The 57,671-nt window shown below is 41.7% G+C and carries 50 protein-coding genes (2 of these 50 only partly in view); 22 read left to right on the top strand and 28 right to left on the bottom strand.

Going from position 1 to position 57,671, the window contains the following annotated elements:
- A protein-coding gene (locus ACOQOA_RS05210; protein WP_420547589.1) for a glutamine synthetase family protein crosses the window boundary here: on the bottom strand, positions 1 to 567 show its start. It extends 825 nt beyond the left edge of the window; the window shows 567 of its 1,392 coding nt (coding positions 1-567); the start codon lies at positions 565 to 567; its stop codon lies beyond the left edge, outside the window.
- A 123-nt stretch (positions 568 to 690) separates the two neighbouring features.
- On the opposite strand from ACOQOA_RS05210, the gene ACOQOA_RS05205 reads away from it, so the two are divergent.
- The gene (locus tag ACOQOA_RS05205) at positions 691 to 2,037 is read left to right on the top strand and encodes a glutamine synthetase family protein (RefSeq protein WP_155153312.1); all 1,347 of its coding nucleotides are present in this window, start codon (positions 691 to 693) and stop codon (positions 2,035 to 2,037) included.
- Between the two features lie 49 nt (positions 2,038 to 2,086).
- Here ACOQOA_RS05205 and ACOQOA_RS05200 read toward each other — a convergent pair whose 3' ends face one another.
- Positions 2,087 to 3,646: a S1 family peptidase gene (locus ACOQOA_RS05200; RefSeq protein ID WP_420547588.1), complete on the bottom strand. Its 1,560-nt coding sequence runs from the start codon at positions 3,644 to 3,646 to the stop codon at positions 2,087 to 2,089.
- On the bottom strand, positions 3,637 to 4,236 hold the full coding sequence (locus ACOQOA_RS05195; protein ID WP_420547587.1) for a hypothetical protein: 600 nt from the start codon (positions 4,234 to 4,236) through the stop codon (positions 3,637 to 3,639). The genes ACOQOA_RS05200 and ACOQOA_RS05195 overlap by 10 nt, the downstream gene beginning before the upstream one ends.
- Positions 4,237 to 4,746: 510 nt before the next feature.
- On the opposite strand from ACOQOA_RS05195, the gene ACOQOA_RS05190 reads away from it, so the two are divergent.
- A complete protein-coding gene (locus tag ACOQOA_RS05190) occupies positions 4,747 to 6,126 on the top strand; it encodes an aspartate aminotransferase family protein (RefSeq protein WP_420547586.1) in 1,380 nt (459 codons plus the stop codon).
- 312 nt (positions 6,127 to 6,438) lie between these two features.
- On the opposite strand, the gene ACOQOA_RS05185 is transcribed toward ACOQOA_RS05190, so the two are convergent.
- The gene (locus tag ACOQOA_RS05185) at positions 6,439 to 7,002 is read right to left on the bottom strand and encodes a nitroreductase family protein (RefSeq protein ID WP_420547585.1); all 564 of its coding nucleotides are present in this window, start codon (positions 7,000 to 7,002) and stop codon (positions 6,439 to 6,441) included.
- Between the two features lie 75 nt (positions 7,003 to 7,077).
- Positions 7,078 to 8,085, bottom strand: a complete 1,008-nt coding sequence (locus ACOQOA_RS05180; RefSeq protein ID WP_420547584.1) for a LysR family transcriptional regulator — start codon at positions 8,083 to 8,085, stop codon at positions 7,078 to 7,080.
- A 45-nt stretch (positions 8,086 to 8,130) separates the two neighbouring features.
- Between ACOQOA_RS05180 and ACOQOA_RS05175 the strand changes: the two genes are divergently transcribed.
- Positions 8,131 to 9,531: an aspartate aminotransferase family protein gene (locus ACOQOA_RS05175; protein WP_420547583.1), complete on the top strand. Its 1,401-nt coding sequence runs from the start codon at positions 8,131 to 8,133 to the stop codon at positions 9,529 to 9,531.
- 3 nt (positions 9,532 to 9,534) lie between these two features.
- On the opposite strand, the gene ACOQOA_RS05170 is transcribed toward ACOQOA_RS05175, so the two are convergent.
- On the bottom strand, positions 9,535 to 10,236 hold the full coding sequence (locus ACOQOA_RS05170) for a rhomboid family intramembrane serine protease (protein ID WP_420547582.1): 702 nt from the start codon (positions 10,234 to 10,236) through the stop codon (positions 9,535 to 9,537).
- Positions 10,237 to 10,354: 118 nt separating this feature from the next.
- On the opposite strand from ACOQOA_RS05170, the gene ACOQOA_RS05165 reads away from it, so the two are divergent.
- The gene (locus ACOQOA_RS05165; protein WP_420547581.1) at positions 10,355 to 11,848 is read left to right on the top strand and encodes a class I adenylate-forming enzyme family protein; all 1,494 of its coding nucleotides are present in this window, start codon (positions 10,355 to 10,357) and stop codon (positions 11,846 to 11,848) included.
- Between the two features lies 1 nt (position 11,849).
- Here ACOQOA_RS05165 and ACOQOA_RS05160 read toward each other — a convergent pair whose 3' ends face one another.
- The 3 genes from ACOQOA_RS05160 to ACOQOA_RS05150 all read right to left on the bottom strand — a co-directional run bounded on the left by ACOQOA_RS05160 (position 11,850) and on the right by ACOQOA_RS05150 (position 14,687).
- Positions 11,850 to 12,836 carry a nucleoside recognition domain-containing protein gene (locus tag ACOQOA_RS05160; RefSeq protein WP_420547580.1) on the bottom strand — a complete coding sequence of 329 codons (987 nt, stop codon included), beginning with the start codon at positions 12,834 to 12,836 and terminating at the stop codon, positions 11,850 to 11,852.
- Between the two features lie 47 nt (positions 12,837 to 12,883).
- Positions 12,884 to 13,828 carry a succinylglutamate desuccinylase gene (locus tag ACOQOA_RS05155; protein WP_420547579.1) on the bottom strand — a complete coding sequence of 315 codons (945 nt, stop codon included), beginning with the start codon at positions 13,826 to 13,828 and terminating at the stop codon, positions 12,884 to 12,886.
- Between the two features lie 73 nt (positions 13,829 to 13,901).
- The gene (locus ACOQOA_RS05150; protein WP_420547578.1) at positions 13,902 to 14,687 is read right to left on the bottom strand and encodes an SDR family NAD(P)-dependent oxidoreductase; all 786 of its coding nucleotides are present in this window, start codon (positions 14,685 to 14,687) and stop codon (positions 13,902 to 13,904) included.
- A 240-nt stretch (positions 14,688 to 14,927) separates the two neighbouring features.
- Between ACOQOA_RS05150 and ACOQOA_RS05145 the strand changes: the two genes are divergently transcribed.
- The 3 genes from ACOQOA_RS05145 to ACOQOA_RS05135 are packed head-to-tail and all read left to right on the top strand — an operon-like array spanning position 14,928 to position 17,228.
- Positions 14,928 to 15,803, top strand: coding sequence for an alpha/beta hydrolase family protein (locus ACOQOA_RS05145; RefSeq protein WP_420547577.1), 876 nt, complete (start codon positions 14,928 to 14,930; stop codon positions 15,801 to 15,803).
- A gap of 10 nt (positions 15,804 to 15,813) precedes the next feature.
- Positions 15,814 to 16,305 carry an SRPBCC family protein gene (locus ACOQOA_RS05140; protein WP_420547576.1) on the top strand — a complete coding sequence of 164 codons (492 nt, stop codon included), beginning with the start codon at positions 15,814 to 15,816 and terminating at the stop codon, positions 16,303 to 16,305.
- 8 nt (positions 16,306 to 16,313) lie between these two features.
- Positions 16,314 to 17,228: a helix-turn-helix domain-containing protein gene (locus ACOQOA_RS05135; protein WP_420547575.1), complete on the top strand. Its 915-nt coding sequence runs from the start codon at positions 16,314 to 16,316 to the stop codon at positions 17,226 to 17,228.
- Positions 17,229 to 17,254: 26 nt separating this feature from the next.
- Here the strand turns inward: ACOQOA_RS05135 and ACOQOA_RS05130 are convergent, their stop codons facing one another.
- Entirely contained in the window at positions 17,255 to 18,466 is a 1,212-nt protein-coding gene (locus ACOQOA_RS05130; protein ID WP_420547574.1) for a methionine gamma-lyase, read from the bottom strand.
- A gap of 130 nt (positions 18,467 to 18,596) precedes the next feature.
- Between ACOQOA_RS05130 and ACOQOA_RS05125 the strand changes: the two genes are divergently transcribed.
- Positions 18,597 to 19,046, top strand: coding sequence for an Lrp/AsnC family transcriptional regulator (locus ACOQOA_RS05125; protein WP_420547573.1), 450 nt, complete (start codon positions 18,597 to 18,599; stop codon positions 19,044 to 19,046).
- Between the two features lie 136 nt (positions 19,047 to 19,182).
- On the opposite strand, the gene ACOQOA_RS05120 is transcribed toward ACOQOA_RS05125, so the two are convergent.
- Positions 19,183 to 22,848 carry a vitamin B12-dependent ribonucleotide reductase gene (locus ACOQOA_RS05120; RefSeq protein WP_420547572.1) on the bottom strand — a complete coding sequence of 1,222 codons (3,666 nt, stop codon included), beginning with the start codon at positions 22,846 to 22,848 and terminating at the stop codon, positions 19,183 to 19,185.
- A gap of 882 nt (positions 22,849 to 23,730) precedes the next feature.
- On the opposite strand from ACOQOA_RS05120, the gene ACOQOA_RS05115 reads away from it, so the two are divergent.
- The 6 genes from ACOQOA_RS05115 (at position 23,731) to ACOQOA_RS05090 (ending at position 28,705) form a co-directional block, all read left to right on the top strand.
- Positions 23,731 to 24,087 carry an NADH:ubiquinone oxidoreductase subunit NDUFA12 gene (locus ACOQOA_RS05115; RefSeq protein WP_420547571.1) on the top strand — a complete coding sequence of 119 codons (357 nt, stop codon included), beginning with the start codon at positions 23,731 to 23,733 and terminating at the stop codon, positions 24,085 to 24,087.
- 166 nt (positions 24,088 to 24,253) lie between these two features.
- Complete coding sequence (locus tag ACOQOA_RS05110; protein WP_420547570.1) at positions 24,254 to 24,937, top strand: MlaD family protein; 684 nt, start codon at positions 24,254 to 24,256, stop codon at positions 24,935 to 24,937.
- A complete protein-coding gene (locus ACOQOA_RS05105) occupies positions 24,934 to 25,386 on the top strand; it encodes an outer membrane lipid asymmetry maintenance protein MlaD (protein ID WP_420547569.1) in 453 nt (150 codons plus the stop codon). Before ACOQOA_RS05110 ends, ACOQOA_RS05105 begins: the two co-directional genes overlap by 4 nt.
- A 74-nt stretch (positions 25,387 to 25,460) precedes the next feature.
- Positions 25,461 to 25,850: a DUF2155 domain-containing protein gene (locus ACOQOA_RS05100; RefSeq protein WP_420547568.1), complete on the top strand. Its 390-nt coding sequence runs from the start codon at positions 25,461 to 25,463 to the stop codon at positions 25,848 to 25,850.
- Positions 25,851 to 25,941: 91 nt separating this feature from the next.
- Entirely contained in the window at positions 25,942 to 27,279 is a 1,338-nt protein-coding gene (locus ACOQOA_RS05095) for an NAD(P)/FAD-dependent oxidoreductase (RefSeq protein ID WP_420547567.1), read from the top strand.
- A gap of 136 nt (positions 27,280 to 27,415) precedes the next feature.
- Entirely contained in the window at positions 27,416 to 28,705 is a 1,290-nt protein-coding gene (locus ACOQOA_RS05090; RefSeq protein ID WP_420547566.1) for an NAD(P)/FAD-dependent oxidoreductase, read from the top strand.
- 66 nt (positions 28,706 to 28,771) lie between these two features.
- On the opposite strand, the gene ACOQOA_RS05085 is transcribed toward ACOQOA_RS05090, so the two are convergent.
- Together ACOQOA_RS05085 and aat are read right to left on the bottom strand one after the other, a co-directional pair.
- Complete coding sequence (locus tag ACOQOA_RS05085; protein ID WP_420547565.1) at positions 28,772 to 30,793, bottom strand: methyl-accepting chemotaxis protein; 2,022 nt, start codon at positions 30,791 to 30,793, stop codon at positions 28,772 to 28,774.
- A gap of 118 nt (positions 30,794 to 30,911) precedes the next feature.
- Positions 30,912 to 31,586 (bottom strand): leucyl/phenylalanyl-tRNA--protein transferase, encoded by a 675-nt coding sequence (gene aat, locus ACOQOA_RS05080; RefSeq protein WP_420547564.1) that lies wholly within the window; start codon positions 31,584 to 31,586, stop codon positions 30,912 to 30,914.
- Positions 31,587 to 31,716: 130 nt separating this feature from the next.
- On the opposite strand from aat, the gene ACOQOA_RS05075 reads away from it, so the two are divergent.
- Complete coding sequence (locus tag ACOQOA_RS05075) at positions 31,717 to 32,094, top strand: hypothetical protein (RefSeq protein ID WP_420547563.1); 378 nt, start codon at positions 31,717 to 31,719, stop codon at positions 32,092 to 32,094.
- Positions 32,095 to 32,147: 53 nt separating this feature from the next.
- On the opposite strand, the gene accC is transcribed toward ACOQOA_RS05075, so the two are convergent.
- The 3 genes from accC to aroQ are packed head-to-tail and all read right to left on the bottom strand — an operon-like array spanning position 32,148 to position 34,490.
- Complete coding sequence (gene accC / locus ACOQOA_RS05070) at positions 32,148 to 33,488, bottom strand: acetyl-CoA carboxylase biotin carboxylase subunit (RefSeq protein WP_420547562.1); 1,341 nt, start codon at positions 33,486 to 33,488, stop codon at positions 32,148 to 32,150.
- A 31-nt stretch (positions 33,489 to 33,519) separates the two neighbouring features.
- Positions 33,520 to 33,993, bottom strand: a complete 474-nt coding sequence (gene accB, locus ACOQOA_RS05065) for an acetyl-CoA carboxylase biotin carboxyl carrier protein (RefSeq protein WP_420547561.1) — start codon at positions 33,991 to 33,993, stop codon at positions 33,520 to 33,522.
- A 50-nt stretch (positions 33,994 to 34,043) separates the two neighbouring features.
- Entirely contained in the window at positions 34,044 to 34,490 is a 447-nt protein-coding gene (gene aroQ / locus ACOQOA_RS05060; protein WP_420547560.1) for a type II 3-dehydroquinate dehydratase, read from the bottom strand.
- 283 nt (positions 34,491 to 34,773) lie between these two features.
- Here aroQ and ACOQOA_RS05055 point away from each other — a divergent pair, with 283 nt between their 5' ends.
- The gene (locus ACOQOA_RS05055) at positions 34,774 to 36,714 is read left to right on the top strand and encodes a prolyl oligopeptidase family serine peptidase (protein ID WP_420547559.1); all 1,941 of its coding nucleotides are present in this window, start codon (positions 34,774 to 34,776) and stop codon (positions 36,712 to 36,714) included.
- Between the two features lie 106 nt (positions 36,715 to 36,820).
- Entirely contained in the window at positions 36,821 to 37,144 is a 324-nt protein-coding gene (locus ACOQOA_RS05050) for a DUF1476 domain-containing protein (RefSeq protein WP_420547558.1), read from the top strand.
- Between the two features lie 59 nt (positions 37,145 to 37,203).
- Here ACOQOA_RS05050 and ACOQOA_RS05045 read toward each other — a convergent pair whose 3' ends face one another.
- The 4 genes from ACOQOA_RS05045 to ACOQOA_RS05030 form a co-directional block, all read right to left on the bottom strand.
- The gene (locus ACOQOA_RS05045) at positions 37,204 to 39,363 is read right to left on the bottom strand and encodes a tetratricopeptide repeat protein (protein WP_420547557.1); all 2,160 of its coding nucleotides are present in this window, start codon (positions 39,361 to 39,363) and stop codon (positions 37,204 to 37,206) included.
- Complete coding sequence (purB, locus tag ACOQOA_RS05040; protein ID WP_420547556.1) at positions 39,326 to 40,630, bottom strand: adenylosuccinate lyase; 1,305 nt, start codon at positions 40,628 to 40,630, stop codon at positions 39,326 to 39,328. The genes ACOQOA_RS05045 and purB overlap by 38 nt, the downstream gene beginning before the upstream one ends.
- A 134-nt stretch (positions 40,631 to 40,764) precedes the next feature.
- Complete coding sequence (locus ACOQOA_RS05035; protein ID WP_420547555.1) at positions 40,765 to 42,915, bottom strand: methyl-accepting chemotaxis protein; 2,151 nt, start codon at positions 42,913 to 42,915, stop codon at positions 40,765 to 40,767.
- Positions 42,916 to 43,103: 188 nt separating this feature from the next.
- The gene (locus ACOQOA_RS05030) at positions 43,104 to 43,565 is read right to left on the bottom strand and encodes a MarR family winged helix-turn-helix transcriptional regulator (RefSeq protein ID WP_420547554.1); all 462 of its coding nucleotides are present in this window, start codon (positions 43,563 to 43,565) and stop codon (positions 43,104 to 43,106) included.
- 471 nt (positions 43,566 to 44,036) lie between these two features.
- Between ACOQOA_RS05030 and ACOQOA_RS05025 the strand changes: the two genes are divergently transcribed.
- A complete protein-coding gene (locus tag ACOQOA_RS05025) occupies positions 44,037 to 45,245 on the top strand; it encodes an aminotransferase (RefSeq protein ID WP_420547553.1) in 1,209 nt (402 codons plus the stop codon).
- On the top strand, positions 45,232 to 47,343 hold the full coding sequence (locus ACOQOA_RS05020; protein WP_420547552.1) for a molybdopterin-dependent oxidoreductase: 2,112 nt from the start codon (positions 45,232 to 45,234) through the stop codon (positions 47,341 to 47,343). Before ACOQOA_RS05025 ends, ACOQOA_RS05020 begins: the two co-directional genes overlap by 14 nt.
- 3 nt (positions 47,344 to 47,346) lie before the next feature.
- Here the strand turns inward: ACOQOA_RS05020 and ACOQOA_RS05015 are convergent, their stop codons facing one another.
- A complete protein-coding gene (locus tag ACOQOA_RS05015; RefSeq protein ID WP_420547551.1) occupies positions 47,347 to 47,922 on the bottom strand; it encodes a hypothetical protein in 576 nt (191 codons plus the stop codon).
- Between the two features lie 95 nt (positions 47,923 to 48,017).
- Here ACOQOA_RS05015 and ACOQOA_RS05010 point away from each other — a divergent pair, with 95 nt between their 5' ends.
- The gene (locus tag ACOQOA_RS05010) at positions 48,018 to 49,124 is read left to right on the top strand and encodes a carbohydrate kinase family protein (protein WP_420547550.1); all 1,107 of its coding nucleotides are present in this window, start codon (positions 48,018 to 48,020) and stop codon (positions 49,122 to 49,124) included.
- A gap of 4 nt (positions 49,125 to 49,128) precedes the next feature.
- Here ACOQOA_RS05010 and radC read toward each other — a convergent pair whose 3' ends face one another.
- The 5 genes from radC to ACOQOA_RS04985 all read right to left on the bottom strand — a co-directional run bounded on the left by radC (position 49,129) and on the right by ACOQOA_RS04985 (position 53,788).
- The gene (gene radC / locus ACOQOA_RS05005; RefSeq protein WP_420547549.1) at positions 49,129 to 49,815 is read right to left on the bottom strand and encodes a RadC family protein; all 687 of its coding nucleotides are present in this window, start codon (positions 49,813 to 49,815) and stop codon (positions 49,129 to 49,131) included.
- A 12-nt stretch (positions 49,816 to 49,827) separates the two neighbouring features.
- Complete coding sequence (gene map / locus ACOQOA_RS05000) at positions 49,828 to 50,640, bottom strand: type I methionyl aminopeptidase (RefSeq protein ID WP_420547548.1); 813 nt, start codon at positions 50,638 to 50,640, stop codon at positions 49,828 to 49,830.
- Positions 50,641 to 50,784: 144 nt separating this feature from the next.
- A complete protein-coding gene (gene sfsA, locus ACOQOA_RS04995) occupies positions 50,785 to 51,501 on the bottom strand; it encodes a DNA/RNA nuclease SfsA (protein ID WP_420547547.1) in 717 nt (238 codons plus the stop codon).
- Positions 51,502 to 51,516: 15 nt separating this feature from the next.
- On the bottom strand, positions 51,517 to 52,278 hold the full coding sequence (locus ACOQOA_RS04990; RefSeq protein WP_420547546.1) for a DsbA family protein: 762 nt from the start codon (positions 52,276 to 52,278) through the stop codon (positions 51,517 to 51,519).
- A gap of 136 nt (positions 52,279 to 52,414) precedes the next feature.
- Positions 52,415 to 53,788 carry a M48 family metalloprotease gene (locus tag ACOQOA_RS04985; protein ID WP_420547545.1) on the bottom strand — a complete coding sequence of 458 codons (1,374 nt, stop codon included), beginning with the start codon at positions 53,786 to 53,788 and terminating at the stop codon, positions 52,415 to 52,417.
- Here ACOQOA_RS04985 and ACOQOA_RS04980 point away from each other — a divergent pair.
- Positions 53,783 to 55,477 carry a gamma-glutamyltransferase gene (locus ACOQOA_RS04980; RefSeq protein WP_420547544.1) on the top strand — a complete coding sequence of 565 codons (1,695 nt, stop codon included), beginning with the start codon at positions 53,783 to 53,785 and terminating at the stop codon, positions 55,475 to 55,477. The genes ACOQOA_RS04985 and ACOQOA_RS04980 overlap by 6 nt on opposite strands.
- 52 nt (positions 55,478 to 55,529) lie before the next feature.
- Positions 55,530 to 56,684, top strand: coding sequence for a pyridoxal phosphate-dependent aminotransferase (locus ACOQOA_RS04975; protein WP_420547543.1), 1,155 nt, complete (start codon positions 55,530 to 55,532; stop codon positions 56,682 to 56,684).
- Between the two features lie 16 nt (positions 56,685 to 56,700).
- On the opposite strand, the gene ACOQOA_RS04970 is transcribed toward ACOQOA_RS04975, so the two are convergent.
- A complete protein-coding gene (locus ACOQOA_RS04970) occupies positions 56,701 to 57,321 on the bottom strand; it encodes a DUF2062 domain-containing protein (protein WP_420547542.1) in 621 nt (206 codons plus the stop codon).
- Positions 57,318 to 57,671 carry the 3' portion of a CDP-alcohol phosphatidyltransferase family protein gene (locus tag ACOQOA_RS04965; RefSeq protein ID WP_420547541.1) on the bottom strand. It continues 294 nt past the right edge of the window, so the window shows 354 of its 648 coding nt (coding positions 295-648); the start codon falls outside the window, past its right edge; it ends in the stop codon at positions 57,318 to 57,320. Before ACOQOA_RS04965 ends, ACOQOA_RS04970 begins: the two co-directional genes overlap by 4 nt.

Below are 57,671 nucleotides of genomic sequence, written 5' to 3'. Positions count from 1 at the left end.
AAACTCATCATATTCATATAACTCATCAAGTGCGTAGCATTGTGTGGTGGTTTGCATGCGTTTCATACTGTTAGATATTGCCAGTTTTGCACGCCCATTTGCATCTTGCTCATTTGAAAGGATGTAAAATTCTAACTCCACGGCAACAACAGGCTTCAATCCCATATCTGTGAAAGGTTGAATGGCGTTTTGAAGAATTTTGCGCGGATCACCAAAAAATGCTTCGCCATTATCGTCATACATCGACGCCATAATTTGTGCACGTGGTTCTGCAGCCCATGGAACAATAGACAGCGTATCAGAAATTCCGAAGCATGGCAGATCAGGATCACCATCGGAAGATCCATAAGATGTTGTTTCTTCGCAATTTTGTCCTGTAGTATCCATTAAATAAATTGATCTAGGAAGGCGTATACCATCTTCGTATAGTTTGGTGGCGCCTTCAATTGTTACGCGTTTTCCACGTAAAACCCCATTCACGTCCGGGATCATCATATCAATGCTTTGTATATCCGGATGCTTTTTGAGAAACTTTTCAAGTTCCTCTTTTGTAATTCTTTTTCCCATTTTACAGCCACCTGTTGATTTTTATGTGGGACAGTTCATCTTCCCTTATGATCATCTATTGAAATCTCTATTTAATTAGATAATAATGTGATCACAAATATGAAACAACCAAAATGGTGATTGATGTCAAAACTTCACGATTGGATCAGTGAGAACAAAATTGACGAAGTAGAATGTTTGGTACCAGATATTACAGGTATCATGCGCGGTAAGATCCTGCCCGCAGACAAATTTCTAAGCGGATTAAGCAATAAAGGCCTACGTCTACCTGAAGTGATTTTTAATCAGGTAGTGACAGGTGATTTCTGTGATGAATCCGAAGTCGTAGATGAAACCAACAATGATATTTTGATGGTTCCAGACGAAGCAACAATGCAAATTGTACCTTGGTATGATGAACCTGTAGCACAGGTGATTTGCGATGCGTATTATCTAGATGGCGAATCTTTGGTCGATATTGCACCACGTTCCATCTTGAAAAACGTATTGAAAATGTATGATGAGAGAGGATGGAAACCGGTTGTAGCACCGGAACTTGAGTTCTATTTCATTGATAAGAATACAGATCCACAACAAAATCTTGAAGCCCCCATTGGCTTGAGCGGACGTCGCGAGTATGGTCGTCAAGCTTACGGTATTGAGGCTGCAAATGAATTCGACCCTGTTGTAGAAGATATTTATGAATTTTGTGAGCGATCCAATCTGGATGTGGATACCATGATCCACGAAGCAGGCTCTGCACAGATGGAAATTAACTTTAACCATGGTGATCCGCTTTCATTGGCAGATCAGGTGTTTATGTTTAAACGTACAGTGCGCCAAGCTGCTTTCAAACATAATATCTATGCCACCTTTATGGCAAAGCCGTATCATAACGAGCCGGGTTCTTCCATGCATATCCATCAATCTATCGTGGATGCGGAAACCGGTGAAAATATTTTTGTTACCAAGACAGGTAAAAATTCCAAATATCTGATGCAGTATATTGCCGGTCTTCAGAAATATTGTCCGGCGGCAATGCCTTTCTTTGGGCCTAATGTGAACAGTTATCGTCGTATTTCTCCTTATACAGACGCGCCGATTAATACGCATTGGGGGTATGACAACCGAACTGTTGGTATTCGTGTTCCAGATAGCGAACCAGTGGCTCGTCGTGTTGAAAACCGTTTGCCTGGTGCGGATGCAAACCCGTATTTGGTGATGGCGGCAACACTTGCCTGTGGTTTGTTAGGCATTCAGGAAAATCGTAAGCCAACAAAGCCGATTGATGGGGATGCGTATCGCTTGAAATTCAATTTGCCGCGTCATCTTGGGGATGCGTTGAATAAGATGAATTCAGCGCGCCCATTGAAAGATATGTTGGGGGAACGTGTGATCAAGAACATTCAGGAAGTGAAGCATTTCGAGATGGAATTACATCATCGGGTGGTAACTTCATGGGAACGTGAGCATCTGTTACTTAATGTTTAAATACACGTGATTGAAAGCGAAGAAGGGAGCCCTATGGCTCCCTTTTTATTTACAATTGGTAATTGGAAATTAAGACCGATAGGGCTGCGGCCGCCCATCTCAAATTTAGATCTGGATCTCCCGCGGGCCCTAATTGGTTGTATTGATCGACATATGCATTGACACCTGCATAGCTTCCTTCCCTACTGAAATGCCCCACAACGGAATAAGTTCTCTGCCAAGCCGTATTGTCACAGTAATAATTTTGCCTACGAACTATCATTCCATCAAAACGTTGATGTGGTGCAAATGAACTCCAGACTGGGTCAGGAGCGCAACCGACAATATTTCCGATAGATTGCATGGCCAAATTTTCAAATTGTATAGATGCCTGTTGTACATAGTTTTGTATTAAATGAGGTGCTACATTTGGTGCTACCACGCTTTTGAAATACAGTCGAACATCTGATGTTGAATCTTCAGCTACACAAATAGCACCCTCGTTATGCACTTCCATTTCATTAGGGATGCTGAGTGTTGCACCTGTTTGTTCATCAACCCACATGTCATAATGGATGTTTTCCAATCTGATTGGATCAATAAATGTGCTCCAATTGTTGACCATTGTTAAAAAACTGTTTGGATCATCCAGCTGTGGAGAACTATGTACAGATTTTACTATATCTTTAAGTGTTCGTGTCCCGATTTTGAAGTATCTTCTTCCTCCACATTCCAGTATTTCGTTAACTTCTGTGATTGATTCAAGTGTGGCGCCGCTGGAGTAAGAAAAGGCAATATCCACTTTATCATCAATATTTATGCTAGAAGAATCTTCATTGCTATTTAATAAATGATCAACATAACTGACGGGAATACCCCAATTTAACATTGCTGATCCACCGTCTAGTCCTCCATCAACAATACCAATTAAATCGCCGTTCTGATTTATGATAGGGCCCCCCGAAGATCCTGCCTTAACAATCGCAGTAAGTCGGAAAGCATCTATCCCAAGATCCGGAATACCTAAACTAGCAATCTTTGCACGTGCTTCATCGTTTAAGATTTCAGATAATTTAGATACATTCAGTCCCACGGCTCCCTGACTTTCTTGCCAATTAACAGTATTTAGCGGGAATCCGATTGTCGCTAGTTTCATACCTGCTGAATGGGATTGCTTTGATGCAATAAAATCACTATTAGGGGCATTATTAACCTCAAGTAGGGCTAGATCTGCATGTGAAAGTATCTTATTTACTTTTGCGCTACGACTAATTCCGTAATGCACATAGGAAATGTTAATATCGGAACAATTCGCAACTGAATGTAATGTTGTGATTACGGTATTAGATTTTTGCCATACAAATCCCGATGATGTTCTACGATCAACGCTTCCAGAACAACCTTTTGATGTGACACGAACAACTGCACGTGCCGTGTCCAGTATTGTTTGGTTTGATACGGCATGAGTCTGCGCAAAAGCTAAAGTATCATAAGTTGTTACTATCAAGAGGAAAAGTATTGAGGCAAATATGGGTAAGATGCACTTCATTGGTGTATGTTTATTTGAGATTTTATCTCTAATTCCTAGAGGATTTTTCGTAGTATTGTGAAGCATATTATTTATTCGCATATCGCACTCCATACTTTCATGTAAGCAGTTAGATCTTTGTCTTCGAGAAGCTTAGCTAAATCTGGCCATGGAGGGGGAGCAAGTTTCCATGTATTGAAAGCTTCCATGGCATTAGGACTATTAGAGATATTAGTGTCAGTGCATGCCCCTTCGGATACATTAGAAAAAACAACAGAATTCACAGGTGATACATTTGTTTTACCAGTGTTACCTTTTTTTTCTGTATCGAGACCAGTTAATTGAAAAACTGCTACACGTCTGGCTAAATCTTCATTTTGTAGAACATCGTTAGAAATATTATAAAGTTCGGATAAAGAGGGGGAAAGTAGGTTGTGCGTTCTTGTATAAATGCTACTTGGGAGCGCAATTAATAATCCAAGTGAGAATAATAACAGTGAAAAATAATCAATGGGGCGTTTTACAGATGAATCGTCATTCTTAAATCTATCTAACACAGGTCCTGCAAGACCTATAGCAGCAGTTGCTAATGCGAGAATAGTTGAAAGAATAGAAGCGATCACAGGGCTAACTGATAATCCAGCGATTAAGCCTGTAACAATTCCTAAAATAAAAGACGCCAACCATTGCATGGATATTCCCCCATCCACTGCTCATTTTATGAGTCTGATTTTATTCCAATAACACTCTTAAAATGGGAGAATATTATATGTATAGATAGTAAAGGTTGTCAATTTTTTGTATTAAAAATATGTAAGAAATTGATATTATGTTCTAATAATATTGAATTTTAAGATTAAAAATTTTGTTACTTGTGATCGGCATATGATCAACTTTGTAATATGTTGCATTCATTATATTTGTCGCACACTCGCTGTGAAATATCATTTTATACAATGTTTTATGTAACATAATCAGCATTAAGATTGTGCTCTTTAGCAAGCTTTAACTAACTTAAAAAGTTAGAGCAATATTTGTAATTAAGATATTAAGATGAAATGTGATCACATTGTCGATTTTCTTTGCATTCTCCATTTTTGTAGTGTAATTGTGATCACAAATAGAGGCGTTCTGTCTCCGAAGAAATTTAAAGAGGTTGAGGGGCACCCCTCATATAAATGTGAAAACATATAGGTGTGATTATGAATAAGATTAGAAATTACGATAAAGCCGCTATTAAGAAAGCGGATAGCGAACATCATTTCCATCCATTTACAGATTCAAAAGGTTTGGATGACGAAGGTGGCGCGCGCGTAATTGTACGTGGAGACGGTTGTTACCTATATGATATTGATGGTGAGAAGATTCTTGATGGCATGGCGGGTCTTTGGTGCACAAACATTGGCTATGGTCGCGATGAATTAGCTGACCTTGCTGCGGAGCAAATGAAAGAACTCGCTTATTACAATACTTTCTTCAAAACAACGACAGCACCAGCAGCATTACTGGCTGAAAAATTGTGTTCATTGCTACCAGATAATTTTAACCATGTGTTCTTTTCAAATTCTGGTTCTGAGGCGAATGATACAAACTTACGTTTGGCACGTACTTATTGGCAACATGTTGGTAAACCAAATAAGAAAATTATTATTTCCCGTACAAATGCCTATCATGGCTCCACAGTTGCTGGTGCCAGCCTAGGTGGAATGAGCGGCATGCATAAGCAAGCAGGCCTTGAAATTGGCGGCATTGAGCATGTGATGCAACCTTATTGGTGGGGTGAAGGCGGTGATATGTCCGAAGATGAATTCGGCCTTCATGCAGCAAAAGAAGTTGAAAAGAAAATCCTGGAAGTTGGCGCAGATAATGTAGCTGCGTTTATTGGTGAACCATTCCAAGGTGCTGGTGGTGTGATCATCCCACCAAAAACATATTGGCCTGAAATCAATCGTATCTGTAAAGAGCATGATATTTTGTTGATTTGTGATGAAGTTATCGCGGGCTTCGGTCGCACAGGTAACTGGTTCGGATTGGAAACATTTGGTATCGAGCCTGACTTGATGACCATGGCAAAAGGGTTGTCTTCTGGCTACTTGCCTATTTCTGCAACAGGTGTAAGTGACCGCGTATGGGAAGCTTTCTACAAAGCAGGCGATGATTTTAACCATGGCTATACATATTCCGGTCATCCCGTGGCGTCCGTGGTTGCTATGCGCAACTTGGAAATCATCGAAGAAGAAGGCTTGGTTGAGAAGGTTAAAAATGAAACAGGCCCTTATCTTGCTAAACGCTTGGAAGAATTAAAAGACCATCTAATTGTGGGTGAGGTACGTTCTGTTGGTCTTGTTTGTGCGATCGAACTTACGAATGATAAAGAGGCACGTACACGTTTCCCGAATGAAGGTCGTGCAGGTACAGTTTGTCGCGATCATTTCTTTAAACGCAATGTGATCATGCGCGCTTGTGGTGATGTCATGGTTGCATCCCCGCCACTGATCGCAACAAAAGCAGATATTGATCTTTTGATTGATACTGCGCGCGAATGTTTAGATGCAACAGCCAAAGACCTTGGTGTAATGTAAAACTTTATTTTACAAGTACAGAAGCATTAAAGGCCTCGGATATTCCGAGGCCTTTTCTTTTGCCAGTTTCCATCTTTACAAGAAAACCCCCTCAAATAAAGAGGGGGGTAAGGGAGTTGGAGGGGGTATTCTAAATGTCGTAATCTTTTTTAGCTTTTATTTAGACTGCTTGAACAGGGAGGCAGTTGTGTCTAAACAAAGTTTCTATTTATGCGATTTATTAATTTATATCAAATTTTATTTAAATCGACAATAGTTTATTTTAAAATTTCTAAAAAAATATCCAATTAGAAATTTAATTACCAATCACTCCTAAAAATTCCTGATGAAATCTTCTACATTTGGGCGAGTTACATCTCTTGGCTTCTCTGACGCTGTGCCTAAATACAGAAAGCCAATAATTTCATCCTTGTCAGCCATGCCAAGAGATTTTTTTACGTGGCTGTGGAATGCTGGCCATCCTGTTAGTAACACTCCGCCAAACCCTTTGGCTTGTGTGGCAAGTAAAATGTTTTCCGCAGCACATGAAGTTGCGACGATCTGTTCTGCAGGTGGAACCTTTGGATGGTCTTCAGTGATTTCTGCCCAAATAGCGACGATTAAAGGTGCACGTAAGGGTTTTAAGCGGATGTTATTTAAATCTTCTTCTGTGCTTTCAGGTTTATCTTGTTTAAGCGCTTCAGCAAAGACATCGCCCAGTTTGTTGCGATCCTCACCGTCTAAAATCGTAAAACGCCATGGACGCACAACTCCATGATCAGGTGCACTCATACCTGTTTGCAGGATTTCAATAAGACCTTCTCCACGTGGGGCTGGCTCTGTAAGTAAGTCTGCTTTGACTGAACGGCGTTCGTTAAGTGCTTTAATTATATCCATCGTTGAAAGTCCTATTGTTAAGAATTATTATTAATTAGATAGGTGCGCTTGTTTCTACTGTCAAGAGAAGGGGGGCTAATCTGTATAGTCATCCAGATTACTATTAAAGATTTTCATCTCCCCAATAATCCATTCCTTAAATTGATCAGCTTGCGGTTGTTTTGTTTTTGATATCGGCGTTAGCAAATTAATCCAATAATCGGTGATTTCTATTTCTGAAACCGGTCGGCAAAGAAATCGTTTGTTTAGCAGGTCATGACAGGAAATGTGGTCTCCAAGTGCAATACCTGATTTTTGTAACGCCATTTTAATGGGGAAGGCTTCATCTATAAGTAGCGGGCCTTTATTGTTATAATTTCTTTCTTCTATCCCCATCTTCTTTAACCATCTAGGCCACCAATGCAAGCTACCTTCATGCAATTTTACGGCCTCTTGAAGCAAGCGATATCCATCATTGTTAAAGTCATTCAGTAAACTTTGAGTGCATACGGGAAAGTCATGCATGCGATGTAACTTTATGCTATGCGCTGTGGAAGGTTGTACATCTCCCAAGAATATTTCTAGGTCGACGTGAGGAAGAGGGGCATATAGCTCTGTGATACTATTAAAGCGTATTTCCAATTCCATTTCGGGCAAGTCATGTTGGATTTTTTCCATACGTGGTAAAAGCCAATATTCGGCAAAAGCAGGATAGACGCCCAAAATAACTTTTTTATTTTGGCTGGCTGGCAATTCTTTTGGGAACATGAGCGCTGTATTATCAGCAATTTCTTTTAGATGCTGGCTAACCACATTTAGATATTCTTCGCCTTTTTCCGTAAGCTGATTATTTCGACCTACTTTTTCAAAAAGTTTGGCGCCCAGATATTCTTCCATCTGTTTTAACTGTCGGCTAACTGCGGATTCGGTTACTGATAATTCCTCTGCAGCGTCTTTCAAATTTAGATGGCGACCATAGACCTCAAAGGATTTTAAGGCATTTAATGGTGGAAGTTTACTTTGCGTCACAGGCGAAAACTCGATACTTGCTAAAAACTCAATAAAGATATCATAGAAACTCAATAGTTCTATTTGTCGAAGCATCTTATCTTGCTGGCAATGATTGAAAAGAAAATTCAGAGGATAACAATGACTGAAAATTTTCCGGGTCCAAAAACACTCGATGTTCTAAAGCGTGGTATTCCCATTTTTAAGAATGGTTTGCGTTTTGATGAAGAAATGCAAAAAGCAACGCAACGTGGATATCGTTCACCAAGACAGATTGTGATCAGTAAAGCATCTGGTGATTTTATTTGGGATATGGATGGGAAACGTTATATCGATTTCCAAAATGGATGGGCTACGAACCCGATTGGGAATGCACATCCCGAAATTATTGAAGCTGTCCATTTGGCACATAAACAATTTGGTTTCCATTATGATCATCCGTTACGTTATGATTTGGCTGAAAAACTTGTGTCGATCATGCCGGATAAATCACTGACGCGCATTAATTACGAAGTTTCCGGATCAGAGGCTGCTGAATCCGCATTACATCTTGCATTAACGCATACCAAACGCCGATATATCATCACATTCACATCATGCTTTCATGGCGAAAGTTTGGGCACGAAGTTGATGAGTGGATATACCAGTGAAAGAAATCGTTATCTTGAAGCTTGGGGCGGTGGGGTAATCAAAGCGCCATATCCTTATAGTGATCAGAAACCTGCGGGTATGTCACGTGAGCAATATGTCGATTATTGTTTATGGTATCTGGAAAACCACATTACTGAATATATGGTCCCTAAAGATAATATTGCAGGCATATTCATTGAACCGGGATTAGCCGAAGGTGGGAACTGGATCCCACCAACAAAGTTTTTGCAAGGCATTCGTGAGATTTGTGATCGTAATGATTGGCTGATGATTGTGGATGAAGTCCTGACTGGCTTAGGTCGTACTGGCAAGATGTGGGCAATCGAAAGTTATGATGTGAAGCCGGATATCCTCGTTATGGGGAAAAACCTATCTGGCGGGATCGAACCCTGTGCCGGAGTTGCCGCAACAGATGAAATTATGGGTGATAATCCTGAGTTTAGTACCGGATCCACATTTGCAGGTACGCCAGCAGGTTGTGCAGCCGCCCTGAAAACGCTTGAAATTTATGAGCGTGATGGTGTTGTGGAACATGCAGCGAAGATGGGGCGTCTTGCTGAAGAAATCATGAAGGACTGGGAGCAATATCCCGTTGTCCGTCAGATACGATCCAACGGGTTGCTGATGGGCGTTGCTTTCCAAAGCCCTGATGGTAATCGGGAGGATGACTGGTTATATTCACGTGCTGTACGTGGTCGCATGTTACAAAATGGTGTTTGGGCGATTTCAGATCGCGAACAAGCCATCCGAATGTATCCGGCCTTGAATATTGACGAAGAAAATCTTCGTGAAGGCCTTGCGATTATGGAAGAAGCCATCAAGCTAGTCAGCCAGGTCGGACATGATGAAGGTGACGGTCCTGCTTGGCCAACAGGGGTCGCTGGTTTCTAAAGGTTAAAATCTAAGCCAGCGGAGTTTGATGAGGCAAAATGCTGAAAAAATACCGCTGGCAAAACCAGCAAGATGTGCTTCCCATGCAACACGGTCGCCATCTGTGCCAGTCGGTACAAAGATGAATAGCAAATTCATCCCGATCCAAATCACCAAAAAAGTCATAATCCGATCTTTCGTGGCAAAAGGCATTGATGCAGGGATACCGACCTTTGCCAATATCCAAGAGAAATAGAGAAGTGCGCCCAATATCGCAGAAATTGCACCAGAAGCCCCTAGAACAGGGGTTTGTGATCTTGGGTCAATAAGAGTAAGAACCAAGACACCTGAAATTGCCCCTATTACCCAGATGAGCAATAATCTTTGCGTTCGAACCATATGATAAAGGGCTGTTCCAAAGGCTAGAAACATTCCTACGTTAGAAAAAAGATGCAACCAGCCGGAATGTACTAAAGTGTATCCAATCGGTGATATGAATGAAGCCAGTGGATCAAACCAAAGCAATTCGGCATTACTGTAACGGACCGGAATATAAACCAGTTTCACTAAAAGAAATTCCACAATGTCAGTTGGGAAATAATGAATAACGATATGCATTAAGATCAGAATTAAGCTGATCCATTTAATCGGTGCAGGTAAATTAAACATTGGTTCAGATGGTTGTGCATTTGAATGCGGGGTCATCTGATCGTCATTTTCGCTCACGGGCATATCCTGTTTTATATTAATTCATTGAATTCAAACTAATCTTGCCACCTATAAATAGGCAAGGCATTATTAATTAAATAGTTGCGAAATAATAAAAATCAAATCGGGGGAAATCATGTTAGCTCAATGGTTGGAACGTTCAGGGCAAATCTATCGGGATCATACAGCGATAGCATTGGGAAAACGTGCCTATATGTCTTATGGTGACTTGGCTGAACGTGCCGCTAAATTTGCAATGGCCAGTAAAGAACTGCTCGATCTTGAGAAAGGCGACCGAGTTGCGATCTTTGCGACCAATTGTCCCGAGTTTTTAGAAATTTTATATGGTATTTGGCATGCCGGGCTTGCAGCTGTGCCGATCAACAACAAGCTACATCCGCGAGAAGTCCAAGATATTCTGGATGATAGTGGTGCCAAGATTTGCTTTATCAGCGAAGATCTTTATGGGAAATGGCCCATCAGTGAACCTGAAAAATGTAAGTTAAATATTATCGGTGATGATAACTATGATGATCTCTTCCTTGGGGCAGCTGCTTTAGTTCATAAACCTGACTTAGATGAAATGGCTTGGTTATTCTATACCAGCGGCACCACAGGAAAGCCCAAAGGAGCGATGTTAAGTTATAGAAATTTGATGGCAATGTGTAATGGTTATCATGCTGATGTTGATAAGGTCTTACCGGGGGAATCTATTATTCATGCCGCCCCGATGAGCCATGGGTCAGGGCTTTATGCTTTGCCACAGGTTGCTATGGGAGCTGTGAACGTTATTCCTGAAAGTGGCAGTTTTGAACCGAAAGAAATTGAAGAGCTTTATCAGTTTTGGCGTGAAGCTACTATGTTTGCTGCACCAACGATGGTCAGTCGTATGGTTGCTGCTAATTTAAATCCATATGGTTTAAAGAAAATCGTCTATGGAGGCGGGCCGATGTATGTAGCTGATGCCAAAAAAGCTCGTGATATGTTCCCTGGCCGTCTTACGCAGATATACGGGCAGGGGGAGAGCCCCATGTCGATTACTGTTTTACCATCAGTGATAATTGAAGATACACAGCATCCACAATGGGAAGAACGATTGGCATCAGTTGGTTTTTCTAATCAGGCCATTGAAGTCATGATTGGTGATGAAGATGGAAATCCTGTTGGATTAGATGAAACAGGCGAAATTATGGTACGTGGTGAGGCCGTGATGTTAGGGTATTGGCAAAATCCAGAAGCAACTGCTAAGACGATACGTGATGGCTGGTTATATACAGGTGATATGGGGGCTATGAACGAACAAGGCTTTATTACCCTAAAAGATCGCTCTAAGGATGTGATTATTTCAGGTGGGAGTAATATCTATCCGCGTGAAGTAGAAGAGGTCCTTTTATCTCATCCAGACGTTTCTGAAGTTTCGGTAATTGCACGCCCGGATCCAGAATGGGGGGAAGTGCCCATTGCTTATCTGGTTGGAGATGTCAAAGATGCTGATTTGGATCAACTCTGTCTTGAAAATATGGCGCGTTTTAAGCGTCCAAAAGCCTATATTCGCTTAGAAGCTTTACCAAAAAACAACTATGGAAAAATTTTGAAGACAGAACTGAGAAAAATGGATCAAATGGCCTAGGTTAAGAACCTTTAGAAGCTTTTACGCTAACGGGGGTTGAATAAAACCAGCGGAACTGTTTTTCATTCATGCGCAAGACAACATATCCCAATGGGATCATAAGTAAGACAGAGAAGACAATCCTGCCCAATAATACACCTGTCCAATCAGCGCCTAATGTCATTACGATTAAAGTATCTTCTATCAATGAATGGCTTAGACACATAAAGCAGATAGCCAGAAAGATACTTTTGGGTTTCAGGTGATCTTTTTCCACTTCACGAATAATCAATCCGCCACCAAAGGAGAGACCAAGTAATGCACCGATCATAGTTAGTGGTGCTGCGTTTGGTCCGATTCCCATGATCCGAAGGGTGGGGGCTAACAACTTGGTGAGTAAATTAGTAATGCCTGTGATTTCAAGTATTTTTAGAAGTACCATAAGTGCCAGAATAATCCAGAAAACCCAAAACAGTGAAACTGCATTATTGATACCCCACGATAACCAACTACCGTCACTTTGCACTTCTGCTGCCCATATCACTTGTGCAGGTTCCTGAAGAAAATCAAAGCCGGTGTAAATAGCATTAAGAATGCCAGCCAAGACAAAGGCGGAAACAAGACGAAGCATTGATGTGAAGAAGAAACTGCAACCAGCTTTTTGTGCGATGCGTTGTTCCACAGGTAGGCCATGGGCAATCACCAACATAGTCCACAGAATAGTGGCGCTGGCAATGCTATATTCCATAGTGTCTAAAAGGGGAAGCAATGCCGCAGCAGCGCCGTAGATACCTACAAGCAAGCCTGTTGCCAGCACAACGGCTGTTTCTGCAGGCAAGCCCACAAGTTCCATAACTGGTGCACATAGCCAGGACACCCATTCAACAATCCCTAGACGGATTGCGAATTCTACTAAAATCATCACGGGAACCATTACTTTAAGCAAAACCCAGTAAAGAGAAATACTTTCAAGCACGACATCACGTGCCACTTTTAAAGCTGTAGACATGGTTAACCCCGTATGTGATTTATGCCAATAATTTGGCAAGATTATTTTTAATTGTTGATCTCTTTAGCAAGGCGAACAGCAGTTTGTCCACATCTTGCACCTTGTTGAGGCATAATAAAGTAGCAATCATTATAAGGTGTTCGGATCGCCTCTGTGCCATCACGTCCAATTAAGCTGTCCTTATGAGGCATTTTTTGAAGAGGTTCAGGTGATAAGTCAAAGAAGAAGGCATCATTTTTGACCGTTACAACGTCAGTAACTTCAAGGATTTTTTGTGGTTTTGCTCTATCGGAAAGATATGGAGAGGCAACCCCATCTGAAATCATTTTAAAATGATGTAAAAAACGATAGCTGGCTTCGATTGCAACGGTGGCAGAGGATTTATGCCAATGTTGGCCACATTCAATAAGCAAAGCGTTCTTCAAGGATGCTGGGTTGTTAAAATCGCCATAATCTCTTAGTCGACATCCTGATGCATGCCCTTCATCAATGACTACAATTTCTGACGCTAACACAGATTGTGCAAGATTTAGCCCTTTTTCACTTGGGCCACAAAGAGTGATGGGCGGGCAAATGTCCCCCATTGAGTGTATGTCTAAAAGATAATCAAGATCGTCAATAATAGGGCGTATTTGCTGTGCACGTCTTTTTTCTTTAGTGTTGGCAGGACCATTTAGCGATACGGGGTCCCAAATACGATTAAAATCTTCATCTACATAGCGGCTGGCATAAGGGCGATCTGGGTTAAATAGTTCATAAGCACCAATATTCATAAATATCAGGCTGAGTTTTCCAATTAGAGGGCGGGTGTTGTTTTTCAAAAGGTGGGTTAGGGCAACAGAACCACAAATCTCATTGCCATGAATGATAGCAGAGATCCCAACATGTGGACCTTCGATGCCGCTATCAAACTGGTGTACGAAGTCTATCCCCGTATTTCCTTCACGAAAGGCGGAGATATCCGGCGCCTTTATTTCAATTTGATCAAGCATCCACAAAACCTTTATGTCCTATTCGCGTTAGGATAGAAGGATTTGCAGATGCCTGTCAAAGCTCCATTAAAAATTATACTTTATCCAAGGTTGTTGCCGCACCATCGACACCAAAAACCTGACCACTTACAAAACGGCCTTCATCACTGCACATAAACAGGGCGGCATTTGCAATATCTTCAGCTACGATAAAGGTACGCATAGAGGTTTGTTTTTCGTAACTTATACGAATAGCTTCCGGGGTTAAGCCAGTTGTTTCTGCTTCTGCGGCAATGACACGAACCATACGGTCCCCATCAACAGAACCCGGACAGATGGTATTAACTCGAATATTATCTTCACCCAGTTCCATGGCCCAGGTTTTGGCCAAACCAACGACAGCCCATTTACTAGCTGCATAAGGGCTGCGATAAGGGTATCCCATAATACCTGCTGTTGAAGAGATATTAATAACCGCACCGGATTTCTGAGATTTCATAATTGGTGCCACATATTTCATGGTCAACATAGTGCCTTCCACATTCACGGCCATACATTGGCGCCATGCATCAATTTCTTGTTCTTCAATCGGGCCTGTTTGTCCTGCGACACCCGCATTATTTACAAGGGCATCAATCTGGCCAAATTTATCGTGAATGTCTGAAATCATCCCTTTCACAGCTTCTTCATCAGCAACGTTAAGTTGGTAAGTTACAATTGAAGGATAAGTCTCCTTCATCGTTGCTAAAGCAGCTTCATCCATATCACAAATGGCAACTGTTGCATCTTCTGCTAAGAAGCGCTCGGCAGTTGCTTTTCCGATGCCACTAGCACCAGCTGTTATGAGAGCAACTTTGCCCTTCAGTCTTGTCCCTGTCATATATGTATTCTCCAATTGAGATATTGTTATTTTATGGAGAGCAGAATGACAGTTCGTTGAGCAGGCGAATACATAAATAATCGGTCAAATATTGCCTGTTTTCGACGATCTAAAAAGAAAAAATGCAGATATCTGGGAAATGTATACATAGTTCTTTGATACATATACGTAGCTTTGCGCTGTTCGCTTTATAAAAGACCTCAGAAAAATCCAATATTTTTGTATTAAAGGAAAAGTACAATGTTCTCTCGTATGATTGCAGATATGATGGTAGCACCATCAAGTTCTCCAGTTTTTAATAATCCTTCTGATCATGATTTATCTTATTCAGATGTATCTTTTTCAACACAAGATGGGGTTGAACTATCTGGTTGGTTGATTAAGGGAAGTAAAGAAAAGGTAATTATCCAAACACATTTTGGTGTTCAATGTAGTCGTTCTGGGTATACACCAAAAGATAAAGGTATGATTAGACCTTGGAAACAAGATATTAATTTTCTACGCCAAGCCAAAACCTTTGTGGATCAAGGTTATACTGTGTTGATGTATGATATGCGCCATCACGGAAATAGCGGATCAGGTAAAAATCCATGGATCACATGGGGAGAGGAAGAGGGAAGGGACGTAGTCGCCGCTGTCGATTTTATTTCCAATCATCCGGATTATAAGCAAGCAAAAATTGGATTAATGAGTATTTGTATGGGCGCATCCGCAAGTATCTGGGGGTTTGCTCGGAAAAAAGGTTTGGCAAATTATCCCAATATCAAAGCAATGATTTTAGTTCAGCCGCTAAGATATGCTGTTTTTGCCAAAAAACTCGGTATTCCAAAGTTTCTTGCGAAAAGTGCAAACAAGTACAATATGAAACGAGGTGGCGCTGACTTATTCCAAAGCTTTTTCAAATATGTTAGTCGAGTGAGTGTACCGACTATGGTTATCCAAAATACAAATGATCCTTGGACTAATTTGGAGGCGTTAGAATCTTTCTATAATCAATTACCAGTTGAGAAAGAAATGATGTTGATAGAGTTGGAAAAAAACCGATTTGCCGCATATGACTGGATTGGCGTTAACGCCGATAAATATTTACCATTTTTTGCTAAACATATGAAGTAATGAGGAAGATATGATGCTAAAATGGATTATAATTTCTAGTACTATTTTTCTAAGTTTGGCGGTTGTGACAGCTAAGGCCGGTCAGAAATCCATACATAGCGAAACATATATTAATGCATCTCCAAAAGATGTATGGCAGGCTTTATTTAACCTAGAAAAATATGAGAAATGGAACCCAGTAATGCGTCCGCTATCTGGCAAAATGGTTGAAGGAGGGAAAATAAGATATCACTTTATAGAAAGCGAAAGTAAAAGTTATGAACTTAGTGCAGAGGTTAAGAAAGTGACACCTCAAAGCCTTATTAATCAAAGAGGTGGTTACCCGTTAATTCTAAAGTTTGATCATAAATATATTCTGGAGCCATCAGGTTTAGGAACAAAATTTATCATTCACGAGGAGTATAACGGTATCTGGGTGCATTTTTGGGACCCTTCATTCGTCCAACATCTTTATGATAAAATAGGTGTATCATTGAAAACATATTTGGAAAATGAGGAGTGAGGTGGTTTATGAATGACATTATTCGAATAAGTTCCATTGAACAGGTCCATAAAGCGTTAGGATTTTCAGCACCTCGTCACCCGCTTGTTTCACTTATACCAATTGATAAGTCTATAGTAGAATATGATTATGGTGACGCGACTTATGTATTTGATTTTTATCAAATAAGTTTAAAGGCAGGCATTATAGGCAGTGTTACATATGGTCGAAACTCTTATGACTTCAGCGAGGGGTCTATGATTTTTAGTAAGCCCGGCCAAGTGTTTCAATTTAAAGAGAAGAAAATGATAGATGAAGAAGTTGAAGGAGGGTGGACGCTACTTTTTCATCCCGATTTGATTATAAAATCTAATCTTGGAAAAAATATAAACCAATACAGCTTTTTTACTTATGATGTATCGGAAGCCTTACATATATCTGATGAAGAACGTGCGACACTTGATCAACTGGTAGCAAAAATTGAGCGAGAATATAAACAGAATATTGACCGTCACTCACAGAAGTTAATTATTGCCAATATTGAGCTTATTTTGGATTATTGTCTTCGTTACTATGACCGTCAATTTTATATGCGTAGTAATCTCAATCAAGATCTTATTAGTAGATTTGAGGCAATGTTACAGCAATATTTTGATGAAGAACGTTGTTTGGATGAGGGAATTCCTACAGTTACCTTTTGTGGGGACAGTTTGAATATGTCCCCACAGTACCTTAGTGACATGTTAAAAAAAGAAACAGGGCAAACAACTCTACAACATATTCAGAATTTTGTGATCGAACGTGCGAAAGTTCAATTGCTTAACACTAAAGAACAAGTAAGCCAGATCGCTTATGGTTTAGGCTTTGAATATCCGCAACATTTTAGCAAACTGTTCAAAGCCAAGACAGGTATGAGCCCAGCTGAATTCAGAACAGTTCACTAAGAAAATGTTATAGTTATGAGTTGCTTTTAAGCCACAGCTTTTAATGGTTTTGATATAGCAGCCTTAAGATCACTTATGATGTCATTAACATCTTCCAGACCAACGGATAATCGGATCAGGCCTTCGCTAATGCCATGTTCAAGACGTTCCTCTTCGGTATAGGTTGAGTGTGTCATACTGGCGGGATGCTGAATTAATGTTTCCGCATCCCCAAGACTTACGGCTCGCTTGATAAGCTTCAGATTATTCATCATGTCGATGCCAGCTTGATAGCCATCAGTTAATTCAAAAGCGATCATGCCGCCAAAATCTGACATTTGTGATTTTGCTAAATCATATTGTTCAAAGCTTTCAAGACCGGGATAATATACTTTGTTGATTGCCGGATGTTTTTCTAATTCTTTTGCGACGATCATCGCGTTTTTGCAATGTTCACGCATACGAAGTTGCAATGTCTTGATACCGCGTAGAACAAGCATAGCCGTAAACGGGGCCATGACTGCACCGGTCATATCTTTCATGCCTACAAGACGAATTTCGGTGATATCTTCTAAACTACCAACAACCAGTCCTGCGACAACATCACCATGCCCTCCTAGATATTTGGTGGCGGAATGAACAACTAAGTCAGCTCCTAATTCGATGGGTCGTGTCAGGACCGGTGTGGCGTAAGTATTGTCGACAACAACGCGTGCTTCAAACTTATGCGTGATGTCAGCAATTGCATTAATATCCACCAAACGCATATTTGGATTAGCTGGTGTTTCGAAATATACAATCTTGGTTTTATCTGAAATCGCTGTTTCAAGATTTGCTGGTTCTGTTAAATCAACATGGGTGATTTGAATACCAAATTTGCTCAAGCCATGGCGCATATAGGCGAAAGTGCATCCATATAGGGTTTTATCGACGATGATTTCGTCACCCGGTTCAAGAAACGTCCAAAATAGGGAGGTAATCGCTCCCATACCTGATGCATTTGCAAGCCCTGCTTCTGCACCTTCAAGACTGGCAATTCTTTGTTCAAGTAAATCAAGGGTCGGATTGGAAATTCGGGAATAGATATGACCAGGGCGTTCGCCTGCAAACATTTCCCCGCCGGCTTCTGCCGTTTCAAAGCAGAATGTTGAGGTAAGATGAAGTGGAGGCGTAAGGGCGCCTTGTTCTTCCATAGGATCATAGCCTTGATGAATTGCACGGGTTGAAAAGCCTAAATTCTTATTGTCATGATCAGCCATAATCTATCTCCAAAATATTATATCAAGATAGTATATGCCCTCGGTAGGGAATAATCCTTGCGTATTATCAGTAATATAGTAAAAATTGAGCAATTTTATGCTTCAATAATTACGATTTAAGGCAGGAAATATGGATGATACTGATTTAAAGATCATAAAAGAGCTGCAAAATGATGGAAGGTTAACCAATCAGGAATTATCTGAACGGGTAAATCTGTCACCGTCTCCTTGTTTACGTCGAGTTAGAAGCTTGGAGGAGCGTGGAGTGATCAAAGGCTATACAGCCTTGGTGAACCAAAAGGAACTTGGCTTACCTGTCACCGTATTTATTCGAATAAGTTTACAGAATCATGATTTGGAACATGTGCAGATATTTGAAGATGCAATCCGGGGGATCGGAGAAATTCTGGACTGTTATTTGATGACGGGGAAAGCGGATTATCTCTTACGTGTGGCTGTTGCGGATTTGGAAGCCTATGAAAAGTTTATGCGTGAAAAAATACACCATATCCCGGGAATAGCTTCAATAGACACAAGCTTCGCCTATGGCGTGGTCAAACAAACGCATACATTTTCATAAATTACTATACGCAAAAAGAGGGCGGCGAGAATACTCGTGGCCGCCCTTTTTGAGGTCACAGGGAGCACCGAACCAGTTAGACGAGACATATCTGTTAGATCAAAAAATCTTTAAGATATGATGTCCATACTGGCGGCTACGAACACCCGCTTGTGCCACCGCAGGTGACACATTTCATGCAGGTGCCGTTACGTACAAGGGTGAAGTTGCCGCAATCGCCACATGCATCTCCCTCGTATCCTTTTGCACGCGCTTCTCTGATTTGGTCGAGACGCGTATCAACCGCTTCCACAGCAGCTTCTGGAGTTGAAGCTGGTGTGACCTGTTCTGGTTGTGATCCAGCATTTTCTGCATTTGGATCATGTAGGCCTGTTGGGCTATTCGGTTCTCCCGGGCCTTTTAAGTTATTTGCAAATTTTGAAATATCCTTCTTGCGGACAAATCCACGGCTGGTCACTCGCTCAATCGCGGCAACGGCTTGTGCATGGCCATCCGGCTGTGCACTTTGCTTGTCACCTTGGCCCATGCTGTCTGGTAACATTTCATCCGGTTGAACATGTGCCAAATCATCACGACCAAGATAGCTGATCGCCAATTCACGGAAGATGTAATCCAATACGGATGTGGACATTTTAATCGCATCATTGCCTTCGACCATGCCGCTTGGTTCAAAGCGGGTGAAGGTATAGGCATCTACATATTCTTCCAAGGGTACGCCATATTGAAGACCGATAGAAATTGCGATTGCAAAGTTGTTCATTAAACTTCTGAACGCCGCGCCTTCTTTATGCATATCAAGGAAGACTTCGCCAAGGCTGCCATCTTCATATTCGCCTGTACGTAAATAAACCTTATGACCACCAACGACAGCTTTTTGAGTATAGCCTTTACGACGATCAGGAAGTTTTTCACGATTAACAATGTGTTTTTCAACGATACGTTCAACAATTTTTTCAGCAACAACGGGTGCCGCTGCAACTGGTTTGCTTTCAACAATTTCTTCTGCTAAATCATCGTCATCAAGAAGTGCGGCGGAAAGTGGCTGGCTCAATTTAGATCCATCACGATACAGCGCGTTAGCTTTCAAACCCAATTTCCAAGAAAGCATGTAGCTCTCACCGCATTCCTCAACAGTCGCACTATTAGGCATATTGATGGTTTTGGAAATAGCACCAGAAATAAATGGTTGAGAGGCTGCCATCATACGAATGTGGCTTTCTGTATTTAAAAAACGTTTACCCAATTTACCACATGGATTAGCACAATCGAAGATCGGAAGATGTTCTTCCTTCAATCCTGGTGCACCTTCCAAGGTCATGGTGCCGCAGACATGACTATTAGCTGCTTCGATGTCTGCTTTACTAAATCCAAGATATGCCAAAAGGTTGAAGTTGAAATCATTTAACTGCGCGTCGGTTAAACCGAGTTCTTTACGACAGAAATCTTCACCTAATGTATATTGATTAAAGGCAAATTTGATTTCGAATGCAGAAACCAAAGCGTCCTCTACTTTGGCCAATGCTTCATCTGTGAAACCTTTTTCTTTTAATGTGGCATGGTTGATTGCAGGTGCATTTAACAAACTGCCATGACCAACGGCATAATCAATAATAGATTGGATAGCATTATCGCCATAGCCGAGGTTTTGTAACGCCTCAGGCACTGTACGGTTGATGATTTTGAAATAGCCGCCGCCAGCAAGTTTTTTGAACTTCACAAGGGCAAAGTCAGGTTCGATACCTGTTGTATCGCAATCCATGACAAGACCAATGGTACCTGTTGGGGCAACTACGGTTGCTTGTGCATTACGATAACCATGCTTTTCACCAAGCTCTAAGGCTTTATCCCATGCTGCAATTGCCGCAGATTTCAAATCATCCTGAATGATATTGGCATGATCCAATGCAACCGGATTTACAGCTAGATTTTCATAATCTTCTGAATTTCCATAGGCTGCATTTCGATGATTACGAATAACTCTTAACATATCGTCTTTATTAGACTCATAGCCCGGGAAGGCGCCAAGCTCTGCCGCCATTTGTGCAGAGGTTGTATAAGATACACCTGTCATGATCGCAGAGATGGCTCCACATAAGGCACGACCTTCGTCACTGTCATAACTGTAACCCATAGCCATGAGTAATCCGCCGATATTGGCAAAACCAAGACCAAGGGTGCGATAACGATAAGATAGTTCAGCGATTTCCTTTGATGGGAATTGAGCCATCATGACGGAAATTTCCAGTGCCATCGTCCATAGTTGAACCGCATGTTCAAAACTTTCCACGTCAAAGCTTTTATCTTCACGACGGAATTGCATCAGGTTCAAAGATGCAAGGTTACATGCTGTATCATCCAGGAACATATATTCAGAACATGGGTTGGATGCGTTAATACGGCCTGATTGAGGGCAGGTATGCCAATCATTGATAGTTGTATCAAATTGAACACCCGGATCTGCGCTGGTCCAGGCAGCATAAGTGATTTGCTCCCAAAGGTCTGATGCTTTTACAGTTTTAGCAGGTTTGCCATCTGTACGATTAAGTAATTCCCAATCTTCATCATTTTTAACAGCCTGTAAGAAGCGATCTGTTAAGCGCACTGTATTATTAGCATTTTGACCAGATACAGTTGCATAGGCTTCACTATCCCAATCTGTGTCGTAAACCGGGATATCAATGGATGTGAAACCCTGTTTTGCATAATCAATCAATTGTTTGATTGAGTTTTGCGGAATCATCACACGACGGGCTGCTTTAACAGCTTCTTTCAAAACAGGGTTTGTTTTGATGTCAAAACGGTCAATTTTACTTACTGTTTCATCATGGCACGCGGCTAAAACATCATTTAAATGTTTATTATGAAGTTTGGAACCTGTCACCAAAGCCGCGACTTTACGTTCTTCAACAGCTTTCCAAGCAATGAATTCTTCTACATCTGGATGGTCGATATCTACGACAACCATTTTGGCTGCACGACGGGTGGTGCCACCGGATTTAATGGCGCCCGCTGCCTTATCTCCGATTTTCAAGAAACTCATAAGGCCGGAAGATTTCCCACCGCCGCTCAAAGCTTCGTTGAATCCACGAATGGAAGAGAAGTTAGATCCTGTACCAGATCCATATTTGAACAAGCGTGCTTCACGTACCCAAAGATCCATAATGCCACCGTCATTGACCAAATCATCGGCAACAGATTGGATAAAGCATGCATGTGGTTGTGGATGTTCATAAGAAGATTTGGATTTGGTTAATTTACCTGAAACATAATCCACATAAAAATGCCCCTGGCCCGGACCATCAATTCCATATGCCCAATGAAGGCCTGTGTTGAACCACTGAGGGCTATTTGGTGCGACCATTTGATTGGCGAGCATAAAGCGCATTTCATCAAAATAGGCGTGGGCGTCAGATTCACTATCAAAGTAGCCGCCTTTCCAGCCCCAATAAGTCCATGTGCCCGCGAGACGGTCAAACACCTGTGTGGCAGATTTTTCTGAAGAAAAACGTTTTTCTTCTGGTAAGGAAGATAAAGCCTTATCATCCGCGGTTTGGCGCCATAACCATTCAGGCACATCTTTTTCACGAACAGATTTTAAGGCAGCAGGTACACCTGCTTTACGGAAATATTTTTGCGCGATAACGTCACATGCTACTTGAGACCAATTTTTAGGAACCTCGATATTTTCTAATTTAAATACGATAGTGCCGTCTGGATTACGAATTTCGCTGGTTGCTTGGCGAAATTCGATAGAGTCGTAAGCTGATTTACCTTCGCTTGTATAGCGACGTTCAATACGCATGTTATTTTCCCTTCTCAGCGTAAATGCTTATCTTTTTAATATAGTCTATTTCCTGATATTTTTCAGGAATTCCTGCCGTAAAATTTGCTATCCCCAGCAAAGTAATTTTAAGCAGTTTGGTATTCTCATCGACCCAGAGCCCCTCGCACAGCATATTTATGTGACAATATTATGACGCTGCCTACTATATCTGGGTGTGATTTGGAATATACACACAAAATCCAGATGATCAAAATGAATTCGGAAAAAAAACGAATTCTTAAGTTTTATTTCAGACTTAAATATTCACAAGTATTCATTACTTGAGATGCAGGAGAAATTATTTTGAAATTGGAATAATTATAAGGGGTAGGAATCAGATCAAGAAATATGGAGTCTGACTTTGATTTTTAAGTATAAAATTAAACTGGAAATCGATATCAATTTAATTGATCATTTCGGGTTAAAAACGAAAAATGTAAAGGAATTTGGTTTTGGCTACATTTGAAGTTAAGCAGAAAAAAAGCCTTATCTTTCATGCTGTAAGCTTAAGAACTGAATGTAAGTATAATTTAAGTGTTGCTGAGATGTGAGAGAATAGTTTTAAAAGTATTGTTTAAGGGTTTATTATTATTTGATTATTTATGATTTTTATATCGTTTTTTGTATTTAGCGAGAAAGAATAAAAAAAAGATTAGTTATTTTCATAATCAAAGCCAATTTTCGAAGAATCACACTTCTTTTTACAATATTTGAGGGATGAGTCGTTTTAATCTAGTGGATTAATTTGCAAGAATCTTAGCGCTAGATATGGACGAAACGAGTGTGATATGTATTATGCAGCGATAACAGATATTAATCAGGATCGAAGTTCCGGTTCAGTTAACTATGGAGCAGCCAAAAATGGCGAATGCAATTACTAAGGTGATCACTTGGTTCAATGGGGAACAAGTAGGCAAAGATTCTTTCGGGAATCTTTATTATCAGCAACGTAAATCTTCTAAAGGTCGTCGTCGTCGCTGGGTTATCTACAATGGTAAGGATGAGGCATCGGCAGTACCTGCAGAATTTCATGCATGGTTGCATTACACAATTGATGAATTTCCATCTAATCCAACACCACGCCGTCCATGGATGTCTGAACATGAACCGAATCACACAGGTACCGAACTTGCATATCGCCCGCCAGGGCATGTCTTGCAAGGCGGACATCGTGAAAAAGCGACAGGTGATTATCAGGCATGGTCTCCAGAAGGCTAAAGCTTGGAGTAACCTGTAAGAATTACGGTCACAGGAAGCTTAGGAAAAAGAAAAATATATAGATAAGTCTTTTTTCTTTTAATATTTACCAAGTTCGACTTGGACTGACGGCTTTGATATTTTATGATCAAAGCCGTTTTTATTTTAATGATTATGTTGGGCTTACATGAAAACGGAAAACCTGCATACTTTGGTCGGCGCAGGGGTGGTAGCTGCTTCCCTTGTTTTAGCGACTTTATGGATGGGCAATGATGATACAACTTCCGATGAAGAAGGCTATCGCTTAACAGCGACTTTTTCCAAAATCGATGGCATTGGTATTGGCAGTGAGGTTCTACTGGCTGGTATTCCAGTCGGTGTGGTCATTGCTGAAGAGATGAATAACAAAGATCATCAGGTAAAATTGACATTGAAAATGGATGATGAGATAGAATTACCGATTGATAGCGGGGCACAAATTGCCAGTAACGGTATTTTTGGATCTAAATATATTAGTATTAATGTCGGTGGTGAATTTGATGTCCTCGAAGACGGTGATGCATTTGAGTTCATTCGTGATTCTGTCATTTTTGAAGAAGTTTTTGAGCGCGTAATCCAGATGGGCGAAGCAGGCTATGAAAAAAGAAAAGAAGCCGCGGCAAAAGTAAAAGAAGAAAATTCTTCAGCTAATATATTTGCAACTGATCCATCTTTATTCGGGGATGAAGATGCGAACTCTGAAAGTTCGGATAGCGTTGATGACCTTTTGGATGATCCGTTTGGTGCCAATATATTCGAACAAGATTTCTCTGATGAGAAAGAAACAAAAGAACCACCAGTAAAATCCGATGAAGGGGATGGACCGGTATGAAACGACATGTGATTGAAACATTGCTTGGTGGATTGGTATTATTCGCTGCTGCTGCTTTTCTATTTGTAGGTTTCTTGAATGTTGAAACAGGAAGCACAAGTGGACATCTGGTTGAAGCACGCTTTAACTCAGTGGATGGTTTAACAGTTGGATCCGATGTGCGTATTGGTGGGGTGAAAGTTGGAACGGTCACCAAACAATATGTTGATACAAATTCTTTTGAAGCCGTTGTGAAATTTACGGTAGATGATGAAGTTGAATTACCAAATGATTCACAAGTCTTGATTTCAAGCAATGGCTTGTTAGGTGGTAAATATCTTCGAATTGTGCCGGGGCATAGTGATGCCGTTATCGGTGATGAAGGGGAGTTGGAAAATACCAAAGACGCTTTGTCGCTTGAAGATCTATTAGGTCGCGCCATCTTCCTTGTAACTGAACAAGCGGAATAAATTTCTTTAAGTCATAAAATCTCCATAATCCTTATTCATATAGTTAAGGATTAACGTAATGTGGTTTGAAACATATGATTAAATATCTTCTGAAATCTGCAGTGATTTTGTCTACTAGCTTGCTAACCATACCTGCTTTTGCAGTAGAACAGCCAATTGCTGTGTTGCAAGGTTTAGATAAGGTAACAGCCCGTGTATCAACCTTTGAAACACGCCTAGATGAAGAAGTAAAATTCGGTGCAATTAGCATCGTGGTGCGTCATTGTGATCGCACACCACCAGAAGAAGCTCCAGAATCTTCTGCCTATCTGGAAATCAGCGAATCTAAACGTGGTGAAGAAACCCGTGAACTATTTAAGGGATGGATGTTTGCGTCAAGTCCCGCTGTTTCTGCGATGGAACATCCGGTTTATGATATCTGGGTGTTAGAATGTAAGGCTGAAGCGTCGTCTTTAGCTGAATGATAAAAACGCAAAAAAAATAATTTGATCACATTTTTATTTTCCTTTAGCCTCGGCGGATTAAATAATCATTTAGCTCGTTTGGGGAGGCGAAATGTCCAATCTATTCCACAAATCCATGTATGCACGAAAAGATGTCCCTAGTTATTGGGAGGAAACCGTGCAGCCAAGGTCGGATTTGGGAAAGCCACTTGAAGGGGATGCAGCTTGTGATGTGGCGATTATTGGTGGTGGCTATACCGGTCTTTCAGCAGCCATGAATCTGGCTAAAGACAGCAATATGAAAGTTGCTGTTTTAGAATCAGGTCCCATGGGGTGGGGGGCTTCTGGTCGTAATGGCGGTTTTAACTGTTTGCCTGCGACCAAGATGTCTACCAAGCAAATGATTAAGAAATACGGCGAAGATGAAACCAAGAAATTCTGGGCGCGTCAGTTGGATGGTGTTGCTTATACTGCAGAATTGGAAGCAAGTGAAGGTATTGATTATGACCGACAAGGTGATGGTAATCTAGAGGTCGCCCATCGTCCACAAGAGTTTGACGGATTACATGATTATGCGGCAACGCTGAAAAAGTTTGGCATTGACAGCAAGGTTATGACCAAACAAGAATTTGCCGAAGTAGGATATGATAGCGAAGAACAATTTGGTGCTTTGCATATGAAAGCTGGCTTTGCTTTAAACCCCTTAAAGTTTGCACTTGGCCTAGCACAGGCTGCGGAAAAATACGGCGCGACCCTATATCCCTATTCACATGTAGATAACTGGACGAAAGAAGGGGCAACCCATGTCCTGCGAACAGCTAAGGGGGCGTTACGTGCAAAAAAAGTCTTGATTGCCACAAATGGGTTTTATCAAGATGGGCTACAGAAAACGATGGATAAGCGAATTTTGCCTGTGATTTCCAACATTATCACAACACGACCTTTGACGGATGATGAGTTGGCAGCGCATAACTGGCAGGTGGAAGAGCCGATCTGTAATACGCGCAATTTACTATTCTATTTCCGTAAACTGAAAGATAATCGTTTGATGCTTGGCGCGCGTGGTGATTGGACGGGCCGCCCGGATGATGCGGAACGGATGAAACAATGGATGGCGGAACGTGTTTATGAGGTTTTCCCTCATTGGCGTGGTGTGGAAATTAGCCATTATTGGCGTGGCTTTGTCTGCATGTCCATGAAGCTAGCTCCGTCCATGGGATATGACCGTGATGACCCCTCTATTTATTACAGCTATGGCTATCATGCCAATGGGGTAAATACAGCCCCATGGGCCGGAAAAATGATGGCAGAGATCATCGCAGGCAAAACCACAGCCGATGAAGCTATTCCCGTTGTGATGCGTGGTCATACGCCGCGTTTTCCATTTGCAAGTTTGCGTGTTTGGTATTTGCGTGCTGCTGCTGCTTGGTATAAGTGGAACGACGATTAGACCATACAGATTTTAAAGAAGTAGAATTGGCCCATCCTTCGTGGTGATCTGGCTCTATGAATTTTTATATGTTACTGTATGAATGTGATCACATTATGCAGGTCTTGTAGATTATTCCAAATAACAGAGGTGAATTATGACGCATCCACAACATACAGGTTCTTATTATGCAGCGACTGCGATTGGTGATGAGCCGCGTCCAAAGCTGACAGAACCTATCAATGCGGATGTTGTTGTGATCGGTGCAGGCTTTACAGGCTTATCTTCGGCACTTCATTTGGCTGAAAAAGGCTATAAGGTTGTGGTCTTGGAAGCTCAACGTATTGGTTGGGGCGCGTCTGGCCGTAATGGTGGTCTGGTTTGTACAGGGCAGCGTAAAGGCCAAGACGAGCTTGAAGAAATGCTGGGTGAGGTGAATGCCCGCCTTCTTTGGGATTATGCTGTCGAAGCAAAACAGACACAGCAAGGCCTTATTAAAAAGCATGATATTAAATGTGACTATAAACCGGGTATTCTAACTTGTGCTTATAAAACATCCCATAATGAATGGATGGAAGAAGAAGTCGATTTCATGCGGGAAAAATATGATTATCCGCATATGCGTTACGTGGATAAGAATGAGCTGCATGACATGCTGGCTACGCCACAATATCATGGTGGTATACTGGATATGGATGCAGGGCATCTTCATCCGCTAAATTATGCGCTTGGTTTAGCACGTGCAGCCGAAGAAGCAGGCGTTAAAATATACGAAGACAGCCCCGTTACAAATTTACAAACTGTCACAGAAGACCATTCTGCCAAAACCGAGTTTGGTGAGGTGAATGCTAAGTTTACCGTAATCGCGTGTAATGGATATCTAGGCAAGTTGGACAAACGTGTGGCGCCAAAGATTATGCCGATCAATAATTTCATGGTAGCAACAGAACCATTAGGTGAAGAGGGGGCACGTGCGTTAATCCGGGATGATGTGGCTATTGATGCGACAAAATTCGTTGTGGATTATTATCGTTGTTCTGCTGATCACCGATTATTATTTGGTGGTGGTGAAAACTATTCTAGTAAGTTTCCAGCTGATATTAAGACATTTGTGCGCAAATATATGTTGGAAGTCTTCCCACAATTGAAAGACGTGAAACTTGATTACGGATGGGGTGGGACATTAGCAATCACCCTGAACCGTATGCCGGCCTTTGGACGATTAAAGAATAACTGCTTTTATGCATTAGGTTTCTCTGGACAGGGCGTGTTGTTAACCACGATGGCGGGCAAGGTCATTGCAGAAGCCGTTTCCGGCACTGCAGAGAGGTTTGACGTCTTTGCCGACGTACCGACCCCAAATTTCCCGGGCGGGACATTGTTACGCTATCCGGGGCTTGTTGCCGGTATGTTATATTATTCTTTAAAGGATAAGCTAGGCAGTTAAAACTCGTTTAACGTTCTTAGATACAAAAAGAAAAGACATCCAGATTTGGATGCCTTTCTTGTTTTTTTATGAACCTAAACGATGAAGTTCATTATCCAGCTTCGCAAGGGTGAGATCATCAAGATCATCAAAGGAAGCCCTGATACTGCCATCATCATTATGACCACGAATACGCGTTGGAAGTTCCATGCTGACACCGTCAATCTTGGCTGTACCTTCTTCGCCCTTCTCAATTGGTTGGCTAGAAGTGAGCAACATACCGCTATTGGAAATGTTGGTAACTGTTACAGCTACTTTTTTACCACCAAGATCTAGTTGAGCCTGAATAGAAACATCATAACGTTGGTTGCTACGACCACTTGTTGCTTTGCCAGCTTCATCCAAAATAACCTTCAACTCTGTGCTTAGGTTACTTATGTTTTCGCTTAGGCTAGCAATAGTCGTTTCAATACGTGAAGATTTATCTTTGGTGCTTTCAGCTTCGGTCGCAACTTCCACTGTACGTTCTGAAACTTCTTGTGCCACCTGTGCACTTTTCGCAACGGAAACACTGATTTCATCAGTTGCTTCTTGTTGTTGAGAAATAGAATCAGAAATTTCCTGACCAATTGCATCCACTTCTTCAATCGCTGTATCAACTTCATTTACCGCATCGACAACTTTCTGTGTTTCACCACGTACATTTTCGATGTTGTTGGAAATGGTTTCTGTCGCTTTTGATGTTTGCGATGCCAAAGATTTCACTTCGCTTGCCACAACCGCAAAGCCTTTACCAGCTTCACCTGCGCGGGCCGCTTCGATCGTTGCGTTCAAGGCAAGTAAGTTTGTTTGTTCTGCGATTTCGTTAATCAAAGAAACAACTTCGCTAATTTCAGAAACTGTACCAGAAAGTGCCTGAATTTTCTCTTTCGTGGAAACGTTCGCATTTACGGCCTTGTTAGATACATCACGGGATGCAGACATTTGATCTGTAATGGTACGAATGGAAACAGCAAGTTCTTCGGTCGCCGCAGAAACTGTTTGTGCCATACGGTTTGATTCATCCGCTGAATGGCCCACTGTTGTTGCATTAGAACTTACAATTGCACTGGAATCACGCATTTCAGCCGCCACATCCATCATTTCCTGTGCCTGAGCTTTAATGGATTGAACAGATTTGTCCATCTGAGTTTCAATAGCTGTCGCCATATCACGAAGCGCCTGATTACGTTCATCTTCCGCAACGCGTTGTGCTTGGCGTTGTTCTTCTTCCAATGCACGTACCTTAAGCGCATTTTGTTTAAACACATCTACAGCTTGGGCCATTTTTCCGATTTCATCTTTACGACGTAAAGAACGAATTTCTGTATCTAATTCTCCATTCGCAATAGCTGTCATGCTTTGGGTTAGATTATTGATGCCACGTGTAATATTACGGCCAATGAATACGCCAAGGCCTAAACCAACCACGATACAAATACCACCAAATACGAACATCAAGACGATGCCGGATTTTTCATCCTGAAGGGCATGTTCTGCAGATTCTTCGGTGAAGGCTTCGATTTCAAAAAGAAGGGCTTCCAGTTCTTTTTCAAGGAAAACCTGTTTATCTTCGATATCAAGGATTAGGTCATGGGCTTCTTTGCCGATCTCACCACCGCTTTTAATGATATCAAAGACTTTAAACGCTTCATCTTCATAAATCTTATGTTGCTTTTCAACTTCAACCAAAACTTCAAGAATATGTTCAAATTCTTTTTTACTTTCTGCAGTTAAAGCATGATCAATGGCACCTTTGGCAAGTTTCTCACCGATGAGGATTTCTTCATCAACTTTATGTGCCAATTTGGTGAAAGTATTACTGTCACGATCAAAATTTGCGCCATCTTTGACACCAGCACTTCGAAGGGCACGTTCTAACATAACGGCTTGCTCTAGTTGGTGGATGGTGATTTTGGTCACGATCTCAGTTAACGGAATATCTTCATGTGCTATTTCTTCCAGCTCATTACCCACAGATGTCATTTTGACGATACCTGTTGTGGCGATGGTGACTGAAGTGACAAGAACAAGAAGAACGATCGTATAGATCTTTAAGTTCACAGACATATATTAAAACCCATTTAAACGCTGTTATAGTTGTAGTTTTTTTATTTCTTACATTAGAGCAGCCTGATCCGCTTTTAAAACTATAGACTTAGTCCGTCAGGTTGAAAAGAAATAAAAATTATATTTGTGAGGCTTTTATGTTTTGGCGGCTCAACTTATTCACGAAATCAACGGCTTCGTCCTTTTCATAGTTGCGCGCAAAATTTGTCGGAATACGAAGGGCATCTTCCAATAAGTCTCTATATTCATCCCGTGGGATTTCTTTTGCCCCAAATTGTGAAAGATGATCGGTGATGAATTGGGTATCTAATAATGTATATTCTGCACTAACCAGTCGACTGATCAAATGGACAAGGGCAATCTTACTGGTATCGGCGGCACGACTGAACATGCTTTCTCCGAAAAAGGCGCCTCCAAGGGACACACCATATAGACCACCCATCAAATTTTCCCCATCCCAAACTTCGACAGAATGGGCACAGCCTTTCATATGAAGGGAGGTATATAAATCAAAGATGGAATTGTTAATCCAGGTTCTTGGACGTGTGGTGGTTTCTTCTGCACAACCTTCCATCACCCCGACAAAATCCTTGTTGAAGGTGACATTATATTTCTGTTGGCGGATTGTCCGTTTCAGACGACGTGGGACATGAAATTCGTCAAAAGGAATGACACCGCGCATACGCGGATCAACCCAGAATAGTTCTTCGTCATCGCGGTCTTCGGCCATGGGAAAGACACCGACAGCATAGGCTTTAATAAGAACTTCTGGTGTTATTTCAAAGGGTTCCATTTTGACTTTCTCTAGTCTCTCCATCCATATTTGATAGAATTAGTATACCCGATTCACGTTTAAAACCCTAGATTTCTTTTTGACGACAAATTATGATTGTGAAAATCTTAATAAAAAACAGGGGCAAAAAATGCCATATAAAGTCGATTTCGACGGATCAGGGATGGTTATAATATTTGACGGAAGTAGCGATCATTTGGACCTCAGGAAGGCCAATGAAGATTGCTGGGAACATCCGAATTTTCATAAATCGAAATATCAGATTTGGGATATGTCAAAGTCATCTGGGGTCTTAATTTCCAATGAAGACGCGCTCATAACTGCCAAGTTTGACAATGCTGCATTCGGACAATTTAGATTTATGAAAATCGCGATTATTACGACTGATCCAGATATCATTAATTTCACAGAAGTTTATCAACAACATGTGGATGCTGATAAAATACAATCTCGTATTTTCGATACTTTTTCAGACGCACAAAGATGGGCGCAAGATTTCAATATATAAAAGAAAAGGCCGTTCAAAATGAACGACCTTAAATCTTTGAAAATCAATAAAGCTTATTTTAAGCCCATCAATTTTTCCAACCAGTGAATGTCATAGTCACCTGATTTGAAAGCGTCTTCATGGATGAGCTTTTGATGAAGCGGGATGGTGGTTTCAATACCACCAATCACATATTCACCAAGGGCACGATCCAGACGTTTCAAACATTCTTCACGGCTATCACCATGGACGATCAACTTGGAAACCAAACTGTCATAATATGGTGGGATGGAATACCCCGTATAAAGATGGCTATCAACACGTACACCAAGGCCACCCGGTGCATGATAATCGGTAATCTTACCAGGGGAAGGCATGAATGTTTCAGGATGCTCAGCTGTAACACGGCATTCGATAGAATGACCGTTTAGCTTGATATCTTCCTGTTTGAAGGAAAGCTTTTTACCAGCAGCAACACGGATTTGCTCACGCACCAAGTCAACACCACAAATCATTTCTGAAATAGGATGTTCCACTTGAAGACGTGTGTTCATCTCAATGAAGAAAAATTCGCCACGCTCATACAAGAACTCAATTGTACCCGCACTTGCATAGCCCATTTCAACCATCGCATCAGTAACCGTTTTACCGATTTTTTCACGTGCCGCTTGATCCAAGGCTGGGGACGGTGCTTCTTCGATTACTTTCTGGTGACGACGTTGTACGGAACAATCGCGTTCCCAAAGATGGACGCAACCGCCTTGACCGTCTGCGATCAACTGAACCTCAATGTGACGAGGCTCGCCCAGGTAACGTTCCATGTAAACAGCATCATCACCAAAGGCAACTTTCGCCTCTGTCCGACAAATGTTGTACGCTTCTGCAACTTCATCGATGGAATTGGCAACTTTCATACCACGGCCACCACCGCCAGAGGCAGCTTTGATAATCAATGGGAAGCCAATTTCTTTTGCCAGACGAAGAGCATCTTCTTCGCTATCAACTCCACCGTCACTCCCTGGTACGACAGGGATACCAAGACGTTTTGCAGCTTCTTTCGCTTCAATCTTATCACCCATCATACGAAGATGAGCAGGGGATGGGCCGATCCATGTGTGACCATGTTCAACAACCATCTCCGCGAATTCGGCATTCTCGGACAAGAAACCAACACCTGGGTGAATTGCATCTGCACCTGTGATATTTGCAGCTGTCAAAATAGCTGCTTTATTCAGGTAAGATTCCGCAGGGGAAGGTGGGCCAATACATACGGCTTCGTCTGCAAGACGGACATGCATTGCATTTTCATCCGCTGTGGAATGAATGGCAACAGTCTGGATGCCCATTTCCTTACAGGCACGGTGGATGCGAAGTGCAATCTCACCACGGTTTGCAATCAGTACTTTTTTAAACACCGATAAATCTCCAACTCATTGAGGGGGCTGATTACTCGATAACCACCAATGGCTGACCGAATTCGATAGGTTCTGCATTTGCAACAAGAACCGCTTTCACTGTACCAGATTTTGGTGCTGGAATCTGGTTCATTACTTTCATCGCTTCAACGATCAGTAATGTCTGACCTTCTGTTACCGCATCACCTTCTTTTACGAAGTTTGGTGAATCAGGATTTGCTGCCAAATAAGCTGTACCAACCATTGGGGATTTTACCGCACCAGGATGGTTTTCCATAGATGCAGGCGCCGCTGCTTCAGCAGCTGGTGCTGCTGCAGGCGCTGCAACTGGTGCTGGTGCTGCTGCTGCCACTGGCGCACTTGCCATAACAGGTGCAATTGCAGATGCTTTGCTCAAGCGGATAGAATAGTCGTCATGAACGATTTCAACCTCGGCAAGGTCCTTTTCATTCATCATATCAGCTACTTTACCAACGCTTTCTGCGTCAAATTCGAACTTACCCATGACTTTCCTTTTTCGTCTTTGTCATTAATTCCATCCATTTGGATGGTTTTCTATTTTTGCAGATGAGCCTTAATCGCATCCATTGCCATGTCATATCCAAATGTGCCAAATCCGCATATCATTCCAACAGCCACAGGACTGATGAAAGAATGATGACGAAATTCTTCTCGCGCATGGATGTTTGACAGATGTACTTCAATCACAGGAGTTTCACTGGAAAGAATTGCATCATGAATAGCAACAGAAGTATGTGTATAAGCCCCTGCATTTAACAGGATACCGTCGTAATCGTTTCTGGCTTGTTGAATCCAGGTAACGATATCACCTTCCATATTGCTTTGCTTACATGTCACTTCAAGACCAAGGCTTGTTCCTTTTTTCTGGCAGCGGCTTTCCACATCACTCAAACTTTCAGACCCATAGACTTCCGGTTGACGCAAACCCAACATATTTAGGTTTGGTCCATTGATAACCAGAATTTTCGGAGTGGAGGACATGAGGTTTACCTCTTGTATACCTGTCAAAAGTAAAACGATCACTTTATGTGGTTACATAAAGCCAGTTCATGCTTAGTCTTATACGCAACATATACGCATAATGAATGGGTTATAGCAGTGGTTCGCACCATGTTAAAGCCCGAAAAGCAGATTTAAAACAAATACTCGCCACAATATTTCCATACTTGATTTCTATCTATTCAACTGGAACAGTAGTAAAAAGAGATTCTGTTCTTTATGTTAAGATTATCTTCTTCCTTTTTCTATTCTGGAAAGCATTGAAATGACAAAGAAAATTGCGCCTTATGGCAGTTGGGTTTCCTCAATTACAACTGAGTTGATGACACAGGGAGCTGTCGGGCTTGGTCAGGTTATGTTTGAAGGAAATGACCTCTATTGGCAGGAAGGGCGTCCAAGTGAAAAAGGGCGTGGAGCCTTAGTGAAAGCGGGTGTTGAAGGCGAATCGCCCAAAACCATTTTGCCAGAACCCTATAATATGCGTAGTTGGGTACATGAATATGGTGGCGGTGCCTACACGCTTTATGAAGGTAAGGTGTATTTCTCTGATCCTGTTGAACAAGCAATTTTATGTGGTGATTTAGTTACAGGCGAAGTTAATCAGGTAATTGAAAGTAGTAAGATCGGTTACGCTGATTTCCAAATGGATAAACACCGGGATCGTTTGATCTGTGTTTCTGAAGAACGTCATCTGGAAGATCATGAACCGACAGCGCGTTTGTCGGCAATTTCTTTAAATGGAGAAATGGTGCATTTAATCAAAGGCGCAGATTTTTATTCGTCTCCGCGTCTTTCTGAGGATGGATCGAAACTTTGTTGGATTGAATGGTCGCATCCGGACATGCCTTGGGATGCGACAAGATTAATGCATGCTCATATCAATGTAGATGGCTCCCTTGAGCGAATAGAGCAAATTGCGGGTGGCGAAAATATATCCATCGTACAGCCAGAATATGCAAAAGACGGTCAAATCTATTTCGTGTCCGATGAAAGTGGATATTGGAATATTTGTAGCTATAAAGATGGAAAAATTACCCAATTCCCTCTGGCGGGTGATTGTGCTTATCCACATTGGGTTTTTGGTATGCGTAGCTATGATTTATTGGATGGTGATCGCTTAGTTGTGGCCAATTCAGTTAAGGGAGATTGGCGTTTAAGTATACTTACAACAACCTCCGGCGAATGGGATCACCTTGATTTACCATGGGTTACATTTGATTCCGTTGTCGCGAAAGGCGATAAAGTTGCGTTTAACGGTGGTCGTGCAGATGGCCCAGATGAGATCATCTTGCTTGATCTGGCGGATGGGACGCATGATGTTTTAATGGTTTCTGCGAATTTGGATATAGAAGCTGAAGGTATATCAAAAGCTGAAACAATTGTTTTCCCTACTCAATCTGGTCCAAATGGCGAAGAGCGTGTTGCATATGCGTATTTCTATCCGCCTGCAAATGCGAATTATGAGGCATCAGCTGGTGAATTACCTCCTGTCATTGTACGAAGTCATGGCGGACCAACAGGGCAGTCTATGTCTGCGCTTTCGTTGAAGTATCAATATTGGACCAGCCGTGGTTTTGCAGTGCTTGATGTGAATTATAGTGGAAGCACTGGATATGGACGTACATATCGCGATCGCTTAGCAGGGAATTGGGGCGTTTTAGATGTCATTGATTGTGAAAATGCCGCAAAATATATGGTTGCTCAGGGAAGAGTCGATAAAGATCGCCTCATTATTGCGGGAGGTAGTGCTGGTGGCTATACAACGTTAGCAGCATTAACATTTACAGATACTTTTAAAGCTGGATGTAGTTCTTATGGTATAGGGGATTTGGCCATGTTAGCACAAGATACTCATAAGTTTGAAAGCCGCTATATGGACAAGCTTGTTGGTGTTTGGCCAGCAGAGGCAGACATCTATAGAGAACGTTCCCCCCTTAATCATACAGAACAATTAAACTGCCCTGTTCTTTTCCTTCAGGGGGAAGATGATAAAGTTGTACCACCAAATCAAGCAGATCAAATGTCTGCAGCCCTGCGTCAGAAGGGAGTACCTGTTGCCTATGTTCTTTTTGCAAAAGAGGGGCATGGTTTCCGTCAAGCCGAGAACATAAAGAAAGCTATGGAAACTGAGCTATCTTTCTATGCGCAGGTTTTTGGAATTTCTTTACCTGCGGGTAGTTATCAATGTGAAATTGATAACCTTTAATTTTTTCTGCGTAACTGACTTATCTCAAAGACTTAGTAGGGTTTCTTCGTAAATTATGATATAGTTATAAATACGTGATTTGAACCTTTTAGGGACGGAGACAGATATGAGCGGTTTTGAAGATAGAGAGCGCGCTTACGAAGATAAATTCAGCCATGATCAAGAAATTGAATTTAAGGCTGCTGCGCGTCGTGACACTTTGGTTGGGATGTGGGCAGCAGAACAACTTGGCATGAGTGAAGCGGAAGCAGAAGCATATGCACGTTCAATATTTGAACTGGATATGGAACGCAGAGGTCTTGAAGTTGTAAGGGATAAAGTACATGCGGACCTTGAGGCAGCTTCCATCGATATTTCTAAATATTTAGTAGAAAAAAAGATGACAGAACTTATGGAAGAGGCGCGCCGAGAAATAAAAGCAGGTGAATAAGACTTTTAAGAGTATGAAAAGAGAAGAGCTGAAAGCTAGTTCTTTCAGCTCTTTTTTTATTAGATTTCTGAATTAGCTAATTCTTCTAACAAATTTATGTCGATATTATCATCATAGCTTTCATCAAGCTGAGGGCGAAGAATTTCTTGCTGTCCAATTACATGTTGCTCCGTGATTTCCAGAGCACGTTTATCAACTTTTAAGAAATCATATGACCAGCGATCTGTTGGACCAATGCCGATAATCTCCCTTAAACTAGCATCAGGTAAAGCAATTGCCACTGCAACGGCTGCTAGGGCTGCAGCACGCGCGGGAGGATGTTTGATCAATCGGGCGGATCTGATTGCCATATCAGTATCGTGAAGTTTTGCAGCTGCTACACCAACGGATGTAATAGAATCAAAGCGTGGCGCTCTAAAACTACCGTCCGGTGCACGATCGTTAATCTTATCTTCCGAAGGAAGCGGAATACGCGCTGCCGTATCCATGGCATCAAGCATTTGCTCGGTCGCGATTTGACTTTGGGTGATATTTGCAAGAGCCTTGGCATAATCTGGCCCACCATTGTATAGGAAAGCTAATGTCCAGGCATTATTAATAACCTTTTTTGCTTCTTCAATGCGACCACGGGCAGCATCAGCGGTTGCCAAATGGGCCAAAGCATTCACGCGGGTTAAGTTATCAGGAATAAGCTTTGTTAATTCATAAGCTTGGCGGAAAATACCTTCGTCATATTCAGGCGAGCCGTAGTTTAACTGCGCAGACAAAACTGCTTTTAAAGCACCAGGCAACATTTCTAAATTAAGGTTACCGTTCACAGGTTCCAGAGCTTGAGCCAGAAGCATACTTGCCGCTTCTGGATTATCAGAATTTTTGAATTTATCTCTGGCAAGAGCGGCAAAAATAGGTGCACGCATTCCAAGATATGGAATGTAATCTAGTAAAACTTCTGCTTCTTTAAATTTATTCTGATCAACTAAAACGAACCCCATATTCATGATAGCGGTTGCTTGTGCTTCGGGGTTTTTAATCAGGCCTGCTGTTACAAAAGCATCAGCTAACCGGCCGACAAAAGTTTGGTCTCGAATAAGAAGTGATAAAATACGTTCTCGACGCTCATCCTTTTGTTCAAGATTTGCTTGTTCTTTCGCGAGGGTAAAAAGGGGAAGAGCTGCATCAATATTGCCGATTTCGGCCATGGATTTTGCCACAGCGCTTAGGGCGATTGCGCGTTCACCACCTTCTGGAATTCGACGCATAACATCCATCGCCATGGAATGTGTTTTTGCATATGTATATGCGGATGCAATTCTTGCTAAGGCACGTGTATGCCAGTTCTGAATCTCTTTTTCTTTTTCAACCTTATCTAATGCGTATTTGAGAGTGATATTGGCACCTTCAATGTCACCAGCTCTTGCTTGTGAGCGTGCAATGTTAACAAATACGTCAATCAAAGTTTGACTGGAACCGGGGAGGGTCGATGCTTCTTTAAATGTAGCTCGCAAGATTTCAGTGACAGAGCTTTTTGAGGTGGTAGCATCCTGCCCATCATCTGCTTGCTGTAAAAAAATCCGAGCCGCCTTTTGCAAAGCATTCATACGGTTTAGAGTACTGGTGATATTACCCGCCGAAGAAACAGCATTTTGCAGATCACCAAGAGACGCATATTCGCTTGAAATTAATGTATATAGATGTTGGCTAAATTCAATACGTTCAAAATCTTCGGCGCCGTCATAAGATTTAACTAAAAACTTACGTGCTTCTTCTGGAAAACCCTGTAAACGATAATAGCGGGCAATAGATAAAAAAGCACGTGCTTGCCATAATGTGTCTTCGATACGATCAGATTCTTCAATCGCCATTTCTACATCGCCACGGGCGAGTAAGGCGCGAACAAGGCCTTCTAGTGCTTGACCTACTTCGTCCAACGTATCAAGTGAGAGAGCCGTAAATCGTAATTGAATAAATGCATCTTGTTGAAACTTTTGGTTCACTGAACTGTTATCTACGCCTTGTTGGGCATAAGATACATTGTCTGGGAAAAAGCCCAAACCAGTGATCATAGACGTAGAAACAAGTCCGGCACAAAATAGCTTGCGCCAGTTTGTGCCGGTACTTGTCGAATTCAATAAGTCTTTCTTTGCAAAATGCTTAACAGCATTTGCACTAGAAGAAATATGCTTAGGCTTTAAAAACCCGTTTGAAAATCGTGTCCACATGCTTTGTGTGGTACTCCATATCGAAGAGGTTGTCGATAACTTCGTTAGACAGTGTAACCTCTTCATCTTGCTTTAACAATTCCTGGAATGAGTTTCCTGATTTCCAGCTTTCCATCGCATTGCGTTGAACCAGACGATAAGCATCTTCACGGCTAACACCTGCTTGTGTTAATTGTAACAACACACGTTGGGAATTGTGAAGACCACCCAGCTGATCCAAATTCTTTTGCATATTGTCTCCATAGACTACCAGATTCTTCACAACACCAGTTAAACGTGCTAAGGCAAAGTCCAAGGTCACTGTTGCGTCAGGGCCGATCATGCGTTCAACGGAAGAATGGGAAATATCACGCTCATGCCATAAGGCCACATTTTCCATCGCAGGCACAACAGAAGAACGAACTAAACGTGCGAGGCCAGTCAAGTTTTCCGTCAACACAGGGTTACGTTTATGAGGCATCGCACTGGAGCCTTTTTGGCCTTTAGAGAAGAATTCTTCAGCTTCACGTAGCTCAGTACGTTGTAAATGGCGAATTTCTACGGACAAATTTTCAATAGAACTGGCAATCACACCCAATGTTGCAAAGAACATCGCGTGACGGTCACGTGGAATAACCTGTGTGGACACGGGTTCAACAGTGAGGCCTAGTTTCTCCGCTACATGTTCTTCAACAGCTGGGTTAATGTTAGCAAATGTACCAACTGCACCAGAAATAGCACATGTTGCGATTTCCGCGCGTGCTGCTTTCAAGCGATCTAAGCCACGTGCAAATTCCGCGTAATGTTTAGCCAATTTCAAGCCAAATGTAACCGGTTCAGCATGGATGCCATGAGAACGACCGATTGTGACTGTATATTTATGTTCTTCAGCACGTTCTTGAAGAGCTTCCAACAATGCTTCCATATCTTTTATGAGCAGGTCAGATGCCTGTGCTAATTGAACGTTTAAGCATGTATCTAATACATCGGATGAGGTCATACCTTGGTGGACAAAGCGTGCTTCATCTCCAACGTTTTCTGCAAGCTCAGTTAGGAAGGCAATCACATCATGCTTTGTTTCCATCTCGATAGAATCGATACGGGCGATACGTTCGTCTGTATATTCTTTGTTGCCGCGTTCCCATACTGCAGCTGCAGCTTCTTTCGGGATTACACCTAAATCAGCCTGTGCGTCACATGCATGGGCTTCAATTTCAAACCAAATACGGAATTTGTTGGAAGGTTCCCAGATTTGAACCATTTCCTGGCGGCTATAACGTGGAATCACAGCTGATCTCCTGACAATATGAACGGGGAATAACGTTGTGACGTTTAATGCTGCATTACAGCATTTTTTTCAAGGAATATTTGGCGTTTCCACCAAAATCAGCTGTGATTTATAGTTTCAAAATTATGTATTTATTAAACTACGGAAACTTCCCTTAAGAATTTATCAATATTTTGTTTCAGATTATCGGTCTCAGTAATCATATGGTTTGTCGCATCTAAAACCGCTGCACGAACTTTATCACTATTGTCTGTCATTCGGTTTACTTCGACAATTTTTTCAGAAACTTCATTGGTGCCCATAGAGGCTTGTTGTGTGTTACGTGCTATTTCTTGTGTTGCCGCGCCTTGTTCTTCCACCGCAGCAGATACGGAAGAGGTGATCTCATTCATTTCGTCAATGATTTTTCCGATGGATTGAATAGCGGTGACAGTTTCTTTTGTGTCGCTTTGAATTTGACTGATTTGAGAACTGATTTCTCCTGTCGCATTTGCGGTTTGGGTGGCAAGAGATTTTACCTCATTCGCAACAACTGCAAAACCTTTACCCGCATCACCAGCACGTGCAGCTTCAATCGTGGCATTTAAAGCTAACAAATTCGTCTGATCCGCGATTTCGGAAATTAGTGTCAATATTTCACCAATACGCATGGTACTGGCTTCAAGCCCTTTGACCAATTGATCTCCGCGATTTGCCTCATGTACTGCGTGAGACGCAATTTCTGTGGATCTTTGAACTTGTGCGCTGATTTCTTGTACGGAGGCCGCTAATTCTTCTGCAGCAGCCGCGACGGTTTCTACATTGCTACTCGCTAGTGCTGTCGATTCGGCTGCGCCTGTTGCCAATTCGCTTGTTTCAGAAACAGTTTGCCCTAATTCATCAGATGATGACTTCATCTGTCCAGTGGCACCGGAGACAGCAGTTAAAGCATTTTGTGCATCTGAATCGAAATCTTCGACTAGTTTTCTTAGAACTGAGGCACGGTTGATTTGTTTTTCTTGTTCTTTCGCATTTTCTTCTGAAAGTTTGTTATTTTCGATTAAGCTGTCTTTGAAATTGATGATGACGGCAAGCATTCGACCAAAAACATTATTTTCTTTGATATCCGGTATCTCAATATCCAATTTACCGGATCCCAATTGGCTCATCATTTCAACCAGATTTGAAATACGTGAGGCGATCGCAATACCAAGAGGCGTGCCGATTGCTGCTGCTATAAGGATCGTTACAATAAGAATGCCAATGGTCCAGTTTCTTAATTCATGTGCAGCTGTCAGAACTTCAGATTCATCCATTTCAGCAAGAATACCCCAGTCAATCCCATGAAATGAGAGGGGGGCATAAGCAGACACGACATTGATGCCACGATAATCTTCAACAATTGCAACGCCGGTCTCTCCTTTGAGCGCCGCTCTTGAGGTTTCTCCATCAACTTTAATTTTTAGAATAGAACTTTCTTCGCTAAAACGAGAATCACTACGCATTAAAAGGTCGCTGCCAACAATATAAGTTTCGCCACTTTCTCCCATACCAGCGGATTGCTGCATGAGATTATTGATCATGCCAATGGGCATTTGGAACGTTAAAACGCCGATCTTTTTGCCGGATGGAGTAAAAACGGCGGAAGCGATAAAACTGGCAGGCGCATCAAAACTTGGGGCGTAAGGGTGAAAATCTTCAAACGCGATTTGACCTTGTTGCGTTTGTTTCATCGCAGATCGATATACTTTGCCAAGGCCGCTATCTTTCCATTTTCCTGTATTTAAATTTGTTGCGTAATCCAGTTCTTTGAAAACGCTATAAACCAGATTGCCTTCTGTATCGAAAAGGAAAACATCATAGTAATCGCGCATCTGTTGAAGTTGTAAGAACCAGCCATGATTTTGTGCGTGATGAGCGCTGTAGTCCGATCCATCTTTTGCATCAAATAAATTTTGTTTTTCACCAATGGGGTTAGGATTGGAAGTGATATAGAGATTTTGAAGTGTTGATTTCTGATTTTCTCCAAGTTTATCCCAGGCTTTTATATATCCTTCAAGTGTCGAAGTAACTGTTGGGTTTGCTGCTTGGATAAGTAAATCTGCTTCGATGGATTTTAAATAATCCCTTAAAGCGTTTTTTCTGGATTCAGCTAACGCGAGTAACTTATTTTCAGACTCTTCAACAAGCGATGATTGCGCGATGAAATAGCTGGTTCCCCCTGACAAGATAGTAGAAAGAGCTGCTGCAAAAATGACAAGTGCTGGAAGAAGAATACGAAGACGGATACGAAGTAAAAATCCCATGGGTAATCTCTTTTATAGTTATCAAATGGTAACCGTAGCCCCAAATCCCCATAGGTGATCAGTTATATATACAACCGACCTAGTTAATATTTAATTAAAATTTGATGTATCGCAAGAAAAAAAGAAAAGGCACAACCTCTAAAGAGAGAATTGTGCCTTTCAGGTAAATATGATCATCTAACAATGAGTTAGGCTGCCGCTTCGAAAGCCTCTAAATTAAGACGAATCTTTTCGCTAACTCGCTTAAATGCTTCTATATCTGCTTCGGAAATTTCATCTGATGCTTGAAGATTGATATCATCTATATAAGGGCTGAGTTCTGTTTCCAGTGCCTTACCTTTCTCGGATAGGTAAATATTTATCTTACGACGATCGCTTTCGTTTCGTACACGCTTAATTAGCCCGTCGCGTTCCATCGCGCGCAGGGCAACCACAGTGGTAGGTCCCATGATGCCAAGTTGATCACTTAGCGCTTTTTGTGTCAGGCCATCTTCGCGCCATAACACACGTAAATAATACCATTGGCCAATTGGAATATTATGTTTGGTGAGGCGCGCCTGCAAGGCACGGGTGAATGCACGATGTGTCATGCGTGCGTTAAAGCCAAGACTTTCATCTGGCTTGATGATCATTTCTGTTTGTTTCAGCATGGTATTACTCTCCAATTTTGAAACTTATTAAATAAACTGCTTTATAATTGACTTTGCAGGATTAATTGTCTCCCGCTTAAGTCTGTATTGCACTGCGATATAAAACCTTATGGTCCGACGAATTCGGAATGTCAATTATTCCATAAGGGGTATTTCTTGGTTAGTGTAGTATGCGAATGATTAACTCCTTGAAAATATATACAATTTTATTTAAATTGAGGTAAATCAAATATAATATTTAATGTCTAATAAATTTTTTGTGTTTTATATCTGTAGTTTAACTTTTTAACTAGAATATCACATTATTGGCTTTTTATTAAATATTCAGGCTTTTTTTATGTGTTTTTGTTACTGATTGTTACTTTCCTAATGATTTACACAGCTTTTAAACATTCATAGATTGGCATCGGCAAGACAGGCAGATAATATGCGCCTCAATTTAGGAACTAATATTTTTAAAAAGTTTGATTGATGTCTGTAGAAACCAACGAAATTCTATCTTCTTATGGGACAACTGTTTTTGAAGTTATGTCTCGACTCGCAATTGAGAGCGAAGCTGTAAACCTGGGGCAGGGATTTCCTGATGAGGATGGACCTGAAGATATAAGGCAGATTGCTGCAGAAGGTTTGGTATCCGGACCGAATCAATATCCACCCATGATGGGACATCCCGACCTACGTCAGGCAGTCGCAGAACATAATATGAAGTTTTATGGTTTAGACATTGATTGGCAAAAAGAAGTGCTTGTCACGTCTGGCGCAACCGAAGCATTGGCGGATTGTTGTCTGGCGCTTCTAAATCCGGGCGATGAAGTTATTTTGATTGAACCGCTTTATGATTGTTATCTGCCTTTGGTAGAACGTGCAGGTGCAACGCCGATTCCAGTACGAATAACACCACCTGAATGGAAGCTTGATAGGGACGCGTTAGAAGCAGCTTTTTCTGATAAAACAAAGTTTATCTTGCTAAATTCGCCAATGAATCCGGCGGGCAAAGTCTTTAGTGAGGAAGATTTATCTTTTATAGCAAATCTCGTTATTAAACATGATTGTATTGCGCTTTGTGATGAAGTCTATGAACATATCTTTTTTGACAAACATCGGCACAAACCATTAATGACTTTCAATGGTATGAGAGATCGTTGCATTCGTATTGGATCTGCAGGGAAATCATTTTCATTAACCGGATGGAAGGTTGGTTATATTACTGCCCCAGAGATGTTGTTAACGACAATTGCCAAGTCACATCAGTTTTTAACTTTTACAACACCGCCTAACTTACAAATTGCGGTGGCAGCAGGTTTAAGAAAAGATGCGCGTTATTTTGATGATCTTGCCATTGAAATGCAGCAGAAACGTGATTATTTGAAAGCTGGTTTGGAAACGCTGGGCTTTTCAGTTATTGAATGTGAGGGAACTTATTTTCTTACAGTTGATATTTCATCTATGTCATCTGAAATGAATGATGTAGATTTCTGTAAAGATATGACGGTGAATGGTGGTGTTGCTGCTGTACCTGTCAGTGCATTCTATAAAGATGATGCGCCGGATCATTTTATTCGGTTTTGTTTCTGCAAAAAATATGACGTGCTTGAAGAAGCATTACGCCGTTTAGCACGCTACTTAAATAAAAATGAAGATCAGGTTATAGAGGCTGCGAAAGCTTATGAACGAAGTTAAAAAAATTGAAAAGCATTTCACCGCTTGTCCACATGATTGTCCGTCCACTTGTGCGTTAGAAGTGGAAAAATTAGACGACAAGACAATAGGTCGTGTTCGTGGATCAAAAGAGAACAGCTATACCGATGGTGTCGTCTGTGCCAAAGTTGCACGCTATGCTGAGCGGGTTCATCATCCTGATCGTTTATTATATCCTATGAAACGTATTGGTCCGAAAGGTAGTGGCCAGTTTGAGCGTATCTCTTGGGATGAAGCCTTAGATGAAATCGTGGCGAAATTTAATACTGCAGAAGCAGAGTTCGGCAGTGAGTCTGTTTGGCCGATATTTTATGCAGGTACCATGGGGCTTGTTCAGCGTGATGGTATTGAACGTATTCGTCATGCAAAGAGATATTCTGGTTTCTATGGAACTGTTTGTATCGCATTAGCGTGGCCTGGTTATACTGCTGGAACAGGACAATTGCGTGGTGTAGATCCGCGTGAAATGGCTGAATCAGAGGTGATTGTCCTTTGGGGCAATAATGCGGTTAATACACAAGTAAACGTGATGACCCATGCCCTGAAAGCCCGTAAGAAGAACGGGGCAAAGATTGTCGCCATTGATGTCTACAATACAGGTACTGTTCAACAATCAGATATGGGGTTGATCTTAAAACCGGGGACGGATGGTGCTTTGGCTTGTGCAGCGATGCATATCGCGTTTCGTGACTGCTATGCCGATCGTGATTATATGGATAAATACGCTGATGATCCAAAAGCTTTGGAAGAACATCTTAAAGATAAAACACCAGAATGGGCTGCCGAGATTACAGGGCTTTCTGTTGAACAGATTGAAGAATTTGCAAAAGTAATTGGTACGCATAAGAAAACGTTTTTCCGATTAGGTTATGGTTTTACACGTTCTCGTAATGGTGCAACGAGTATGCATGCGGTGAACTCTATCCCGGTGGTGCTTGGGTCTTGGCAGTATCTAGGAGGCGGTTCGTTATTATCCAATAGTGGTATGTATGGGTTGGATGGTCGTCTTGTGCAAGGACGTGATTTGCGTGACAAGTCGATCCGCATTTTGGATCAATCCCGTATGGGTGATATCTTATGTAATGATCCAGATGCCTTGAAAAATGGTGTGCCTGTTAAAGCTACCATTATTCAGAATACAAATCCGATGGCGATATGCCCAGATCTGGCACGCGTGAAAGAAGGTTTCATGCGTGATGATCTATTTGTCGCTGTTCATGAACAATTTATGACAGATACTGCAAAGATGGCCGATATTCTGTTGCCAGCAACTACATTTGTTGAGCATGATGATATTTATAAGGGCGGTGGGCATACCCATGTTCTATTTGGACCAAAGATTATTGATCGTCCAGGAGAATGCCGTACGAATCATGAAGTTTACGCAGCATTAGCTGAACGTCTTGGCATTGATGACTTGCCTGGTATGAAAATGTCTGAACGTGAATTAATCGATGATATGCTAGATAAATCTTATGGCGAGACGTTGGAAAATCTTGAGAAAGAGCGTTGGATTGATAAGGCTCCAGACTTTGAAACTGCGCATTTTTTAAATGGTTTTGCACATAAGGATGGTAAGTTTCATTTCAAAGCTGATTGGGTATCCATGTCTGAAAGTGGTAATCCTGAAGCAGGTTATGGAATGAATAATATTCCGGGCGCAGAAATGCCTGTTTTACCTGATCATTGGAATGTTATTGAAGGCGCGACAGAGGAATATCCTTATCGATTGGTAACCGCGCCTGCCCGAAATTACTTGAATTCCAGTTTTACGGAAACGCCAACATCTATTGCGAAAGAAAGTCGTCCGACAGTTATTGTTGAAAAATCCATGGCAGAAGAAGCTGGCTTAAGTGAAGGTGATTTAGTTTGTTTATCTTCAGCACGTGGTTCATTACGTATCCATGTGGAGATCGCTGAAAACCTTCAGAAAAATACTTTGGTCGTAGAGAGTATTTGGCCCAATAGTGCTTATTTAGACGGTATGGGGGTCAATATCTTGACAGGTGCAGATCCAGGAAGTCCTGTTGGAGGCGCCGCATATCATGACAATCGTGTATCTATGGAGAAATGCAATTAGCCTTTATGGATAATTGCTTTCGACACGCTTTAGGAAACCTTTAATCGTACGAAGTTTTTCACCGTCACGGATGCGATTAAATACAAGTTCCATTGTCTCATCGTCAATGATACGGCGGTTATATTGTTGCATTTCATATCCGCCATCTTCGGTGATTATCATGGCGTATACGATAAAAGTGTCATCTTTGATTTTGGCCCATATGTATGGATCACCTTTCATTGGGTTCAAAGGTTCCCATTTACCAAATAGATTTTTGCGCATAGCTGAACCGTAAACGCCGTCCCGTTTAGAGACACGGAATTCAACCGAGTGTTCTGTGACTTTCTCTCGTCCATCGGTTTTATGGACCGTCGTTTCCCATATGAGATGAAAAGAGTCATCGCCAGTTGGCCATACTTTTACCCGTAGAGATCTTTTGTCTGCTTCTTCCGCTGAAGATATTGCGTCACCTTCATATGTACCAAAAAAGGGTTTAATTACAGATATAGCTTCCGCAGCATGAACAACTTGACTAATTCCAAATAAAATCAGAAGGAAGGCAAAAGTTGTGGAAATCTTTTTCAAGTTGTTTTTCATTGGCTTACCTAGTCAAATCCATTTACTCTACAGATGTCTAATAAAGATAGTGAGGCGACGCTACCTTAACAAGGCTAAAAGTAAGGATAAATACCATGAAAGCGTTAACCATAGGCGGGGCTACAGTTGATATCATTGCGTCAGTTGAAGATCATAATCTTGAACGTATGACGATGGAAAATGCGTATTCTAGTTTTTTGCTATTGGAAGAAGGCAAGAAAGTAGAAGCTCAATCCGTAGATTTCTATGTCGGAGGTGGTGCAACAAATGCAGCTGTTTCGATGGCTCGTCGCGGTGCAGATGTCGCATGTCTTGTGAAAGTTGGTGATGATGCAGAAGGGCATAAAGTACAAGGCCAGCTTCGTGCCGAAAATGTTGATACGCGTCCTATCTTGATTGATCATCTTGAACCAACAGGCCGTGCCGTGATGATTGCCAGTCACGCGAAGAATCCAACAATTTTTGTTGCGCGCGGATCAAATACGACTTTGCAAGAAGAAGATATTCAGCCGAGTTTATTTCAGGATCGTGATCTTGTTTATATTACAGGGTTAAGTGGCGATTCTGCGGATTGTTTTGCCAAGATTGTGACTTTGGCTAAAGAAGCTGGTGCTATGGTTGCCTGTAATCCCGGAATTCGGCAATTATCTTCGCGTAGTCAGGCGTTTTATAGTGTTCTGGATAAAATCGATATGTTGATTTTAAATGAACGAGAAACCGCCCAATTGATTCCGGAGCTATCTGTACATCGCAAAGAGAGAAATACTGTAGTTTGTGATCAATCCGTGGATGTAGAGTATTGGCCTCATTTAATGAAAAAGGGGTTGGAAAGTCATGGTTTCTCTATGACGTTGCCGACCTTGTTTGATGCACTATTGGAGCGTGGTATTAAAAGCTTTCTTCTGACCGATGGAAAACGCGGTGCTTATTTGGCTGACAAAGATGGGATAATTTTCTGTCCAAGTCATAAGGCAAAAGTACGCGGAACTGCCGGGGCAGGGGATAGCTTTGCATCCACCTGTGTGTCCGAACTTGCCATGGGACGATCAAAAGATATCTCTATTAAGAAAGCTGCGATGAATGCAGCCTATGTTGTGTCTCATGTAGATGCGCAGTCTGGATTGCAAGATAACGAGATTTTAGATCAACGTATTATGGATGCTGATTGGGACGGATTTTTAACATTCTGTTGGGCAGACTAAATCGTCATAGTAGACCTTGGGTTTTAAAGCTTAGATAGCTGTTATGCCCAATGATAATATGGTCATGTAATATGATGCCAAGATTATTGCCTGCATCTTTAACCATATTGGTTATTTGAATGTCTTCCTGTGATGGCGCCGGGTCACCGCTTGGATGGTTATGTACGATGATGATGGCAACAGCACTTAAGTCGAGGGCACGTTTCACGATTTCTCTTGGGTAGAGTGGTGTGTGATTTACCGTACCAATATTTTGTACCTCATCAGCGATTAAGTGATTTTTCTGATTAAGATAAAGAATACGTAACTGTTCGACTTTCTCTCGACCCATTGCGGCCTGAAGATAGTCCATCAGGTTTTGCCAATTATTCAGGATATGCCCTTTAAAAGCTTCTTGTTTTAATAAACGCAAAGCCGATTGTTGGGAAAGTTTGATGGCTACAACGGCTGCTTCCCCGATGCCTTCGACCTTTTGTAATTCTTCAGGTGTGGCAGATAAAACACCAGCATAAGATTTGAAAGAGGCAATAAGACGCTTTGCCAATGGCTTAACATCGCCACGCGGGATTGCCTGAGTTAGAATCAATTCCAGAAGTTCGTAATCTTCCATTGCCCGACCAAGGTCTTTCAGGAAACGTGTGCGAAGACGTTTCCTGTGGCCCAATTGATCTTTTCTGACTTCTTCCCCCATTCAGTCAGAACTTTATACATAAGGTGGTTGTGTCCAGCCCTTAGGAGAGGCTGTGAAGATTTCATAACCATCTTTGGTTACGCCAATCGTATGTTCAAACTGGGCGGATAAGGACTTATCCTTGGTTACAGCAGTCCAACCATCTTGTAGAACTTTACATGCATATTTTCCTGCATTTACCATAGGTTCTATGGTAAAAAACATACCTTCTTGCAGGACTGCACCTGTACCCGGTGTACCATAATGCAAGACACTAGGTGCATCGTGGAAAACACGACCAATGCCATGACCACAGAAATCACGAACAACGGAAAAACGATGTTTTTCTGCATGTTGTTGGATTGCAGAACCGATGTCACCCAATGTCACACCCGGTTTCACCATCTCAATACCAATCATCATGGATTCATAGGTGACGCGCACCAGGTTCTTTGCCTTTACAGGAATTTTGTCGCCAACCATATACATGCGGCTACTATCACCATACCAGCCATCTACAATCACGGTTACATCAATGTTAATGATGTCACCATTCTTAAGTTTCTTGCTTGGGTCGGGTATACCATGACACACCACGTGATTTACACTGGTGCAAATAGATTTAGGAAAGCCGCGATAGTTCAATGGTGCGGGAATCGCATCGTGATCAAGAATATATTTATGACAAATTTGGTCGAGTTTATCTGTGGTTACACCAGGCTCAACAAATTGAGTGATATGATCCAACAACTCAGCCGCAAGATGGCCAGCTTTGCGCATACCTTCAAAATCTTCAGGTGTATGAATTTTAATACGGCCAGAATCAGGGTCGTTATAGTCGTCCATCAGACAAATCTTTCTTAATCACATCAAATCTTTTTATCAGCAATATTCAATATATGAATATCTTGCATTTGCTTCTTTTACCTCGAACTCGGCCATTCGCCAAGGGGGTGGTGTGAAACTATCGGTAATCTATAGTAGAAAATGTCAATCTATAGAAATTTTAAGTGGATTTCGAATGGTGATTTCTGTTTCCGTAATGTCACAATCATAACAAACAGCTTCTACACCTGCTTCTCGTGCTTTCAGGAAAGCTGCTTTGTATGTGGGGTCAATATCACTCGCTAGTCTAAATTCATTACAATCTGGGCGTTGAACCAGATAGACCATAACAGCACGATGACCTTGGGCGACCATATCAGACATTTCATCTAGATGTTTCGCCCCACGCGCGGTAACTGCATCAGGAAATTCTGCAGCATCGGGATAAGCGCCATCCAGACGACGTAAGGTTACGTTCTTAACTTCGACGTAACAATCTGGTTTATTGTCATCGGAAAGCAAAATATCAATTCGGCTGTTTTTGCCATATTTTACCTCGCGCTTGGTGTTTGCATAACCAGAAAGTTCGGTGATCTTTCCATCAATAATTGCCTGTTCGACAATTGCATTGGGGCGAGATGTATTTATGCCAACAGGGATACCATCCTGACTTGCAAGTTCCCATCGCCAATCCAATTTTGCTTTTGGATTGGTGTTAGGCGACAACCATACACCCGAACCTTCGTCTTTTAGACCCATCATAGAACCAGAATTGGCGCAATGGGCTGTAACAACAGACCCATCCGCCAGTTCTACATCTGCCAAGAAACGTTTGTAGCGTTTAATCAATTTCCCTTTGGTAAGGGGATTGTCGAATTTCATGATTAGAAAAACCTCTTAGCTTTCCTCTTTGGCCTTTTCCACCAGGCCACGCATAGCATCTTCACCAATCGCCCCGCGGACGATTTCATCACCGATGATGAAAGCAGGGGTGCCTGAAAGGTTTAACATTTGCGCAACTTGACGATTACGGCTGATTTTCCCAGTTACTTCTTCTGATTCCATATCGACTTTTAACTTGTCGACATCCAAACCAACGGAATCTGCTACTTGGAAAACACGTTTTTCAGTAATACCGCCGCGGGCACTCATCATAGCGACATGGAAATCCATATACTTGCCTTGCATATCCGCCGCTAGGGCTGCTTTTGCGGCAATAACAGAAGTTGGGCTAAGAATTGGGAGCTCAATAAATAGAACGCGCACATCCTCATCATCTTCAATGATATTGTTCACCTGCGGTAACACGCGTTTACAATATCCACAGTTATAGTCAAAAAACTCAACCATGGTCACTTTACCTTCAGGATTACCTGCAACAGGATATTCGTCACTTTCTTTGATTGCAGGCAAAAGACCTTCTAACGTTTTTGCTGATTCTGCCTCAGCCAGCTTTTCTTGTTCTTGATAATAGGCATCAAGAGAGCGGATCATAACTTCAGGATTCTCCATCAAATAGTTATGAATGATCTCTTCCAATTGTTCTTTTGTGATATTGGAAATATCTTGTGCGTGTGCCGTCATTGCGAAGGCTGTTGAAGATAGCAGAATCGCAGAAGCTGCTGTTAAATTAAAAAGTCTGGATTTAATTGATCCCATAACGAAGTCCCGTATGCAGATAGATAATTGACGTTTTATTACTGTTGATAGTGGCTATTTGATGGCAGAGTTGCAAGGGCTTGGTGATGCATTTTATATCACTTCACAAACTTATGATGAGCAGTTGATCGACAAGTTAAGATTTTTTGTCTTTTTGTAAATCTTTTGCACGAAGATTAATATCTTCCGCACGTAACCAACCGGCACTACCACGAGGTAATAGATCTAATGCCTTGTTGGATTGAGTAACTGCATTTGGTAATCTATTTCTGAGCAAAGCTTCTTCTGCAAGAGCAAGCGCTGTATTTGCCTGGTCACCCATTCGTCCGTATACGGTAGCCAATAAACGCCAATTAGAGGATACATTAGGTTCAAGACGGGCTGCCGTTTTTAAGTTCTTCAGCGCGGCTGGTAAGAGTTCAGGGTCCTGAGTTTCTATCCGTGCACGTCCAGCATTTTGATGAATTAAGGCAGCCCATGGGATAATAGCAAGCGCACGATCATAAGCCTCAATAGATTCTTCAATTCTAGCAGCATCCAACAAAATATCGCCCTCTAGTTCAATAAAAAAGGGGTCTTCAGGTACTTGAGCTTGTAAACTTCTTACAATTTCTAATGAAAGATCGTAATTCCCGTTTTCTTTATGTGCAATTGCACGTGCATATTGTGCCGGGATTGAATTATCCGATTCTGGATAAACTTTATTTACTGTTTCCAAGCCATCCACATAGCCGATTATTTTTGCCCGAATGCGATCATGAATTCGATAGAATTCTTCGGACATTTTTTTGCCGGTATAACTTGAACGTTGAGTATGATGTTCAACAAAGTTAACACGTGACTGTGTTAGTGGATGTGTTTGAGAATAAGGATTTTGCGCGTCGGAATAGATTTGGCTTTGTTTATGAATTTTATTTAAAAAGGTTAGCATACCTTCGCTGGTGATTCCGGCAGCATCAAGAAAAGTCAGAGCTGCTTGGTCGGCTGCTTCTTCATTTGCGCGTGTGTATTTTAGGAAGCCGCGGGTTGCGACCTGAGACCCTAAGCCAAGAGCAGCAATTGCGACTTCAGGCTGCCCGGAGAGAATCGCCAAAGGTATCCCAAGTACTGCAGCGGCGATATTGATATCTTGTGCACGTTCATAATTGGCATAAAGTTGTGATAAATGCCCGCCCGTAATATGCCCAGTTTCATGTGCTAGAACGCCAATAACTTCTTCAGGTTTTTCTGCTGCAGCGATTGTTCCTGTATTGATAAATATCTGCTGTCCTTGGGCCACAAAGGCGTTTAGACGCTTATCATTAATGATGTGAATATTTACTGAGGCTGCATCCAGTCCTGCAACTTCAAAGATTGGTTGGCAATAATATCGGATTGCATTTTCAATTTCTGTATCACGAATATAACTGATAGAGCTTGCACTCGCCGCAGATGTGATTAGGCTATGCGCCATTAACCATACAACGATAAAAGAACATATCCATTTATATAGGGTTTTAAGTCGATGCATTTTCAAAAGCTCAATCTTGTCGCAGAAAAATCTAATGTAGGGATGAATTGCGAAACACGCAAACCCCAGTTTTCATTTTTCACGAAACGAGCAGTAACTTCTTTGGCAATTGCTTCCGGATTGCTATTGTCTGCTTGCGCTCAAGACGAGGAAGTACCATTAGGCCAGATTGGTTATGTACAGGGCTTCTATGGTGCGATATCTGGAGACGAACCAACATCCGTGCTTGTTGGGCGTGACGTGTTGACCGCTGGCGGAACTGCAGCCGATGCCGCTATTGCAATGTCCTTCACAATGGCAGCAACTTATCCTGGACGCGCTGGACTTGGAGCTGGTGGAGTTTGTCTTATGCATGATGGTGCGATTGGCTTGACAGAAACGCTGGATTTTACGGGCGGTGAGGGTAGCTTGAAAACAGGTGACCGCGCGGCTGCGATTCCGGGAATGGTGCGTGGCATGGCGGTCATGCATGCACGATATGGAACAATGGATTGGCGTCAACTTGTTTTACCTGCTGAACAATATGCGAGATATGGTCATCGATTCTCTCGGGCGGCACGCGCTGACGTTACTTTGGCTGAAGGGCCATTAATGAAAGACGCAAATGTAAAAGAAATTTTTGTAAATGAAGAAGGGTGGATTCATTCCGAAGGATATCGGTTCGATCAAGTAGATTTAGCAGCAACATTAGCACAAATTCGTGCAAAAGGGGCCGGTGCTTTCTATCAAGGGCCTTTTGCCCGTCAAGTTGCTGAAGGTATTCAAGCTGCAGGCGGTAATGTATCGGAAGAAGATTTACGTAATTACCTCCCAGAATGGCGTGGTGTTTATGGTGTACAGGCCGGCAATTATACTTTTTATACGCCAGAAGCTCCTGCTGGAGGAGGTGCCGTTATGGCTGAGGCACTCGCCTTAGCTAATGCAGATGAACGCTATGAAGATTTGTCCGGGGTAGATCGATTACACTTGTTGTTAGAAGCTTCCAAACGCGCATACGCACATCAGCAAGAATATGTGAAAGCCGGCTGGGAGATCGCCATTCCTGTTGATCAGTTGTCTGGTTCAGAACATGCAGAACAAGTTATGAGTGGATTTGACATCTCTAAAGTATCTACAAATCGCCTAGCTAATGTGAAGTTTAGCGAAAACTCCTACAATACAGGATTTGTTGTTGTTGATAGAAGTGGCAATGCAGCCATTTGTGATATTAGTCTTAACAACCTCTTTGGCACGGGACGAATGGCAGAAGGCTTAGGTTTCATGATTGCCGCGAGTCCTGATAAAAAAACGCGTAATCCATTGAATTTAGCGCCAATGGCGGTGATTAGTACCGGTGCAAATAGTTTTCATGGGGCTATTGCAGGTGCAGGTGGTTCCGTAAAGAAATTAAGTGCAATGAATGTAATGCTTGATGTCGCAGTGAATGAGAAAAATTTAATTGATGCACTGGTAGAACCACGTATGGGATTATCACCTGACCTTGGAACTGTATTAGTTGAGGATAGTTTTGATCCTGAAGTGATCTCACGATTAAAAGAGAAGGGATATCGTATTGATCGCGCTGAGCTCTCCAGTCGTTTGAATGCGGTATATTGCAAGAATGGTTTGCCACGTGAAGATGTTGGTGCAGGATGTTTGACATTCACGGACCCTCGTGGGCATGGCCTGAGCTTGATGACTTCTGAATAAACAATTCTTAGTCTAGACAAATTATATTTACTTATTTTCTAAGGATACGAAAATGGCGTTAAAGCAATCTGGCCGTTCCAATGTGCCTGCTTTTATTGTTATGGAAGTTATGCGCGCGGCTGCCGAACGAGAAGCAAGTCAACAAGCTGTTTATCATTTAGAAGTAGGACAACCTGGAACAGGGGCCCCAAAGAAAGTTATTGAGGCTGCTAAATATGCTTTGGACACTAATAAGATAGGCTACACCGTTGCCTTAGGAATTCCTGAATTACGAAGCGCTATAGCGTCTCACTACATGGAAGATTATGGTGTTGATGTCTCTTCGGAAGATATTATTATTACGACAGGATCATCAACGGGATTTTTATTATCTTTCTTATCTGCTTTTGATCCAGGGGATAGAGTTGCGCTCGCAGCTCCGGGATATCCCTGTTATCGTCATATCTTGAATATGTTAGGTGTTGAGCCAGTATTGTTAGAAACTGGGCCAGAAGATAGATATCAACCCAGTCCAGAATTACTTAATAAAGCTCTGCAAAATGGCAAGTTAGATGGTTTGATATTGGCAAGTCCATCTAATCCAAGTGGCACCATGTTGGAAGATGCCGAGTTAAAGGCGTTAATTGATTTCTGTGAAGAACATGATATTCGTTTGGTATCTGACGAAATCTATCAAGGTATTAGTTACGGGCGTGGTTTTCAAACTGCCTTGTCATATACAAAAGATGCTTTGATTATTAATAGTTTTTCTAAGTATTTTTCTATGACTGGATGGCGTCTTGGTTGGTTGGTTATGCCGCAGGATTTAAAACGCCAAATTGAGTCTATGGCACAAAATTTATTCATTTCCGCACCCACTTTAAGTCAGGTTGCCGCTGTTGCTGCTTTTGATGCAAAGGAAGAGTTAGATCTGAATATTCGTAATTATGCAAAAAACCGTGAAGTTTTGTTAAACGCATTGCCAGAATTAGGATTTGATAAATTGGCTCCCTCAGATGGTGCCTTTTATATATATGCGGATGTATCTGATTTAACAGATGACTCGGTTACTTTCTGCCAACGTATCTTAAATGAGACGGGGGTGGCTGTAACACCGGGGTTAGACTTTGATCCATTTAATGGTCATCATACCATGCGTTTCTCATTTGCTGCAGGGCATGATGAAATCTTAGGGGCTATTGAGGCTCTTAGAAATTGGAAACGATAAGAAATAAAGCGATCAATTATTGATCGCTTTTTTCATGGAGCTTTTTAAGCATACGTTCTTGGCGAAATCTTTGATAGCTTAGTGTCGCCCGAAGTGATAACCAATATCCCAGTAAACTCAATCCAACTGCCCATGGAAGGCTGCCTATCAACAGGCTTGAACCAACTAGTTCTATTAAATCTATCAGAAACTCAAAAGATTCTGCGATTCCTGCATCTGCGCTTAAATTACTGCTGATATAGCTTGAGAAATCTTCAAAAGAAAAATCATCTTCATCAGTTGGCAATATCAATCGACCTGTCGCGTAAAACAGATAATAGAGGGGAATCATGGTTGCTGCATTGGAAAACCATGACCAAGCAATTGCAATAAGAAGACTAAAGTTAAACTTAAAGATCTTTTTGGCGATCCACCAGATCACAAACAAAGCGGGCATTTGAATGCCAACGCTTGGTGTGAAACCGACAAAAAGTCCAATCATCACACTATAGGCAATAAGATGTGGTGAGTCTTTTTCGCGTTGAATCGGAATAATGAGTTTATAGTGAAGATATCGAAAAGCTTTCGACCACCAAAATTCTTTATTTTTACGATGTCTTAACCTCTTCAAAACACCTTTTGGTGTATTGGAACTCATTTGGTTGTTCCTTCTACAGAATTAGCCGATTTACTCGCCTCATGTAATTGATCGAAATGCTTGTATATACGCTGCAAGGCATGAATACAGAAGAAGCTGTAGTAAATAGCGAATGCCGATGTTGCATAAACTAAAATTTCGAATTGGATCAGGGCAGAGCTGCAATAGAGGAAATAATAGAAATATTTCACACGCAGAAAAGTCCAGAGCTGGATCTGGTGTTGGTTTGCATAGACAGCCAGCATAATAAAGGAAATATAAGAGGCAGAAAAAATAACTGCACTCCAAGGGTCTACCCCCCAATGCCATGCACCTGCAGCAGCAACTAAGGGAACACCGATTTGATCTGC

Origin of the sequence: Curvivirga sp., assembly GCF_965219885.1 — a bacterium.
Classification (GTDB): Bacteria; Pseudomonadota; Alphaproteobacteria; order UBA8366; family Aestuariispiraceae; genus Curvivirga.
This window is presented reverse-complemented; position numbering and strand designations above follow the sequence as displayed.

Coding starts and splice junctions, on each gene's coding strand:
- ACOQOA_RS05205 (WP_155153312.1), top strand. CDS start 691: ATGTCAAAACTTCACGATTGGATCAGTGAGAACAAAATTGACGAAGTA.
- ACOQOA_RS05200 (WP_420547588.1), bottom strand. CDS start 3,646: ATGCGAATAAATAATATGCTTCACAATACTACGAAAAATCCTCTAGGA.
- ACOQOA_RS05195 (WP_420547587.1), bottom strand. CDS start 4,236: ATGCAATGGTTGGCGTCTTTTATTTTAGGAATTGTTACAGGCTTAATC.
- ACOQOA_RS05190 (WP_420547586.1), top strand. CDS start 4,747: ATGAATAAGATTAGAAATTACGATAAAGCCGCTATTAAGAAAGCGGAT.
- ACOQOA_RS05185 (WP_420547585.1), bottom strand. CDS start 7,002: ATGGATATAATTAAAGCACTTAACGAACGCCGTTCAGTCAAAGCAGAC.
- ACOQOA_RS05180 (WP_420547584.1), bottom strand. CDS start 8,085: ATGCTTCGACAAATAGAACTATTGAGTTTCTATGATATCTTTATTGAG.
- ACOQOA_RS05175 (WP_420547583.1), top strand. CDS start 8,131: ATGACTGAAAATTTTCCGGGTCCAAAAACACTCGATGTTCTAAAGCGT.
- ACOQOA_RS05165 (WP_420547581.1), top strand. CDS start 10,355: ATGTTAGCTCAATGGTTGGAACGTTCAGGGCAAATCTATCGGGATCAT.
- ACOQOA_RS05160 (WP_420547580.1), bottom strand. CDS start 12,836: ATGTCTACAGCTTTAAAAGTGGCACGTGATGTCGTGCTTGAAAGTATT.
- ACOQOA_RS05155 (WP_420547579.1), bottom strand. CDS start 13,828: ATGCTTGATCAAATTGAAATAAAGGCGCCGGATATCTCCGCCTTTCGT.
- ACOQOA_RS05150 (WP_420547578.1), bottom strand. CDS start 14,687: ATGACAGGGACAAGACTGAAGGGCAAAGTTGCTCTCATAACAGCTGGT.
- ACOQOA_RS05145 (WP_420547577.1), top strand. CDS start 14,928: ATGTTCTCTCGTATGATTGCAGATATGATGGTAGCACCATCAAGTTCT.
- ACOQOA_RS05140 (WP_420547576.1), top strand. CDS start 15,814: ATGATGCTAAAATGGATTATAATTTCTAGTACTATTTTTCTAAGTTTG.
- ACOQOA_RS05135 (WP_420547575.1), top strand. CDS start 16,314: ATGAATGACATTATTCGAATAAGTTCCATTGAACAGGTCCATAAAGCG.
- ACOQOA_RS05130 (WP_420547574.1), bottom strand. CDS start 18,466: ATGGCTGATCATGACAATAAGAATTTAGGCTTTTCAACCCGTGCAATT.
- ACOQOA_RS05125 (WP_420547573.1), top strand. CDS start 18,597: ATGGATGATACTGATTTAAAGATCATAAAAGAGCTGCAAAATGATGGA.
- ACOQOA_RS05120 (WP_420547572.1), bottom strand. CDS start 22,848: ATGCGTATTGAACGTCGCTATACAAGCGAAGGTAAATCAGCTTACGAC.
- ACOQOA_RS05115 (WP_420547571.1), top strand. CDS start 23,731: ATGGCGAATGCAATTACTAAGGTGATCACTTGGTTCAATGGGGAACAA.
- ACOQOA_RS05110 (WP_420547570.1), top strand. CDS start 24,254: ATGAAAACGGAAAACCTGCATACTTTGGTCGGCGCAGGGGTGGTAGCT.
- ACOQOA_RS05105 (WP_420547569.1), top strand. CDS start 24,934: ATGAAACGACATGTGATTGAAACATTGCTTGGTGGATTGGTATTATTC.
- ACOQOA_RS05100 (WP_420547568.1), top strand. CDS start 25,461: ATGATTAAATATCTTCTGAAATCTGCAGTGATTTTGTCTACTAGCTTG.
- ACOQOA_RS05095 (WP_420547567.1), top strand. CDS start 25,942: ATGTCCAATCTATTCCACAAATCCATGTATGCACGAAAAGATGTCCCT.
- ACOQOA_RS05090 (WP_420547566.1), top strand. CDS start 27,416: ATGACGCATCCACAACATACAGGTTCTTATTATGCAGCGACTGCGATT.
- ACOQOA_RS05085 (WP_420547565.1), bottom strand. CDS start 30,793: ATGTCTGTGAACTTAAAGATCTATACGATCGTTCTTCTTGTTCTTGTC.
- aat (WP_420547564.1), bottom strand. CDS start 31,586: ATGGAACCCTTTGAAATAACACCAGAAGTTCTTATTAAAGCCTATGCT.
- ACOQOA_RS05075 (WP_420547563.1), top strand. CDS start 31,717: ATGCCATATAAAGTCGATTTCGACGGATCAGGGATGGTTATAATATTT.
- accB (WP_420547561.1), bottom strand. CDS start 33,993: ATGGGTAAGTTCGAATTTGACGCAGAAAGCGTTGGTAAAGTAGCTGAT.
- aroQ (WP_420547560.1), bottom strand. CDS start 34,490: ATGTCCTCCACTCCGAAAATTCTGGTTATCAATGGACCAAACCTAAAT.
- ACOQOA_RS05055 (WP_420547559.1), top strand. CDS start 34,774: ATGACAAAGAAAATTGCGCCTTATGGCAGTTGGGTTTCCTCAATTACA.
- ACOQOA_RS05050 (WP_420547558.1), top strand. CDS start 36,821: ATGAGCGGTTTTGAAGATAGAGAGCGCGCTTACGAAGATAAATTCAGC.
- ACOQOA_RS05045 (WP_420547557.1), bottom strand. CDS start 39,363: ATGTGGACACGATTTTCAAACGGGTTTTTAAAGCCTAAGCATATTTCT.
- ACOQOA_RS05035 (WP_420547555.1), bottom strand. CDS start 42,915: ATGGGATTTTTACTTCGTATCCGTCTTCGTATTCTTCTTCCAGCACTT.
- ACOQOA_RS05030 (WP_420547554.1), bottom strand. CDS start 43,565: ATGCTGAAACAAACAGAAATGATCATCAAGCCAGATGAAAGTCTTGGC.
- ACOQOA_RS05025 (WP_420547553.1), top strand. CDS start 44,037: ATGTCTGTAGAAACCAACGAAATTCTATCTTCTTATGGGACAACTGTT.
- ACOQOA_RS05020 (WP_420547552.1), top strand. CDS start 45,232: ATGAACGAAGTTAAAAAAATTGAAAAGCATTTCACCGCTTGTCCACAT.
- ACOQOA_RS05015 (WP_420547551.1), bottom strand. CDS start 47,922: ATGAAAAACAACTTGAAAAAGATTTCCACAACTTTTGCCTTCCTTCTG.
- ACOQOA_RS05010 (WP_420547550.1), top strand. CDS start 48,018: ATGAAAGCGTTAACCATAGGCGGGGCTACAGTTGATATCATTGCGTCA.
- radC (WP_420547549.1), bottom strand. CDS start 49,815: ATGGGGGAAGAAGTCAGAAAAGATCAATTGGGCCACAGGAAACGTCTT.
- map (WP_420547548.1), bottom strand. CDS start 50,640: ATGGACGACTATAACGACCCTGATTCTGGCCGTATTAAAATTCATACA.
- sfsA (WP_420547547.1), bottom strand. CDS start 51,501: ATGAAATTCGACAATCCCCTTACCAAAGGGAAATTGATTAAACGCTAC.
- ACOQOA_RS04990 (WP_420547546.1), bottom strand. CDS start 52,278: ATGGGATCAATTAAATCCAGACTTTTTAATTTAACAGCAGCTTCTGCG.
- ACOQOA_RS04980 (WP_420547544.1), top strand. CDS start 53,783: ATGCATTTTCAAAAGCTCAATCTTGTCGCAGAAAAATCTAATGTAGGG.
- ACOQOA_RS04985 (WP_420547545.1), bottom strand. CDS start 53,788: ATGCATCGACTTAAAACCCTATATAAATGGATATGTTCTTTTATCGTT.
- ACOQOA_RS04975 (WP_420547543.1), top strand. CDS start 55,530: ATGGCGTTAAAGCAATCTGGCCGTTCCAATGTGCCTGCTTTTATTGTT.
- ACOQOA_RS04970 (WP_420547542.1), bottom strand. CDS start 57,321: ATGAGTTCCAATACACCAAAAGGTGTTTTGAAGAGGTTAAGACATCGT.